At 51.5% G+C, this 57,671-nt stretch carries 39 protein-coding genes and 1 pseudogene (2 of these 40 running past the window's edge); 17 read left to right on the forward strand and 23 right to left on the reverse strand.

Annotated features, from left to right (window positions below; genetic code table 11):
* The 3 genes in view from AC23NW_RS16445 to AC23NW_RS16455 are tightly spaced (at most 58 nt apart) and all read right to left on the reverse strand, a layout consistent with a single transcriptional unit that may run on beyond the window.
* Nucleotides 1-774, reverse strand: partial view of a carboxylesterase/lipase family protein gene (locus AC23NW_RS16445; protein WP_487450725.1) — the start only. The gene continues 840 nt to the left of window position 1, outside the view; the window shows 774 of its 1,614 coding nt (coding positions 1-774); its start codon is at nt 772-774; the stop codon falls past the left edge of the window.
* Between the two features lie 58 nt (nt 775-832).
* On the reverse strand, nt 833-2,377 hold the full coding sequence (locus AC23NW_RS16450) for a carboxylesterase/lipase family protein (protein ID WP_487450726.1): 1,545 nt from the start codon (nt 2,375-2,377) through the stop codon (nt 833-835).
* Between the two features lie 4 nt (nt 2,378-2,381).
* The gene (locus AC23NW_RS16455) at nt 2,382-3,254 is read right to left on the reverse strand and encodes an alpha/beta hydrolase (RefSeq protein ID WP_487450727.1); all 873 of its coding nucleotides are present in this window, start codon (nt 3,252-3,254) and stop codon (nt 2,382-2,384) included.
* A gap of 111 nt (nt 3,255-3,365) precedes the next feature.
* Here AC23NW_RS16455 and AC23NW_RS16460 point away from each other — a divergent pair, with 111 nt between their 5' ends.
* Complete coding sequence (locus tag AC23NW_RS16460; protein ID WP_487450728.1) at nt 3,366-4,118, forward strand: NUDIX hydrolase; 753 nt, start codon at nt 3,366-3,368, stop codon at nt 4,116-4,118.
* A 52-nt stretch (nt 4,119-4,170) separates the two neighbouring features.
* Here AC23NW_RS16460 and AC23NW_RS16465 read toward each other — a convergent pair whose 3' ends face one another.
* The 3 genes from AC23NW_RS16465 to AC23NW_RS16475 all read right to left on the reverse strand — a co-directional run bounded on the left by AC23NW_RS16465 (nt 4,171) and on the right by AC23NW_RS16475 (nt 9,574).
* Nucleotides 4,171-6,444, reverse strand: coding sequence for a TonB-dependent receptor (locus AC23NW_RS16465; protein WP_487450729.1), 2,274 nt, complete (start codon nt 6,442-6,444; stop codon nt 4,171-4,173).
* A 102-nt stretch (nt 6,445-6,546) separates the two neighbouring features.
* Nucleotides 6,547-7,803, reverse strand: a complete 1,257-nt coding sequence (locus AC23NW_RS16470; protein ID WP_487450730.1) for an Hsp70 family protein — start codon at nt 7,801-7,803, stop codon at nt 6,547-6,549.
* Between the two features lie 268 nt (nt 7,804-8,071).
* Nucleotides 8,072-9,574, reverse strand: coding sequence for a helix-turn-helix domain-containing protein (locus AC23NW_RS16475; protein ID WP_487450731.1), 1,503 nt, complete (start codon nt 9,572-9,574; stop codon nt 8,072-8,074).
* Nucleotides 9,575-9,720: 146 nt separating this feature from the next.
* On the opposite strand from AC23NW_RS16475, the pseudogene pckA reads away from it, so the two are divergent.
* A pseudogene (gene pckA, locus AC23NW_RS16480) lies at nt 9,721-11,318 on the forward strand (phosphoenolpyruvate carboxykinase (ATP)).
* A gap of 55 nt (nt 11,319-11,373) precedes the next feature.
* Here pckA and AC23NW_RS16485 read toward each other — a convergent pair.
* Both AC23NW_RS16485 and AC23NW_RS16490 read right to left on the reverse strand, forming a co-directional pair.
* Entirely contained in the window at nt 11,374-12,006 is a 633-nt protein-coding gene (locus AC23NW_RS16485; protein ID WP_487450732.1) for a response regulator, read from the reverse strand.
* Nucleotides 11,981-13,849, reverse strand: coding sequence for an ATP-binding protein (locus tag AC23NW_RS16490; RefSeq protein WP_487450733.1), 1,869 nt, complete (start codon nt 13,847-13,849; stop codon nt 11,981-11,983). Before AC23NW_RS16490 ends, AC23NW_RS16485 begins: the two co-directional genes overlap by 26 nt.
* 407 nt (nt 13,850-14,256) lie before the next feature.
* On the opposite strand from AC23NW_RS16490, the gene AC23NW_RS16495 reads away from it, so the two are divergent.
* Nucleotides 14,257-16,653, forward strand: a complete 2,397-nt coding sequence (locus AC23NW_RS16495; protein ID WP_487450734.1) for a glycoside hydrolase family 95 protein — start codon at nt 14,257-14,259, stop codon at nt 16,651-16,653.
* Between the two features lie 55 nt (nt 16,654-16,708).
* Here the strand turns inward: AC23NW_RS16495 and AC23NW_RS16500 are convergent, their stop codons facing one another.
* Nucleotides 16,709-17,512 (reverse strand): sialate O-acetylesterase, encoded by an 804-nt coding sequence (locus AC23NW_RS16500; protein WP_487450735.1) that lies wholly within the window; start codon nt 17,510-17,512, stop codon nt 16,709-16,711.
* 113 nt (nt 17,513-17,625) lie between these two features.
* Between AC23NW_RS16500 and AC23NW_RS16505 the strand changes: the two genes are divergently transcribed.
* Nucleotides 17,626-18,273, forward strand: coding sequence for a hypothetical protein (locus AC23NW_RS16505; RefSeq protein ID WP_487450736.1), 648 nt, complete (start codon nt 17,626-17,628; stop codon nt 18,271-18,273).
* A 4-nt stretch (nt 18,274-18,277) separates the two neighbouring features.
* On the opposite strand, the gene AC23NW_RS16510 is transcribed toward AC23NW_RS16505, so the two are convergent.
* The 4 genes from AC23NW_RS16510 to AC23NW_RS16525 all read right to left on the reverse strand — a co-directional run bounded on the left by AC23NW_RS16510 (nt 18,278) and on the right by AC23NW_RS16525 (nt 21,095).
* Nucleotides 18,278-18,829 (reverse strand): DinB family protein, encoded by a 552-nt coding sequence (locus AC23NW_RS16510; protein ID WP_487450737.1) that lies wholly within the window; start codon nt 18,827-18,829, stop codon nt 18,278-18,280.
* Nucleotides 18,830-18,833: 4 nt separating this feature from the next.
* Complete coding sequence (locus tag AC23NW_RS16515; RefSeq protein WP_487450738.1) at nt 18,834-19,238, reverse strand: DUF4345 domain-containing protein; 405 nt, start codon at nt 19,236-19,238, stop codon at nt 18,834-18,836.
* Nucleotides 19,239-19,308: 70 nt separating this feature from the next.
* A complete protein-coding gene (locus tag AC23NW_RS16520; protein WP_487450739.1) occupies nt 19,309-19,896 on the reverse strand; it encodes a Crp/Fnr family transcriptional regulator in 588 nt (195 codons plus the stop codon).
* Nucleotides 19,893-21,095 (reverse strand): tyrosine-type recombinase/integrase, encoded by a 1,203-nt coding sequence (locus AC23NW_RS16525; protein ID WP_487450740.1) that lies wholly within the window; start codon nt 21,093-21,095, stop codon nt 19,893-19,895. The genes AC23NW_RS16520 and AC23NW_RS16525 overlap by 4 nt, the downstream gene beginning before the upstream one ends.
* Nucleotides 21,096-21,195: 100 nt before the next feature.
* On the opposite strand from AC23NW_RS16525, the gene AC23NW_RS16530 reads away from it, so the two are divergent.
* Entirely contained in the window at nt 21,196-21,966 is a 771-nt protein-coding gene (locus AC23NW_RS16530; protein ID WP_487450741.1) for an LOG family protein, read from the forward strand.
* Nucleotides 21,967-21,970: 4 nt separating this feature from the next.
* Here AC23NW_RS16530 and AC23NW_RS16535 read toward each other — a convergent pair whose 3' ends face one another.
* Nucleotides 21,971-22,570, reverse strand: coding sequence for a hypothetical protein (locus AC23NW_RS16535; RefSeq protein WP_487450742.1), 600 nt, complete (start codon nt 22,568-22,570; stop codon nt 21,971-21,973).
* A gap of 253 nt (nt 22,571-22,823) precedes the next feature.
* Here AC23NW_RS16535 and AC23NW_RS16540 point away from each other — a divergent pair, with 253 nt between their 5' ends.
* From AC23NW_RS16540 to AC23NW_RS16550, 3 genes are all read left to right on the forward strand, one after another.
* Nucleotides 22,824-26,951 carry a reprolysin-like metallopeptidase gene (locus tag AC23NW_RS16540; RefSeq protein WP_487450743.1) on the forward strand — a complete coding sequence of 1,376 codons (4,128 nt, stop codon included), beginning with the start codon at nt 22,824-22,826 and terminating at the stop codon, nt 26,949-26,951.
* Nucleotides 26,952-27,087: 136 nt separating this feature from the next.
* Nucleotides 27,088-27,486 (forward strand): hypothetical protein, encoded by a 399-nt coding sequence (locus AC23NW_RS16545; protein WP_487450744.1) that lies wholly within the window; start codon nt 27,088-27,090, stop codon nt 27,484-27,486.
* A gap of 14 nt (nt 27,487-27,500) precedes the next feature.
* A complete protein-coding gene (locus AC23NW_RS16550; protein WP_487450745.1) occupies nt 27,501-28,100 on the forward strand; it encodes a hypothetical protein in 600 nt (199 codons plus the stop codon).
* Nucleotides 28,101-28,262: 162 nt separating this feature from the next.
* Here the strand turns inward: AC23NW_RS16550 and AC23NW_RS16555 are convergent, their stop codons facing one another.
* From AC23NW_RS16555 to AC23NW_RS16595, 9 genes are all read right to left on the reverse strand, one after another.
* Entirely contained in the window at nt 28,263-31,106 is a 2,844-nt protein-coding gene (locus AC23NW_RS16555) for a PQQ-dependent sugar dehydrogenase (RefSeq protein WP_487450746.1), read from the reverse strand.
* A gap of 191 nt (nt 31,107-31,297) precedes the next feature.
* A complete protein-coding gene (locus tag AC23NW_RS16560) occupies nt 31,298-33,025 on the reverse strand; it encodes a sensor histidine kinase (RefSeq protein WP_487450747.1) in 1,728 nt (575 codons plus the stop codon).
* On the reverse strand, nt 33,022-34,146 hold the full coding sequence (locus AC23NW_RS16565) for a sensor protein KdpD (RefSeq protein ID WP_487450748.1): 1,125 nt from the start codon (nt 34,144-34,146) through the stop codon (nt 33,022-33,024). The genes AC23NW_RS16560 and AC23NW_RS16565 overlap by 4 nt, the downstream gene beginning before the upstream one ends.
* A 12-nt stretch (nt 34,147-34,158) precedes the next feature.
* Entirely contained in the window at nt 34,159-35,307 is a 1,149-nt protein-coding gene (locus AC23NW_RS16570) for a porin (RefSeq protein ID WP_487450749.1), read from the reverse strand.
* A gap of 173 nt (nt 35,308-35,480) precedes the next feature.
* Nucleotides 35,481-36,050 carry a K(+)-transporting ATPase subunit C gene (locus AC23NW_RS16575; protein WP_487450750.1) on the reverse strand — a complete coding sequence of 190 codons (570 nt, stop codon included), beginning with the start codon at nt 36,048-36,050 and terminating at the stop codon, nt 35,481-35,483.
* Nucleotides 36,051-36,099: 49 nt separating this feature from the next.
* On the reverse strand, nt 36,100-38,178 hold the full coding sequence (gene kdpB, locus AC23NW_RS16580) for a potassium-transporting ATPase subunit KdpB (protein WP_487450751.1): 2,079 nt from the start codon (nt 38,176-38,178) through the stop codon (nt 36,100-36,102).
* A 32-nt stretch (nt 38,179-38,210) separates the two neighbouring features.
* Nucleotides 38,211-39,941, reverse strand: coding sequence for a potassium-transporting ATPase subunit KdpA (gene kdpA, locus AC23NW_RS16585; RefSeq protein ID WP_487450752.1), 1,731 nt, complete (start codon nt 39,939-39,941; stop codon nt 38,211-38,213).
* A gap of 11 nt (nt 39,942-39,952) precedes the next feature.
* Nucleotides 39,953-40,033, reverse strand: coding sequence for a potassium-transporting ATPase subunit F (locus tag AC23NW_RS16590; protein ID WP_293843506.1), 81 nt, complete (start codon nt 40,031-40,033; stop codon nt 39,953-39,955).
* A gap of 390 nt (nt 40,034-40,423) precedes the next feature.
* The gene (locus AC23NW_RS16595; RefSeq protein WP_487450753.1) at nt 40,424-41,767 is read right to left on the reverse strand and encodes a sigma-54-dependent transcriptional regulator; all 1,344 of its coding nucleotides are present in this window, start codon (nt 41,765-41,767) and stop codon (nt 40,424-40,426) included.
* Nucleotides 41,768-42,060: 293 nt separating this feature from the next.
* Between AC23NW_RS16595 and AC23NW_RS16600 the strand changes: the two genes are divergently transcribed.
* The 9 genes from AC23NW_RS16600 to AC23NW_RS16640 form a co-directional block, all read left to right on the forward strand.
* Nucleotides 42,061-42,735: an RNA polymerase sigma-70 factor gene (locus AC23NW_RS16600; protein ID WP_487450754.1), complete on the forward strand. Its 675-nt coding sequence runs from the start codon at nt 42,061-42,063 to the stop codon at nt 42,733-42,735.
* A 93-nt stretch (nt 42,736-42,828) separates the two neighbouring features.
* Nucleotides 42,829-43,833 (forward strand): FecR family protein, encoded by a 1,005-nt coding sequence (locus tag AC23NW_RS16605; RefSeq protein ID WP_487450755.1) that lies wholly within the window; start codon nt 42,829-42,831, stop codon nt 43,831-43,833.
* Between the two features lie 96 nt (nt 43,834-43,929).
* A complete protein-coding gene (locus AC23NW_RS16610; RefSeq protein WP_487450756.1) occupies nt 43,930-47,277 on the forward strand; it encodes a TonB-dependent receptor in 3,348 nt (1,115 codons plus the stop codon).
* An 18-nt stretch (nt 47,278-47,295) separates the two neighbouring features.
* Nucleotides 47,296-49,167 (forward strand): RagB/SusD family nutrient uptake outer membrane protein, encoded by a 1,872-nt coding sequence (locus AC23NW_RS16615; protein ID WP_487450757.1) that lies wholly within the window; start codon nt 47,296-47,298, stop codon nt 49,165-49,167.
* Between the two features lie 101 nt (nt 49,168-49,268).
* Nucleotides 49,269-50,642 (forward strand): 3-keto-disaccharide hydrolase, encoded by a 1,374-nt coding sequence (locus AC23NW_RS16620; RefSeq protein WP_487450758.1) that lies wholly within the window; start codon nt 49,269-49,271, stop codon nt 50,640-50,642.
* Nucleotides 50,643-50,660: 18 nt separating this feature from the next.
* Nucleotides 50,661-52,361 carry a hypothetical protein gene (locus AC23NW_RS16625; protein ID WP_487450759.1) on the forward strand — a complete coding sequence of 567 codons (1,701 nt, stop codon included), beginning with the start codon at nt 50,661-50,663 and terminating at the stop codon, nt 52,359-52,361.
* 109 nt (nt 52,362-52,470) lie between these two features.
* Complete coding sequence (locus AC23NW_RS16630) at nt 52,471-54,117, forward strand: glycoside hydrolase family 28 protein (RefSeq protein WP_487450760.1); 1,647 nt, start codon at nt 52,471-52,473, stop codon at nt 54,115-54,117.
* A 3-nt stretch (nt 54,118-54,120) separates the two neighbouring features.
* Nucleotides 54,121-56,463, forward strand: a complete 2,343-nt coding sequence (locus AC23NW_RS16635; RefSeq protein ID WP_487450761.1) for a GH92 family glycosyl hydrolase — start codon at nt 54,121-54,123, stop codon at nt 56,461-56,463.
* A gap of 257 nt (nt 56,464-56,720) precedes the next feature.
* Nucleotides 56,721-57,671, forward strand: partial view of an alpha/beta hydrolase-fold protein gene (locus AC23NW_RS16640; RefSeq protein ID WP_487450762.1) — the 5' portion only. The gene runs 609 nt beyond the window's last position; only the first 951 of its 1,560 coding nucleotides appear in the window; it begins with the start codon at nt 56,721-56,723; its stop codon lies beyond the right edge, outside the window.

Raw genomic sequence — 57,671 nt, forward strand, 5'->3', positions numbered from 1 at the left:
CTGATCATTAAACTGTAATCCGAGACCGCCGCTCTGGATAATTGCCTTGCTGAACAGGCCTTTTGCCGACGGGGTATTCAGGAGCGTATTCACCTTACCGCCGCCGCCTGATTGACCGAAAATCGTTACGTTGTCAGGATCACCGCCAAAGCTGGCAATGTTAGCTTTAACCCATTTCAGAGCGGCAATCATGTCATAGACACTGTTGTTTGGCGACGCCTTGTATTTATCACCGTAGGCCGAGAGGTCCATAAAACCAAGAATATTCAGCCGGTGGTTGATGGAAACCAACACCACATCTCCTTTTTTACTGATGTTTTCACCATCATACGAAGGCAACTCCTGCGAAGAACCGGCCGTGTGGCCGCCGCCGTGCAGCCAGACCATTACAGGGCGCTTTTTCCCGTCGTTTACCCCTTTCGACCAGATATTGAGGCGCATACAGTCTTCGTTCGGATAGCCCCAGTCGTGATGAAACACAAATTCAGATTCGTCACTAACGCTGGTGGTCGGATCCATCAGGGGGCATACCGGTCCGTAGCTCATTGAACTGCGGACACCCGTCCAGGAATCAGGTTTCGACGGGGCCATAAAGCGTTTCGCCTTCGCGTAGGGAATGCCTTTAAACGTGAAAATGCCGTTGTGAATATAGCCGCGTACCTTGCCATATTCGGTACCGACAACTGCCGCGTCCTTGCTGGCGATCAGTGGGGCCGTTGCCGGTTTAGTTGTCTGCGCCATCGTTGCGAAAGGCAATGCGGCAACAGCAAGCATTTTGATTAACGTGTTTGTTTTCATCGGTTTATGTTAAGGGAATTGTATACTGTAAACGTTATTTTGTCATCACGGACAACAGATACGTAAGCCGTGCTGCATCGGTTAGTGTTGCCGGATGACAGTTATCGCCCAGCACCATAATGTTGGGCCGCTGCGTACTGAACACCGGCCATGTCGGCAGTGACGCGCCGTTCGGGTTACCGGTTTTAATGAAGTTCGCCCAGTAACCGGCCATTTGTGTCGCCAGCCTGTTATCGGTCTGATCAAGCGGCCGCAGGGTCTTGTCGATAGCGGCTAGGTTGTCATAGGCATAAGCGACTTCGCCGGTATGGAAAGCACCATAGGCGGCATACTGGCCCGTCGCCGGAATGTTGCGGGTAAACCGGTAGACATACACCGGCTGATGCTGGTCGCTGGCCATCGTTGCCCATTTATAGTTCTGTGCTCCGAAAATCTGATCCCGTGACAGTTCCGTCTGTGAACGGGCTGATTCGGCTTCCGTGCCGGCGGGATAGTACGTTGCCAGTTCGCCGGCTTTAGCGCCGTACTGCTGTTGAAGCTGGGCCTTAAATTCCTCCGGCTTCTTCACGGCGCTCATCCCTTCGTCGTCATTCCAGCCGGTGAGCAGGGCAATTTTATTTTGTTTACCGGCGTTGAAGATGTCGGCAATGTGTCCGGGCAACACGTAACCGTCGATAATCGGGCCACGGACGGTCATGTATTTTTTCATCAGCTCTGCGGCCGGTTTCGCGCGCAGTTCGGACAGGGAAGATACGCCTAAGTCGGCCATCCATTTCTTGCCGGCGTCTTCCGCTGCGGCCAGTGACGGATTCGACCGGGTAAAACTGGCACCGCTCTGGGCAATGGCTTTCGTGAAGAGGCCGCTGGCAAGGGGTGTGGCTACCAGACAATTCACGCTCATCGACCCTGCCGATTGCCCGGCGATGGTCACGTTGGCCGGATCACCGCCAAAAGCCGCGATGTTTTTCTGTACCCATTGCAAGGCCGCGATCTGATCCATCAGCCCGTAGTTCCCCGATGCATTGTGTCCGGATTCTTTGGTCAGTTCCGGCAGGGCCAGAAAGCCGAAGGGCCCGACGCGGTAATTTATACTGACAAAAACAATCCCTTTCTTCGCCGTTGCTTCGCCATCGTAGATGGCACATCCGCTGCCGCCGCTGGAGAAGCCACCGCCATAAATCCAGACCAGGACGGGCTGCTTTTTACCGGCTGGTTTTGCCGGTGTCCAGACGTTGAGGTACAGACAATCCTCACTGATCGGCTCCTTAGGAATCAGGAATTCGGCGCTCCATGGCCCGAACGGAGCCGGACTCCCCTGCATCGGACTCGCGCCGAAAGCAGTGCAGGCCTTTACACCTGTCCAGGGAGTTACCGGCTGAGGAGCTTTCCAGCGCAGGTCACCGACCGGGGGAGCAGCAAACGGGATGCCCTTGTAGATACGCACATCGCCACTGGCGTTTTGAGTACCGGATATTCGTCCCCCGCTAACCGCGATGGGTGTGTCAGCCGGTAAGGATACGTTCCGGAATCCGGTGGCCAGGGAAGCTACCGTAATCATTGTGAGCAGGATACGTTTCATTGGATTAAGGGATCAGGGTTCCGTTTGCTTTCAGGATCTTACTGAAAAAGAGTACCTGATAAGGCAGGGCATTACCCCAGTACTCCCAGGTATGCGCCCCGGGGCGCTCCGTGTATTCGTGCGGTGTTTTGTTGGCCAGCAGGCGCTGGTGGAGATCGCGGTTTGTTTCAATCAGAAAATCGTCAACGCCAATATCGAAAATTAGGGGCAGTTGATTCTGGTTAAGTTTATCGGCCAGCGTTACCAGTGTCATGCCCGGATAGGGGGCTTCTCCGGCGGCAGGCGGACCCAGTAACCGGCGGAAATTTTCGGCCCTTGACGTGGCAAAATCAGCAGGCACTTTCCAGGTTGCCGTGTTGATATTCATGACCCCGCTCATACTGCCGGCCGCAGCAAACAAGTCGGGATGCCGCGCGGCAATAAACATGGCTCCGTGACCACCCATACTGAGTCCGGCAATCACCCGGCCCTTTTTTTCCGGGATTGTCCGGTAGGTCGCGTCAATCTTCTCAATGAGTTCCTTAGCAATAAAGGATTCAAACTGGCTGGTTTTAACCAGCGGGCTGTCAAAATAATAGCTTGTCGGATCGCCGTCGGGGGTTACAATGATCAGGTTATACTGATCGGAGAGGCGGTGCAGGAGTTCTTTATCGGGCGTTTTACTCAGCCAGTCTCTGAATGAACCCGAACCACCATGCAGCAGATACAGCACCGGGAATCCCGTTTTTTTTGCTTTTTTGTACGATTGCGGCAGCACTACGGCCGCTCGCAGTTGCCGGTTCATACCCTTGCTGTCTATCGTCAGGGTGTCAACTTTTGCTGCATTCGCCAGGAACGCAGACAGCAATAGCCAGATTAGGGCTGAACAGCGTAACATCAACATCGGGAAGAATTTTTAGTATCTTAGGTCAGGTAGTCTATCTTGCATCAAAAGTACATATTGTATCTTTACGTACAACTTACGTAAAGCGAAAATTATTGCGAATTCATGAATAAGTATAATCATCCGGGTGTTCAGTATTTTCAGCACGTTTCAGAACATTGCATCCACTATATGTCGATTGACGGGGTGATTTTCGGGTTTTCTGAAAATCAGCTGAAAGTATTGCTGCTGCGCTGGAAAGGCACGGATGAGTGGAGTTTGCCGGGCGGGTTTATCTATAAGCTTGAATCGGTGGATACGGCGGCGGAGCGGGTCGTGCAGGAGCGCACAGGCCTTGATAAGCTGTATCTGAAGCAGTTTCATGTATTCGGGGATGCGAACCGCTACGATCAGGCCGATACGTGGCGGCGTACTAAAATGCCCCTGGACGGGATAAAGTGGTCAGAGCGAACAATTTCCCTTGGGTATTATGCCCTTGTCAATTACTCACTGGTAACGCCGATGCCCGATCTGATGACCGACGAATGCCGCTGGTGGAATATACCGGAAGTGCCGGGGCTGCTGTTCGATCACAATCACATCATTGAGGTAGCGCTGCAATCACTGCGCCGGGAGCTCAGCGATCAGCCGCTGAACCAGTTGCTGCCCGACCAGTTTACGATTCCTGAATTGCAGCGGCTTCACGAATGTATTCTGGGTGCCCCGCTTGATTCACGTAATTTTTATAAGAAGATGCTGGCCTCGGGGCAACTGGAGCGATTGCCTGAACGACGGTCAGGTACGTCACATAAAGCGCCGTACCTGTACCGGTTCCTATCCAAGCTACCTAATACCGTTCGGTACGGGTCAGGAGAGTAGGTTGAGGGGACATTAGCCAATTTCAGGCTATACCAGCTTCGCCTGAAGCGGTCTACCAGAAAAATGTCCAGCTTAAGCGGGCGAAGAACGGGGTGCCGGGCGTAAAGTGAATTTCATCAACCGGTTCTTTCTCACCCCGCAGGCGGCTTTCGGTCGCAAACTGGGTTTCTTTCCAGCGGGTGTTGAAAATATTCTGCACCGATAGCCCGAACTGGTAGCGGGGGCGGGTATAGTTTACCTGTGCATCAGCGACAAAATACCCTTTCGCAACAATCGAGTTATCTTCGTTGGCCGGCCGGTCGGCCAGATACCGGTATCGGAACGACCCGCTGAACCCACGGCCCGCCTGAAGACTCAGACCGCCCGTTGAGGTAAAGGTCGGCGCCAGTGGAATATAATTCCGGCCGGCTTCTTCGCCAATGGCCCGTGGCCGGGTGGCGTTCAGGTCAATATCTGCATACAGCCGCTTTGTGATCTGGTACCGGAGCGACACATCAACGCCCTGCCGCCGTGTTTTGCCACTGGGCTCAACAACGCCTTCATCGCCAACATAGATAAATTCCTGCGCCATCCACAGATACCACAACGCCGTATTGACAAACAGTTTCGGAAACGGTTTCCAGACAACCCCGAGATCCGTCCCGTAGGCGGCCGGTAAAATACCGCGTCCGTTTTCCGGTACAACTACCCGTGTATCATTCGAGTGAAAGCCTTTTCCGGATTTCAGGTAGAGCTGCAAAACCGGCGAATGGGTATAGGTGATATTCAGTTTCGGGGAAACAATGGCAGCACTGGCCTTACCGGTCGATACGGGGTTTTGTAAAAAGTCAGTATAGCGGTTATGAAACCAGTCCAGCCGGAGACCGGCAATTACCTGCACGCGGTCGGTCAGCGAAATAGCCTCATCGACATACGCACCGGCATTGACTTCATTGATATTGCCGTATTTGTACCGTTCCAGCGTTTCTGTGCGGTTTAAGGTATGCGAAAGTTCGGTCCCATCCGTGAGATCCTGCCGGTACTGGATGCCCACTGTTGAGCTGACCGTTTTACTGCCAAGCTGGAATTTGCTGGCATAGCTGCCATTGTAGCCAAACAGGTGGCGGGCTTCTTTCTGCCGGATCTGGTCACCGTTGATGGAATCGTTTTTAAAGAATGTAAAATTTGAAAACAGCTCAAATGTATAGCGACTGTAATAAACCTGATGCTTCAGTACATTATTCCGGCCCGTTTGCGTAACCAGTTCGGCATTCAGGTTGGTACGACTGGTTTGGCCACCTTCGCTGGGGTCAATTGAGCCGAAAAACCCGATCAGTCCCGATTCAACCGCCCGATCCGGAATCTGGCCCGAGTGATTCCAGCGGCTCCAGAATGTAGATCCCGTCAGCGTCAGTTGGGTTGATGCATTGATGTGGCCGTGGTATCGCCCCTGCGTATTGAACCGGTTAAAGTGCTGGGGATTATCAAAATAACTGTTTGAATACTGGTACTCAGCGGCGAGGTAGGCCGACGGCGCCGGTAAACGGCTGGCATCGGTCTGCTTACGGACCGGCAGCAGATTAACACCCGCCACGACCCGATAGGTATCAAACTGACCGGCTTCTAGTTTAACAAAGTTCTGATCCAGCGTTTTACGGGTCTGAAAATTGACCCAGCCCGCCGTGGCCAGATTACCCTGATCCGTTGTATAGGGCCCCTTGCCGAAATTCAGGTTCTGTACCAGCTCCGGAATCACGAAATGCAGGTCGGCATAGCCCTGTCCGTGGGCATGCGAAACCATATTTACCGGCATCCCGTCAACGCTCAGGCGAATATCTGTGCCGTGATCCAGATCGAAGCCCCGCAGAAAAAGCTGTTCGGCCTTACCGCCACCGGCATGCTGACCGATAAACAAGCCAGGTACCATGCGCAGAATTTCCTGCGAGTTGGTGACTGGACGGAGTTTAATGTCAAGATTTGTAATCAGCTGAACATCATGCGGCTTCAGGGCACTTACCGTAACTTCGCTAAGCTTAATGTCACCAGGCGCAAGCACCACACTGATACCCGTCGTTTTATCGTCCTCCACAACCACAGTCTGCTGTGATGTCTGAAAACCGACATGCGAGATTTCGATACGATACGTGGCAGGGGGCAGGTGCATGAACCGGAACCGGCCGAGTTCATTGGTTACGGTCGCCTTTCCGGTTCCGGATAACTGAACGACAACCCCGGTCAGGGGCTGTCCGGTACGCTGATCCTTCACCTGACCGGCGATACCGCCCAGGTGAGCAAAGGCCTGATGTACAACAAAAAAGAAAAGAATAAACAGGGAAACGTTTTTCATAAAGCGGATAACGTGTATTCGTTGATCCACAAAAATACCGCAGATTGCCCGTATACCCGGCTACTTTTCCGGCAATTAGAGAAAGTTTTCTAACCTGTTTAGCTAGCCGAATTTATACAGACTGTCGTAGGCAAGGCCCAGGCCAACGCTTGATAACTTGTTCTGATCAGCAATCTGCGCGTCCGGAAACAAGTCTCTGAAAGCCTGCTGTACCAACGGTACCTCAGTTGACCCGCCGGTCAGGATGACCAGGTCAATGGCACCGGCTTGTACCCCTGCATCATTCAGGCACTGACGGGCAGAGGCGGCAATTTTATCAACGTCTTCCCGAATAGACGCATCAAATTGTGAACGCTCCATCGTAATACTGAACCCGTCTTCAATAAAATCAAAGGGTGCCAGATAGGTCGCCTCGTTCGTCAAGGCAATTTTAGAGGCTTCAGCACCAGCCAGCAGGACGTGGCCCGTCTCTTTTTCGAGCACCTGCAGCAACCGGTTCAGGCGCTTTTTATCGTGGGACTGGTGCAGGTATTGCCGGGTTTGCTGGATCGTCTTTGGTGTATACAGGAAGTTTACCTTGCTCCATTCTGCCAGATCATGGTAGGGACGCAACGGTACTTCCAGATTTTTCTCCCCGTACGTACTCCGGTAACCCAGCTCAGGCATGATCGCGCTCAGACTCAGTTCCTTGTCAAAATCATTTCCGCCGATCCGGACACCGGTATTGGCCAGAATATCAGACGACCGGTCGGCTTTGCCGCGCTGCTGCTGCGAGAGGCGGATCACCGTGAAGTCAGACGTACCACCCCCCAAATCGACAACAATAGCCAGCTTTTCGCCGGTCACGCTGGCTTCATGGGCAAAAGCCGCCGCAATCGGCTCGTACTGAAAGCTGATTTCCTTAAAGCCGATCCGTTCTGCAATGGCCCTTAATTCGGCCTCGGCCCGCTCATCGGCGCCCGGGTCATTATCCACAAAATGAACCGGTCTGCCCATCACTACGTGCTCAATTTCCTGACCGGCAAACGCATCGGCTTTTTCCTTCAGCGTCCGGAGAAACGTAGCGATGATGATCGAAAAATTCATCGATACCCCGTTCACAACGGTTCCGTTTTTCATGAGTGGCGTGCCCAGAACCCGCTTCAGACTCCGCATAAACCGGCCTTTTTTGCGGTCAAAAAATAAGTCGATAGCTTCACGGCCGAAGGCTGGCTGGTTGTTGGGGCTCTGGAAGAAAATGGCGCTGGGAATGGTTACGTGATGTTTTTCAACCGGCGCCAGCGAAACCTTACCGGCTTTATTTAAGGCAATACTGGTGTTGGATGTACCGAAATCTATTCCGCAGGTTATCAGTGTCATAGTGGTTGTTGCGCAGAAAAAACAGTCCTGACCGCGGTTACTAAAGCAGTCATTTTTTGAACAAAGGGCCGCAAAGATAGCGCAAAATGCCGTGTGGCCGGCAGTTTTTTTATAAATTCCTCCCGCAGAGGAGCTGAATCGGCCAAACCCGCAGGCTGTCCGGTTCTACCTTGCCTATGGGTTTGTACACACCGGCCGCTCACCCGTCGATTCGATGGGGAAGCCGTTTCCGCTGCTGCATCTGGCATTCACCGCAGGGTAAAACCGGTCATTTTCTTAGCCGTTCAATTGTGTCCTGCACATTTCTGACCTCCTGATCCCGGGTCAGCACCACCGGTTCGGCCGCCCGAACGGCACAGTCCCTGATCGGGCAGCGTTCGCAGGTTTCGCCCACCAGCGTTTCCGGAATGGCCGGATCGCTGAGAAACGTAAATACTTCCCGGAGCCGGTCCGTCAGCGGAAATCCGATATTTATACTGCTGTTGTCCGACGAAGGCGGAGATGGTTTGGCAACGGAAAAGACAAAATAGCTCGTACCGGTTGTGGCAAAGGTGATGCGCTGCGCCCGGCAGATCGGTTCACCGTCCCATTGTCCGGATTCCTGAAGTTTCCGTAACTCTGTCAGCACCGTAACGGTATTCTGGCGGCGGCAATAGTGCTCATCCTTTACGGTTCCGTGCGGGGTATGGAGTTTGTTCAGGTGTAATTCCTTCGTAATAATATACCGCCAGCCATCCGACCGTTTCTGGTCGGCCCGCTGGTTAATCCGCAGAAAAAACAACTCGTTAATCCCGAACCGGCTGGTGAGAATACTGGTCATCCGGAGCAGAAACATTTCAGGCGTAACACCATATGGCTGCATGGCGGCCAGTAACCGCTTATTTTCCCATGTTTTCTGCGTCACAATACCTGAAATGACGTCTGTCATCGCCTTTTCCGGAATCAGGATGGCGCGGGCAAAGTAGGTAGCCCTGAAATTATTGAGCACTTCGTCGAACGACTTTCCTTCCAGTACCGACGATTCAAGCGGACGGATGGTCAGGTTAAGCCGCCGGTAACCAACCTCTCTGGCCAAGGTAAAAACCGTCTGTTCGTCCGTTAACGATTTATTGATCAGTAGCTTATGTTTTTCCGGCAGATAAACAGACCGTAAGCTCAGCAGATTGGGCTGCGTCTGGGCTGTATACGTTTCGATCGCCGTTTTATACGTCTTCTCCAGAATACCGGCCAGCCAGCCGGCATGTTCCGCCGGATTTGACGGACAGGGGTAATCCTGTAAAAACCGGTCGGCCGCCGCTTCAAGATCGTCGAAGTAATTATCGTGCATGGCCTGGTATGTCCGCAGTACTGTAAAGTAAAACTGCTCTACCCGCACATCGTAATTACGGCCGATTTCCAGAATAGTGCTGATGAACGCACTCAGTTTAGCCGGAGCCGTTGCCATGACTTCCAGAAAGTAGTTTGGTTCGATGCCAAACAATTCAAACGGCAACTCACTCAGAATATTGGAGTTAAGCAGTTCAACAACGGGTTCAAGCTGCTTACTGACTTTAAGTGAGACCAGCGAATCGTAGTCGGTTTGCAGGGCTTTAGCAATGGCAAGGAGCTTTTCCGTTTTCGGGTATTTTTTCCCCTTCTCAATTTCATTCAGGTAAGACGGGGAAAGGCCGGTACGGTTTGCCAGTTCGTAGGTTGAAATACCAAGATCGTTACGGAGTTGCTTCACTTTTAGCCCAAAAATGAGCCGGACTTTATCGCGATCAGACGTCATGCCGCAAAAATAACTAATCTGGTATTAATAATGGTAAAATAAAGATTATTGCAGCGATCACGATAAAAATAGCGAACGTTCGCTATTTTTATCGTGATCGCTATTATATTTGCTTACAGTGATGACCTGATAGAAACTGCATAACCATGGTAACCGAAACAATCCCGACATTCACAGAAGTAGCCGGCTTGACTGCCGACGAACGTGCACTGGCCTTTTTACGGATCAGAGAAGTAAATGAACTGCACTTTCAGTTATCGCCCGCCGAACTGATCGAACACGCACTCCGGAACGGCGAAGGCAAACTGACAGATACCGGTGCGCTCATGTGCCCCACCGGAACATTTACCGGCCGGTCGCCTAAAGACCGGTATATTGTACAGGATGCACTGACAGCCGGACGGGTTGATTGGGGTACAGTTAATATTCCGTTTGATGAGGCCCGTTTTGACCGGCTGCACCGCAAAATGTGCCATTATGCTGAATATCAGAAAGTATATGTCCGGTATGCAATGGCCGGAGCAGATCCCCGCTATCAGATAAAACTTTGCATTCTGACGACCTCGGCGTGGCAGAATCTGTTCTGCTCAAACATGTTTCTGCGGCCGGATGACGAAGCGATTCAGGACTTTGAACCGGATTTTACCGTTATTGCCATTCCTGACTTTAACGCGATTCCCGCCGAAGACGGCACCCGCCAACGCAACTTTACAATTCTGAATGTGTCGAAGCGGGTCATTCTGATTGGCGGAAGCGGGTATGCCGGTGAAATCAAGAAAGGTGTATTCTCTGCCTTAAATTTCCTGCTCCCCCTGCAGGATGTCCTACCGATGCACTGTTCGGCTAATGCCGGTATTAATGCTATAACCGGAGAACAGGATGTGGCGGTGTTTTTCGGCCTGTCCGGTACCGGTAAAACTACCTTATCGGCTGATCCCGAGCGCGGACTGATCGGCGATGACGAACACGGCTGGTCTGATAACGGCATTTTCAACGTCGAAGGAGGCTGTTATGCCAAAGTAATTGATCTTACCCGCGAACGGGAGCCGCAGATTTATGATGCCATCCGTTATGGTTCAATTGTTGAGAATACCGTTTTCCGCCGCAACAGCCGGGAGGTCGATTATACCAATACTAGCCTGACAGAAAACACCCGTACTTCGTACCCGATTAACTTTATTGATAACGCGGTAATGCCATCGGTAGCTTCGCACCCAGGCCACATCTTTTTCCTGACTTGTGATGCGTTCGGCGTGTTGCCGCCTATTGCAAGGCTGACCACAGCGCAGGCCATGGATTATTTTGTGCTGGGTTACACGGCCAAGGTTGCCGGTACGGAAATGGGTGTGACGGAACCACAGGCCACGTTTTCGGCCTGCTCGGAGCAGCTTTCATGCCCCTGCCCCCCCGTGAATATGCCCGCTTGCTGGGTGAAAAGATCACACAACACAAGGCTTCGGTATGGCTGGTCAATACAGGCTGGACCGGCGGCGGCTACGGAACCGGCAACCGGATGAAACTGTCATTTACCCGCGCTATGATCCGGGCAGCGCTCCGGGGAACGCTTGATACGATACCGTTTGAAAACCATCCGGTGTTCGGGCTTGCCATGCCCACACTTTGTCCGGGCGTCCCGACAGAATTACTGAACCCGCGCAATACCTGGACAGACACCGGGGCCTACGATGCAAAGGCGCGGCATTTACAAACGCTGTTTCTTGACAAAAAAGCCATCATGGGCTGATACTTCGATGTGTAACGGAAATCCGCAGTGCCCATTACCCGCTGCGGATTTCCCGCTACTGATCCGTACTCACATCAAACCGGCTCAAAAATTCATAGAACTCCACTTTAGATTTGATGTTTAATTTCTGGTTGATGTTCTTGCGGTGCGTTTCTACTGTATAGTAACTCAGATTCAGAAAGTTAGCGACCTCTTCGGTCGTCATCCCTTTTTTGATGGACCGCAGAATATCAACCTCACGCTTGGTAAGCCGGCTTCTCATCGTAAACGAATCCTTCACGGTGAGTTCTTTTTTGGTTACCAGCGACTCAAACACCTGATTCCCGTTCATGACACTACACAGGGATTCGATCAGCTTAGAGGCGGGCGTCGTTTTAGGCAGGTAACCGTCTACACCGGAGTCTTTAAATAACGCAATATCCTTCGTGCTGGCATACATACTGATCACAACAATACGTCCCCCGAACTGCTGTTCTTTCAGTTGATTCACTACCGTCAAACCGTTAATTTCAGGCATGTTGAAATCGATCAGGACAAGTTCAGGCCGGATAGTCAGGCACTGGTAAACAGCCTGACGGCTATCGAACACCTGTCCTGCTACGTCGAATTGATTGGATTCTTTTAGTATCAGACTCAGTCCGTCGCTGAACAGCTGATGGTCATCAATGATGAGTACGGGTATTTTCATAAGCAATTTCTATAATAACACTGGTACCGTCCGGGGTCGAGTCAATAGTCAGATTAAGGTCTGTCAGCGTTGCTCGTGTCCGGATATTATGCAGGCCGATGCCCTGCATGTTCCGGGTAGTGTCGAACCCGACACCATCGTCTTCTACACTGATAATCAATGCATTGTCGTTAGAGAAAAACTGAATGTGTGCTTCATTTGCCTGCGCGTGCTTAATGATGTTGGTCATCAGCTCGCCAATGATTGCATAGAGATTTTGTTGTATCAGTACCGGCAATCCGTCGAACTGACGGTCGGTAAAGTCAGTAAAAAAAAAGTTTGTTGACGAAAAGGTGTTAAACCGGCTGATCATGTCGGCAATACGTTCTGAAAGCGGCTGTTCACTGTCTCGGACAAGATTCTGGCTGATGAACCGCAGCTCATTGATCGCCGTGAGAATCAGTACCTTCGTAGTTTCTATTTTCAGCTCCTTCATGTTGAGGTAACCCAGCGCAGAGGCCAGGGTATTACCGACCTGATCGTGCAGGTTGCGGCCGATGGCCTCAATCTCTGCTTTGTGCTGGTTATCCATATTCTGCTTCAGCCGGTCCAGGCGACGACGCATTTTCTGTTTGGTAACCAGTTCCTTCCGGAATTCACCGATTGTCAGGTACACAAAAACGAAGATGGTAAAAATGGTATTTAAGTACGTAACGTTCAGGGAGAACTGACCGCGGTGCAGCCGCAGAACAACCAGGACCAGATCTACCAGAAACGGCAGAAAAGCAAACGAAGCAGCAAATAGATAATTGATCATTCCGGCTCTGACGTAGGCCAGCCAGGCAAGGTAAATTCCCCAGCACATACTTATAACCGACAACACAACCAGCCCGTTGGTATACAGGTAATTTGCCCAGTCGGCCCGCCAGCCGGCAATCAGTACCATCATGCTCAGGTTCAGTACAGCAAGTGTACAGGCAACCAGCAGAAACCATTTCCGTTCCATCGGTACATCCTTCATAATGGCATATCCGAACGGCAGAAACAGGACATTGGCCAGGTACACCGAGAACGCGCCCATGTTGGTGGCGCTCAGGCAAAGAACGCGCGGAAACGGAACGGTATCGTAATAATCTCCCATGTAGAGAAAGATACAGCACAGTCCGAAAAGCATTCCGCTGAACGCAAACATGTGCCATTGCTGAAAAAAAGTCCCGAGCACAACCATGACAACAACAATGATGAGGGTGTAAATAACCCGGAAGCTGTTCTTAAAGTCCTTGTGTATCGCCTGTTCAATAAAGCGGACTTCGGTGAACAGGCCCAGACTGGTTTCCTGTAAACCGGTATAGCGCCTTGTCCGGATCAGATAGGCAGCCGTATCATGCGCCGCAATCGTCAGGGGCAGGGCAAAGGCCCTGAACGTATACGGCCGGTGCGCAATCGGCAGGGTACGGTTTACAAAACCTGCTTTTTCCAGCCGGTTATTCTCCAGTCTGAATAAACTCATTTCATCCAGCCGGACGTGCTCGGCCTGCAACACGAGTTTCCGAGCATGGTGGCCGGCATTAATGAGCCGGACAAATATCCACGCCTCATGGTGGTGATACGATCTGCCGAGAACTATTTTATCAGGCTGTTCATTCGGAGTAAAATGTTGACGAATATAGCCTTCCGGCGACTGATAAGGCGCTACATTCCCGTCAAATTCTGTTGAAAACAGCACTTTTGTGTTCAGGTTAACTTCTTTAAACCGGTCCGTTATCATAACCGTACTTTCTTCCCTGACCGGAGTGGTTTGCCGGTCAACGACAATGAACGAGATGACCAACCCTACGCCCCAAATCAGATGCAGATAGTTCAATTCCTTTTTCCTCCACGCAAAACTGCCCGGCAACCTCATAGAATATCTCTTTCAAAGACAAAAAAAAACGATGCAGGAAAGGCAAAAAATACCTGTTAGCAGGTATTTTTTGCCTACGTGCTGCCCGCTTATTTTGCCCAATAAAACATAGCTACGTAAAGGTACAAGCCCATTCTCATATTTGACCAACGGTATTCGCATTGCTGTCATAATTCAACCGATTATGGCAGATAGTTTTCTAACCTCGTAGTATAGTAAAGCCGCTATTGAACTGATTCAAAGCGGCTTTCTCTTTTGTCCGCTGCCGACAGCCGGTTCAACCGCTCAAATTACCCACCGAAAAGGGTATATTTAGCCCTTTTAGTACTCTAAACCGATAACAGGACCCGACTCACTTTTCTGTGAACATGACAAAAAAATATCTTCTGCTCCTTTTCGGACTGTGGTGTGCCGGTGTGCAGGCCCAGCAGCCGGATAAAACCCTTTGGTATAAACAGCCTGCCGAACATTTTGAAGAATCACTGGTGCTGGGCAACGGTACCCAGGGTGCTTCGGTTTTCGGGGGCGTTACCTCCGACAAAATTTACCTCAACGATGCTACCCTGTGGTCAGGGGAGCCGGTAAATGCGAATATGAACCCTCAGGCGTATACGCATATTGCCGCCATCCGGGAAGCCCTGAAAAACGAAGACTACAAACTGGCCGATCAGCTCCAGCGCAAACTACAAGGCAAATTTTCTGAATCCTTTGCTCCGCTCGGTACGCTGTTTATCAACGTTGCTCACCAGGGCAGTGCGACGAATTATTACCGCGATCTGAATCTGGGCAATGCAGTATCCACAGTCCGGTATGACGTAAACGGTGTCACATTCACACGGGAATATTTTATCTCTAAACCGGATGATATCATGGTAGTGCGCCTGACATCCAGCCGGAAAGGTGCGCTTGATTTTACGGTTTCGTTCAGCAGCCTGCTGAATAACAAGGTAACTACTACCGGTAATGTATTGTCGGCTAATGGGTATGCTCCCATCAAGGCCGAACCTAGTTATCGGGGAAAAATGCCGGATGCCGTTGTGTTTGATCCCGCTAAGGGCACCCGCTTCACCACGATGGCCCGTATCAAAAACGCCGACGGAACCGTTTCGGCATCCGATTCAACCATTTCGCTCCGCAACGGCACCGAGGCGATTCTGTTTGTCGCCATCGCCACCAGTTTCAATGGGTACGACAGAAACCCGGCGACTGAAGGCCAGCCAAACATCCTGCTGGCTGCCACCAAAATGCAGAACGCAGTGGCTAAATCATTTCCGGCCCTGAAGCAGGCGCATACTGCCGATTATCAGACGTTTTTCAACCGCGTGTCGCTGCAACTGGCCAACAGCACCGCCCCGAATCTGCCCACCGATGAACGGTTGAAACGATATGCGGAAGGCAAAGAAGATAAGCAGCTCGAAATGCTGTATTTTAACTTTGGCCGGTACCTGCTTATCAGCAGTTCACGAACGCCAAACGTGCCGGCAAACCTCCAGGGCATCTGGAATCCTTATATCCGCCCGCCATGGAGCAGTAACTACACGACTAACATTAACGCTGAAGAAAACTACTGGCCGGCAGAAAACACCAACCTATCCGAAATGCACAAGCCACTTCTGGGCTTTATCGGCAATCTGGCCAAAACCGGTGCCATCACGGCCAAAACCTTTTACGGGGTAAATGGCTGGACCGTCGCGCATAATAGTGATATCTGGGCCATGACCAATCCGGTGGGTGACTTCGGCAAGGGCGATCCGGTGTGGGCAAACTGGAACATGGGCGGTGCCTGGCTCAGCACGCATCTGTGGGAGCATTACAGCTTCACGCATGACCGTGATTACCTGCAGAAAGAGGCCTATCCGCTCATGAAAGGCGCAGCTCAGTTCTGCCTGGAATGGCTGGTGGAGGATAAAAAAGGCAAACTGGTCACGTCGCCCGGCACGTCGCCAGAAAACGTATACGTGACCAGCGAAGGCTATAAAGGCGCAACGCTTTATGGCGGCACGGCTGATCTGGCAATGATCCGTGAATGCTTCCTCCAGACGATTCAGGCGTCAAAAGTACTGAATACGGATCAGGCTTTCCGAACCAAACTGGAACAGGCGCTGGCCAAACTGCACCCGTATCAGATTGGGTCAGCCGGAAACCTGCAGGAGTGGTATTACGACTGGAAGGACGCCGAACCGAAACACCGTCATCAGTCGCATTTGTTCGGGCTTTATCCGGGAAACCACATTCGCCCCGACATTACCCCGGAACTTGCTAATGCCTGCCGCAAAACACTGGAAATCAAAGGTGACGAAACAACCGGCTGGTCAAAAGGCTGGCGGATTAACCTGTGGGCCCGTCTCTGGGACGGCAACCATGCCTATAAAATGTACCGCGAACTGCTTCATTACGTGCTGCCCGACGGCGTAAAAACCGATATGGCACGGGGCGGTGGTACGTATCCGAACCTGTTCGATGCCCATCCGCCCTTCCAGATCGACGGTAATTTCGGGGGTACCGCAGCCGTGGCCGAAATGCTGGTCCAATCGACCGAAGCGTCAATCAGGTTACTGCCTGCCTTGCCCGATGTCTGGGAAACCGGTTCAGTGAAAGGCCTCAAAACTCGCGGCGGTTTTGAGCTGGCGATGAACTGGAAAAACGGCAAACTGGCAACCGTTACCATCCAGTCAAAAACCGGCGGACAAACCGAGCTGATTTATGGTGGTAAAACAAAAAAGGTATCGCTCAAACAGGGACAGGTTCAGTACATGACCTGGTAAGTTTCAGGCTTATAAGAAAAGGGCTGCCTGACACTATCGGGCAGCCCTTTTCTTATCATTTCTTCTTTTTCAGTAGCTTATGCTCAATAAACACCGCAGCATACCGCTCGCCGAGTATGCGGGCAGCAGGTGTATCGAAATGGGTCGTATCACCTTTATGGCCTAAACCAGCGGATGATACCAGGTACATGGCCGGAATGCGTTTCGAGGCCTCCAGCAACTGCTCATTTACCCGTTTTGCATTGGCATTGCGGTTAACGTGAAAGTCTCCCAGCGTTCCGGCGACAAACGGGACGTTCGGTGCCTTCAGGTCTGTGCGTAGCCGGTTAACGAGGGCTTCCAGCTTTTGTGCATAAACACCTGCCCGCTCCGGTTTGCTGTCCGATTCGCCCTGATGCCATAAAATACCGGCCAGTTCGCCCTGTTCCAGCGCTTTCTGCATCCGGCGCATGGTATCGTCATAGGGGTAACTTTTTGTCTGAGCATAATAAGCACCCGGCACCCAGACATCGATTTCGGAACCACCGACGGCACAGGGCACCAGACCAATCTGCATATCGGGGTATTGCTTCGCCAGCGTTTGTGCAAATGACAGGCCCGGACCTACACCCACAACGGCCGGTTTATCAAAGTGCAGCGGATCACGGGCCGGCACCCATTGCTGATCTTTCGTCAGCATCCAGATAGCCGGATTAGGTTCCTGTGGTTCTACCTTACCTCTGCCTGCCATATTTGACTGGCCAATGAGGAGAAATAATTTGAGCCGGGGCGGCTGTCCCTGCATAAATGCCAGACAAACGAACAGGACAAGTGCTGCCCAGACAACCCGGAAACCGGTACTGATTTTTCCTTTCTGCATGAACAGTAAAGACAAAGTCCCTGAATTTATTTAGTCCCGGCGGGCAAAAAAGACTTTTTTTTAACCCAGACACGAATTTACGGTTAGTTCAGGAGGGACTTACATCACATACCATGCTCAGTGAACGCCTGAAAGATCAATCGGAACAGATACCCGAAGCGCTGGCTGCTTTCGGAGTTAACAAACACATTCCCGCGATTATTGCCCGGAATGTGCTCACGGCGCTGTCGTTTTACCCTGAACTGCGTCCGGCCTGCATCAATTTCCGGTTTAAACAACGGATCAGTTCGTCGGTGATGCAGGCCCAACCTGACTTCAGCACCATTCTGATGAGGCGTAAACACCGTCGCTATGTCATTAACATCAGTTCCATGTTCAGGCTGATTCATACCGCCATTCCGATTCATGAACTTCCGGATGACATTATGATCGGCTGGATCGGCCATGAGCTCGGGCACATCATGGACTACGAACGCCGGTCGAATACCGGTCTGGTAGGCTTTGGTATTTCGTACCTGACTTCACCAGCCTATGTAAAGCGGGTTGAGCAGATTGCCGATCAGTTTGCGGTCGATCACGGCCTTGGTCCGTATCTGATTGCCACCAAGCGGTTTATCCTTACTCATGCGCACCTGCCGCAAGCCTACAAGGACAAAATTGCCCGGCTTTATGTCAGTCCGGAAGTAATTGTGGAGCAGGTACGGAAACTGGAAGACGCTAAAGCGGCTAATGGCCTTACGAATCAGTCTTTGCAAGAGTAAACGTTCACCGGCAGTTCCGCATAGCCTGCTCAATATGCCGCTGATTGTGGACGATCAGAAAATGCAGGGTATCGCCGGCATTCATGGTCAGGAACGGGGCGACGGATACCGGAATCCTGATCCGGCCTAAATCCGCACCACCGGCCTGTCGGAGTAGCGCGAGCAGGCCCTCCTGCTGTTGAATAAAGGCAGCAACTGTCTGGTGGCCTGGTCTGGAAACGGTTGGCTGATGCCGTTTTGCTGCCTTGTACTGCTTGCGGGATTTGGCAGGATCCATCATGCCGATGAAATATTGCCCGAGCCAGCCTGGCTTGAAGGACATCCCGTCGGATTTGGCGCCCTTTTCCCCGAGCTGTTCCTGAAGCCGTGGCTGGTAGTACTGCCCGTAACTGATCAGGTGTTCCAGACATTCGCAGATGCTCCAGCCACCTGTCGCAGACGGCCTCACCAGTTGATCGTCGGTCAGGTTTTGAAATACCTGAATCACCTGCGTAAGTTGTTGATCTACCTGTGATTCCAGTCCGTTCAGAAAGGTTTGTTTATTAACGGTGTCCATCGGCCTAAGCTTTTTTTACCTGTTTACGGGTGCCGATGTACAGACCGAGTGCAATCAGACAAAAGACCGACTCAATAATCAGCCACTGCTGCCCGAACGCTCCTAGTTTGCCGTCCATGAAAATGGTCATCGTGCGGGATATGGCATAAAAACCCCAGAGCAGGATCAGAAAACTCAGCCCTTTCCGTACGTCGTTCAGCATCAGGTACATCAGTGTAATAAAAATAGTTAAACCGACGCCGCCATAAACCCCCCGGATTGAACTGGCGGCGTCGGTGTTGGTCAGCTGCACCTGTACCAGATCCATTACGCCCTGCGGATTCGCGAAGGCCATCAGGCTGACAGATAACAGAGCAAGGGCTGAGATGGTAATAAAGCCCTGAGAAATACGGGTCAAAAGCGTTTGCATTGGATTGTTGTTTATGTCCGGTACAAAATTGCACACGCGCTGCTTCCCGATTTCTGGTAAATACCAATATTTATACTTTGATTGAGTTTATGAGCTTACTAAAATTCGTAGGATCAATGCCGATGTAATTGGCCAGATACCGGTGCGGGACCAGTTGGAGTATGTGCGGGCTGCGCTGAAGCAGTTTTTTGAATTTGTCCGCCGATGAATAGCACTGTAGTTCTGCCAGCCGCTCCAGTATGCCCGAGAACGCATGGGTTAACCCCAGCCGGATCATACTGTCAATGGCCGGATGGCTGGCCATCAACCGGTTCAGATCATGGGCGGAGGCGCGCAGAAACACAGATGCCGTCAGGGTTTCGAAGTAGTAGCGGGACGGCTGCCCGAGCATAAACGCATCGACTACGCCGGCAAAAGAAGGGGGGTATGAGAACACAATCGTTGCTTCCCGATGCAGATCGTCGAGATAGTACACCCGCTGTACGCCGTCCAGCACAAAATACAGGTATTTTTCCGGTCCGCCCGCTTCTGTCAGTATGACCTTTCGTTTAGCCGTAAACGGGTGCCAGATGGCCGCAAAAGCCTGCCAGTCGTCGTCAGCCAGTGGCCGGATGGCTTCCGTTACCTGTTTCAGCGCATCGTGTTCAGCCGTCGTCATACTTCTTCGGGGGAAATAGTTTCCGGAAGCAGGCCGGCTTCCGGCTTTTTTATGTAGAGCAGTGTTGTTTCAAACAATTCGTGCCGCAGGTGTTGCTGCACCCAGGTCGGATCAGCTCCGGTATCAATCAGAATCTGCCCGGCGGTATGGCGGAGGCTGTGCGCCGAAATGTTTTTCCGTTTCAGGTTCATTGCTTTCAGGTAGCGGTCTATCCGGTAGCGGATCTGCCCCGTCGTCATATCCGGAAATAAATGCTGTCCGTTATGGCCGGTGGCTGCAATGCCGGTTTCGGTGAGGTAGTTCCGGATTGCCTCTGCACAATCCGGAAAGAGGTCAATCGTTTTTTTATCCGACTTGCCGCGGCCGGAGATACTTATTTTTTCGTTGTCAAAATCAATATCCCCGACGGTCAGCCTCGTTACTTCAACGGTCCGCAAGCCCTCTGTAACCATCAGCATCACAACGGCCTTATCCATCGGGTTGTCAATGTTGCGGAGAAATTCGTCTCGCTCCTCAATCGTGAGGCTGTCTTTATGAAACCGGCGTTCAACCGGTATGCCTTTTATTTTTCTGATGCCGTCCAGCGCCTTTACCTGCTCTTCGTTAAGGCCAAGCCGACCGGCATTTTCGACTACCCAGACACCGAGCTGCTTAACGGACGACAAATAGAAATTGATTGTAAAGGCCGACAGGTTTTTCTTTTTCAGCTGCTGGATATAGGTGTTAACGGTCTGGCTGGTAAATGTAACGTGCTTACCGGCGGTGCGTTCCTCATGCATAAACTTGAAGAACACGGTCAGTGCCTGCGTGTAATTGTCCTTTGTTTTTTCGCCCATCAGGTGAACGGCTTCCCGGAGGTAGCTGTCGATCAGGAAACTGGCATTAGCGGGGATAGGCTTTTGGGCAGGCGGATCAGCCACTACGCCCGGAAAGCCCAGTACCTGAAAAAACATAAAGAATTTTTTAATCGGTGAAATTTTATTTCCGCTCTTGCCCTCTCCGTATACCTGTAATGTTGCCTGCGTTATCGGCAGATTATTGGAGAGGCAAAACTGGATAAATTGCCTGGTCAGCCGCGGATAGTTGCCCGGATTCGGTAACCACTTCTCAAACAAAGAAATAAGCTGACTGACGGTCAGCACACTCTTTGAGTTGACGTTTACGGGACGGACTAAGGTTATTGACTCTTTTTTAGACATATTGCAAATGTAAGCATCATGCCCGAACCTGATGCATACGGAAGGTTTTTCCATGCTGCCCGGCAGCATACGGGCCTTCTGAACCAACTTCCGTACGAACATGACTGAACAACAAAACCCGCAGCAAACAAACCCCAGACCACCGATTGCGCCTTTGTTAAATGATTCTGTTAACGAATCACTGGAAGGGCCGAAAACCAGAGGTTCCGAACTCCGCTTTATATTCCAGGTTGGCTGGGAGCTACTGAAAGGCCTCCGGAAACTGCATTTTGTCGGTCCCAGTGTAACGGTATTCGGTTCTGCCCGCTTTCGTGAAGGGCATCCTTATTATGAGATGGCCCGTGAAGTGGGCCGCATGATCCGTGATCTTGGCTTTACGGTAATGACCGGTGGCGGCCCCGGGATCATGGAGGCGGCTAATCGTGGGGCATTTGAATCGGGCGGGCGCTCCGTAGGCTGCAATATCCGGCTGCCGTTTGAACAGCAACCCAATCCCTACCTGCATACCAGCGTAACGATTAATTTCTTCTTTGTCCGCAAGGTCCTGCTGCTGAAATATTCCTACGCCTTTGTGGTACTGCCCGGCGGCTGGGGAACAATGGACGAGCTGTTTGAAACCCTGACGCTGGTGCAGACCCGCGTTATACAACAGTTTCCGGTTGTGCTGATGGGAAAAGACTATTACCAGCCGCTGATGACATTCATGGAGGATATGCAAAAGCGGGGTACCATCAGTAAAAAAGACCTTGACCTTGTTTGCCTGACAGACGACGTTGCAGAGGCAAGGCAACACATACAGACGTATGTACAGCAGAACTACAAGATTATTTCAAGACGAAAGCCCCTTTGGTGGCTGCTCGAAAAAGTGTAAAGCGTCAGCAAAGTTGAAGTAAACAGAACTCGTTGCCCTGAGTGGTTCTGATGCTAATAAAATAGGTGTCAGGCTGCATGGCGTTCATATTCAGCGTAACCGTATCATTCAGGTCCTCTTCACGGCGCAGAATCAGTTTACCCTCTGTATTTACAATCGTAATCATCGACATGGGTTGTGCACTTCGCAGGACAATCATTTCGGTATTGACCTTCCGGAAACTGAGCATATTCGGGGCGGCAGTCCAGGTTGTCTCCGGCCGGTAGGATTTGTGCAGGCTGGCCAGATAAAGATTTTGATGCCGGTATCCGGCTTTGGCGCCAGGCTGATGGTGCGTCCGGACATAAACCGGTTTGTTATCCGGATCGATATGGTGCAGAAAAAAATAGGCTCCCTTTTCGTCGATACCGCTTAATGGCAGGTCGTGTTTCCTGACATAATCCTGTACGTTGTTGCGCCGTTGGTATTCCTGAGAGTCATTACCGGTAGATAGCGGCGAGGCTTCCGGCGGCCGGATCAAAAGCCGCGCTGCCGGCGACATGCTACCGACGTAGGTTAGCAGAAAAAGTGTGAGCAGAAAGAACAACTGAACATACGGTATCATGGATAACACATTTACAGGGAGTAAGAGTCTATTTGGCCAAAACTAAGCATAGCGCCCCCAAAAAAAACTACCCATATAGGTAGTTTATGGGCATAAAATTTAAAAACTACCCATATGGGTAGGGCAAAATGTATAGGAATGGAATAGCTTTGGTGCAGCTATGGTGAAACTAAATCTCCGGATAAGTCAAGTTTCAGGAGTCTATCCATCACCAGACGTCTAACCAAATTCTAATCATTCTACATTTCGTGTTATGCGACTAAAACTTTACGTAAAATCCGTTAGTCTGATGCTCATAACAGGAATGCTTTCGGGTAAGGCATTGGCGCAGAAGAATTATTTTTCTGCCGTAGAAAGCCAGCCAACCCGAAATGCATCCCTGATGGCAGACGGCCCGTCGGGCGTCCGTACCTATCAGCTGAAAACGCAGTCACTGCGGACGTACCTGCTGAGAGCCCCGCTTGAATCGAAATTCAGACCTATTCCTTTGCAACTTGACATTCCGTTACCTGATGGTCGGGTAGAATCCTTTGCCATGCTGGAATCGCCGGTGCTGTCAGCGGCACTTGCCGCTAAGTACCCTTCCATTAAAACATATACCGGAAGAGGCATTAATAACCCCGGCTATCAAATCCGGCTTAGTCTGACCAGCAGCGGCTTCGATGCCATTATCCTGGGTGTCGGTAATGATGCGGTCTACATCTCCAAAAAAACGGCACTCGCTACGGATCAGGATTATCTGGTTTATTCGGCCAAAGAAGTCAGAAAGCAGGAGACCGTACAGGCGTTCGGGCAGGTTGGCAAATGCGGTGCCGTAACGCGGGAGATTGATCTGAAAAACGTAAACGCCAATGGAGCCGCGCGTGAAGCCGCCCTGGCCAATAATACCGGAACTTCATTACGTACCTTCAGATTGGCTATGGCCGCAACCGGTGAATTTACTCAGCGCAAGGGGGGGGGCAATGTTACAAATGCATATAATGCGCTGGTTGCCTACGTAAACCGGATGAACGCCGTTTACCGTGCGGAGCTGAGCGTTGCTTTTACGCTGGTAACGGGTGAAAATATCGTTTATCCAAACCCGAATACAGATCCATATAACAATGCGGATCAATCGGCGATGCTGGCAGAAAACCAGCAGAATCTGGATAAAGTTATCGGTAGTGATAAATATGATATTGGTCACGTGTTAGGAGCTACCGCCGGCTCAGGCGGGGGTATTGCAGCTGCAGAATCCGTGTGTAAGGCAGAAACGAAAGGGCAAGGGGTTTCAGGTGTAGGCGACGGGTCTTTTGCCGCCGTTTTCGATGATCAGCTGATCAGTCATGAAGTAGGACACCAGTTCGGGATGAGTCATACTTTTAACAGCAGCATCCCGGTTTGTACGACGCGTGAGGCCAAAACGTCGGTAGAGCCGGGTTCAGGTACGACCATTATGAGCTACGGATACACCTGTAGCAACAACACGGGTAATGATGACTATGAGTCGACGTACCAGCCATTCCTGAACTTCCACACAGTAAGTTACGAACAGGCGGTAAATTACATCAATACGCAGTCGTGTTATAGCTCATCGGCCCTGACGAACGCCGTTCCGGTGATCAATAAATTCCCGTCGAATACAACGATTCCGAAATCAACGCCGTTTGTCCTGACCGGTTCAGCAACGGATGCGAATACCGGTGATAACCTGACGTATTCATGGGAAGGAACGAATATCGGCGTGATTGTACCGGACCCGTCGGTTTTCCTGAATACCGCCCAGCCGCCGTTTTTCCGGAGCTATCCGCCGGTGGCAACCGGTACGCGGACTTATCCGCGTCTGGAAGCGATTTTGAACGGCTCCAATACTGCCCGTGGGGATAAACTGCCGTCGGTTGGTATTGAAACCACCCACCGGATGACCGTCCGGGACAATGCCGGTGGCCTGACCTATCAGACCGTTACCGTCACCATCGACGGTAATTCAGGGCCATTTCTGGAAACGACTAATCTGTCAGGCCGCTATCAGGGCAGCACCCAGCAGACCATTACCTGGAGCGTAGCAAATACCAATAACGGGCCGGTAAACTGCCAGAACGTGGATATTCTCCTGTCGACCGACGGCGGGCAGACCTTCCCGACGACGCTGCTCGCCAATACACCGAATGACGGCAGCGAGCCGGTGACGTTACCGAATGTGACCACCAGCCAGGCACGGATTAAGGTACAGGCCAGCAATAATATCTTCTTTGATATTTCGAACAGCAATTTTACCATTATTGATCCGAACAACCAGCCGCCGGTAGCCGCTACCATAGCCAACCAGACCGGTACCCTGGATGCGCCGTTCTCGTTTGTCGTACCGGCCTTCACCGATCCGGAAAATCAGCCGTTGAGTTATTCGGCAACCGGTTTGCCAGCCAATCTTTCGTTCAATGCAGCAACGCGGACCATCAGCGGGACACCGAATGCGTTGGGGACATCAACCGTAACGGTTACCGCGGCTGACCCTGCCAGCGCCACAGCATCGGCCACGTTTACCATTTCCATTAATCCGGGACAGGTGGTGCCGCTGGTAGTAAATCTGGTGGTGTCGCCGACAAGTATTCCGGCCAACGGATCAACATCCGGCACGGCAACGGTTTCGGGCGGACGGGCACCGTATACCTATGATTTTGGTACCGATGCCGGTGCCGGAATTTCAACGACCGGTAACCGCGTAACCTATACTGAAATGTCAGCGGGAGAACACAACCTGACCGTTAAGGTCACCGACAGCACCCTACCAACCGCCCAGACCGTAACGGCAACGTTCAAGGTAACTGTAGGGGCAACGGGCGCGACACCGGTTGTGAAAGTAAATAGCCCGGACCCGGTGGCGGGCGAAACTAAAGCCGGTTCGGCAAAAAATCCGGCGATGGCAAAAAACAGCCAGAATGTACGTGCCACTGCAGACGAAAATATTGATCCGGGTATTATCAGCTTTACCCGCAGCACAACCGTCGGCACACTTGTAGTGTATTACTCCCTGGGCGGAACGGCTACACCAGGTGTAGACTTCCTGAATCTACCAGGTTCAGTAACGTTTGCAGAAGGCGAATCGGAAATATTGATTGAAGTTGATCCGATTGCGGATGATTCAGAAGACGAAGGCGATGAAACGGTGATTATCAACCTGATTGATAAAGACGACTACGATCCGGATCCCGCCCAGACCAACACAACAGTTACCATTAAGGACAAAGCTGCGACCACGCCAATGCCGACGAGTCTGACGATTACGAGCTTTACTTGTAACGTGACCAACTCGGTACTCTCAAGTGTCAACTTCGTGGTGGGCAATGCCAACGGAACGTTCAGTCCGCAGCCGGCACCGATCTTTATCAACGGCGTTACCGGAAACGGTCAGCTGGGAGTGAACTACTTCCTGCCGTTCGACAACAACCAAAGCACACTGACGGTACAGGATCAGGCCACGCGGTCAACGTATTTTGTGTGGAACTTCCGGCAGGCGTGTGCTAATACGACAACGCCACCGGTACCGCCAACTCCGACACCGTCGAGTCTGACGATTACCAGCTTTACGTGTAATGTAACGAACGGCGGACTGTCGAGTGTTAATTTCGTGGTAAGCAATGCCAATGGGACATTCAGTCCGCAGCCGGCACCGATCTTTATCAACGGCGTTACCGGAAACGGGCAGCTGGGGGTAAACTACTTCCTGCCGTTCGACAACAACCAAAGCACACTGACGGTACAGGATCAGGCCACGCGGTCGACGTATTTTGTGTGGAACTTCCGGCAGGCGTGTGCTAATACGACAACGCCACCGGTACCGCCAACCCCAACAACGTCGAGCCTGACAATTACCAGCTTTACGTGTAATGTGACGAACGGGGCGCTGTCGAGTGTTAATTTCGTGGTTAGCAATGCTAACGGGACATTCAATCCGCAGCCGGCACCGATCTTTATCAACGGCGTGACGGCTAACGGCCAGCTGGGTGTAAATTACTTCCTGCCGTTTGACAACAACCAGTTCCAGCTGACCGTACAGGATCAGGCCACGCGGTCGACGTATTTTGTGTGGAACTTCCGGCAAGCCTGTGCCGCCCGCGGCGCAGCGCGCGAAGCTGCTTCGACAGACGCTCCGTGGACAGTTAACGTGTTAGGAAACCCGACGAGCCAGAACATTGATGCGGTAATCAGCGGTGCAAAAGGCGAAACGCTGATGATGACCATCACAGATGCTGCCGGCCGGCCGGTTATGACCCGCCGGGTACAGCCGCAGACGCAATCACACAAGGAAATTTTTGATGTCTCATCGCAGAGTACGGGGCTGCTGTTGTTGAAAACCAGCTCAGACACCCACGTCCAAACGATCAAGGTGATTAAAAACTAGGTTCCTTTCTGGTGGTAATTATGGTAAAAGGCTGTCTGTTCAGGCAGCCTTTTTTCGTCTACAGGCTAAAATCAACTGCTCAGGTATAGTCATTTTTGATAATTAAGTTACCTTTAGCGAAAAAATATATCCAGCAATGAACAGAAAAATCCACTACGCATTGGTAACAGTTCTTGGGCTCTCCACGCTCCTTACGGCATGCGATGAACGGGTAATCGGCCGGTCCGAAACCCAGTATTTTACGGTAAATGACTTTACGAATCCCATTGTTTCTACCCTGCATCCGCTGTCGCAGTATCCGAATAAACTGAACATTCAGATAAAAGGCACCCTGGATAAACCGGTTATTATGACGCTGTTGAAAGGCCGTCTACCGGCTACGCAAAAAGTTTTCCGGCGCGATTCAATTGCTGCGGGGACAGCCATTGATTTGAAAATCAACGAGGATTATTACGAAAACGATACCCTGCAACTTAAACTTACCGGTAGTAAAGCAACAAACGGGGCACTGTCGGTAGAATGGTCACGTAACTAAACCGTCCACAACGAATGAAAACGTTATACATACCACTATTACTGCTGATGCCTGTATTGGGATACACTCAGCAACGACAACAAAACCTGCTGACAATCGGAGCCGGGATTAACGTGCTCAGGATACATGATGCCGGGGTAACAGGGTTTCACAAAACAGTACGGCTCGGTTATAATTTTGCCCGTAACCGGTTCCTGATTTCGGCTGATCTTGGCTATGCTTATCTGTCGAAGAAAAACAGTTCAGTACCCGGAGAATCAAACATACCGAAACCCAATACCTGGGAGCGCGTTACGGCTGATTTAACCGGATTCGTACAGGTAATGCCATCGGCTTCACGGCATTTAATGCGCATTGGGGCTGGCTTTTCAACTTGGGCCATTTCGAATAATGTCTCGGGTGAAAGGTATGTGATCGGCAGCAATTCTGTACCGGCAGGAAGCGGATATACACAGAATCACCTCAGCGCCATCCGGACCGGAGGAAACGTATCGGCTGAATACGGATATAAACTACAGAAAAATTTCCACCTTGAGCTGCGGCTACGGGCAGTGATGCTGAAAGACGGCGGTGTGAATCCGACGGCGGGCGTCGGAATTAGTTATTTGCTGTAGTATTTGATACTGACTAACAGGCATTAGCCGTTTTTATCGTCATAGTGTAAGAATACTACGGTTCAGCAGTTAACGAATAACGGTATAATCATCCATAAGCTTAAAAAAATGCCTCAGCCAGACAATCTCCGGCTGAGGCATTGTACCGTATAAATGGATTGCTTACTTGTCCAGAAACTTGACTTTTGAGATTGAAAATAAAGGCTGCATAGCCGTTGCGGCATCATTTTTAAAGACAAAATACAGGTCGTGCTTACCCTCTGTCGGTTTCAGGGTGACAAAAACCGGCTTAGCGGCGAACGGGTTAAAGGCCGGCTGGGCCGGTTTTTTGGCAGCATCGCCCTGTTTTGCGTTTTCCTTCTGCTGTTGTTCCATTTGCGCCATAAGCTTTGCCACGTCCACTTCCGGTGCCAGTTCCAGGTTGACCTCGCCAATCACCGGACCAGCAGGGGAGTCAATATGCACTTCCAGTTTCCCGCCGGCAGCGCCCTCCCGCCGTTGGGCAGCGGCGTTGGTTTCCAGTTTCTGAATCCCCGTCAGATCAAGTTGTTTAAAGCCGAAATAGCCGTTATTGAACGCAATGATATTCTCACCCTTACCCATGCCTTTTGCTTTCACGTCCACCCCTTTGATTACCTCGGCGGTTGATGCATCTACGTCAGGGCTACGGAGTATAATGAGTTGTTCTGACGTCTGCGCCGGTACATTTTTCCCGCTCAGGACACTGCCCCGGTCGGTATAGGCGGCACGGATCAGCACCGATCCACGACCATTATCGCCTTCCGGTAATTTCACGGGATAAGCCCCGTTGAGCGGCAAGCTGCTGTACGTCTTTTCGTCAATGTTCAGGATGTAATCAACCAGCGTACCGGCATCCGCCACCGACATAGCCGGATGGCCAGGCATTGCCACTTCGCCCCAGATACCAACCCCACCATTGCGGATTTTTGAAACCAGACGTTCGGCAGCACCGGCGTCCCCTTTGTATTTGGCAGCAATTGCCGTAAACGCAGGACCTACTGATTTGGTCGCAATCTGGTGACAGACTTTGCAATCGCTCTGATTGATAATTGAGTGAGCAACTGCATACTGTGTAGAAGCATCTACGCTTCGGTGCTCCTGTTTCACCTCAGCAAAGTCAAACCCTTCCGAAGTATAGTTGATACTCATGGCTACCTGCTTCGGATTGATCGCTTTTCCACCTGCGCTTTCAAGCCCGCCATCTTCCTTATCGTTCACCTGCACCGTGTACTGAATTGGCTGTTCTTTAAAGAAAAACGTTTTGTTACCGGTCAGGTTTACAGCAACCGCCGGTGGTTCGTTACCGGCAATAATTTTCACCGACTGGCTATTTTCGGCACCCTTCGGATCTTTTACGGTAAGGGTAGCTGTATACACACCGGCCTTATCGAAGGTAACAGACGGATTCGGCGTCGAAAATACGCGCGGAGCAACGCCGGGAGCAGAGACTTTCCACTGGTATGTCAGCTTATCACCGTCACGGTCGGTACTGCCATCAGACAGCAGAGTCAGTTGCAGCGGTACCGTACCACCTTGTTTACTGGCTGATGCCTGAACGATTGGTTTCCGGTTACCGCCGTTGTATTCAATTCTGACTAAGCGAGAGTTATCACTTTTCCGGAACCAGTTGCTGCCGTATTCCAGCACATACATATCGCCGTCTGGCCCGAACTTCATGTCAATTGGCTCGACGGGGTGATAGCCTGGCAGCACCCGCTCCATCGACTTGTAATTTCCGTCGGCATCCATGGTAATGGCCATGATCCAGCCACGGGAGAAATCGGTGGCAATCCATTTGCCTTCATAATAGGCAGGCCACGGCCGCTTAGCACCCTTAAAGTCATCCTGATGATAAACCGGTCCACCCGTTGCCGAACGCGATCCGGTGCCCACCAGCGGAAACTCTTCGGAAACGCCATACGGATAGTAAATAAAGGACGGTGCGACCGGCGGTAATTCGCTCAGACCGGTATTATTCGGCGAGTTATTTACGAGGTGATCCGGATCTTTTTTGGCGAGCGGCTTATTGGTGGCATAATCAAACACAGGGAATGCCTGCCGGTTACCGACAAACCACGGCCAGCCGAAGTTGCCGGGCTTTCGTGCCTGATTCAATTCATCATATCCGCGCGGCCCGATTTCGGAATCCTTTGTCGCATCAGGGCCAACTTCGCCCCAGTACAGGTAACCGGTTTTGCTGTCGATTGAAATCCGCCACGGGTTGCGGTGGCCCATCGAATAGATTTCAGGCCGCGTTTTGGCCGTACCTTTCGGGAACAGGTTCCCGTCGGGAATGGTATAGGTTCCGTCCGGCTCCGGGTGTATCCGCAGGATTTTTCCGCGCAGATCATTGGTATTACCGGCGTGCCCCTGGTCATCCCAGCTGCTGCGGTCGGGACGTTCGTCGGTCTGGGCAGCCTGCTGGTTTCCGGTATTGTTGCCAACGGTGAGGTATAGGTTGCCGGCTTTATCCCAAACCATGCCTCCGCCGGTATGGCAGCATACTTCGCGCTGGGTAGTAACTTCAAGCATAACCTTTTCACCGCTTAAGGCATTTTCCTTGTATTCGAAGCGGGAAAGAATGTGTTTGGGAGCCGTCGGATGGGCGTAATACAAATACATCCAGTGGTTCTTCGAAAAATTCGGGTCAAGCGAGATACCCATTAATCCTTCCTCTGCCTCTGAGACTTTTCCCTCTTTCGACGTGTATTTCGTGTTAACCGGAATGGTCGCAATCAGGTCAACCGTTTTTGTTTCGGGGTCATATTTTTTCATCGCCCCCTTGCGCTCCGCGATAAAGGCAGTACCGTCTTTGAGGACTTCAAAAGCCATTGGCTCATCGAGGTCTTCGGCAACAACAACCGGTGTAAAACGGGACTCATCGGGTTTTCCGGAACCATCCTGAACAATGAAGGAGGCAAGGCCGGTAAACAGTGAAAGATGCAGCACCACCGAAAGCGGGCGCAGTAAAGTAGAAGTAAACATTACATCATCAGGTTTAAGGGACGTTTATGTACGCTGTACGTACAAATTACGTAAAGAACATGGATTCTTCAAAACCGAATAATTAAACCTGATATACAAATAATTCTATTAACACCGGTAAATTGCAATTTGAAGGCATGTTCCGGCAAGCATTACTCCCGGAGTAAACGGCAATGGAGCAGGAAACAGGTTTACGCGGCGACAGGTAAGGTAAACCGGAAAAGTGCCCCCTGATCCACCGTTTTATCAACATCAATATCTCCCTGCATGGCTTCAATAAACTCTTTCGAAATGGCCAGACCCAGTCCGGTACCTCCCTGTTTTCCCTCCTGACCGGGCGCCTGAAAATACCGTTCAAAAATCCGGTTGTAATATTCAGGCCGGATACCGGTTCCATAATCGCGGACCGAAAACTGCACCGCGTTTGCTACGGTCAGTACAGTTATGTCAATTTTACTTTCGTCAGGGCTGTGCCGGATTGCATTCGACAGTAAATTGATCAGCACCCAGGACACTTTATCCGGATCGGCCAGTACATTAGGTAATCCCTGTTCAACGGTCGTATGGACGGTTATGTGCTTCTGGGTAGCGGGTATGGTTAAGGCGTTTTTGGCAACAGCAACGAGCTCTTCGGGACGTACTGACTGAAGCCTTAACTGAATCTGCCCCGACTCGGCCTGCGCCAGATTCAGCAGCTCTCCGGTAATGGCCAGCAGCCGGTCAGCGTCTTCACGGATATGCCCGACCAGTGCATGCTGATCCGGATTCAGATTGCCGATACGACTGTCATCCAGCAGCTTAAGGCTCATTTTAATGCCGCTGATCGGCGTTTTCAGTTCATGGGATACCGTAGCGATGAAGTTTGTTTTAGCCAGATCAAGCTCTTTATACGGGGTAATGTTTTTCAGTACGATGACAAAACCGGCATTTACGGGCTGCTCTTCACCGGTACGCAGGACGTTTACCGGCTGAATTTGTTTAGTATAGAAATTCTCCTTGCCGCTTGCCGGGTCATAAATCTTTAACATGGCCGGCTCCTGCACCTGGTCTGTTCCGTTTTGTAACAAACTGCGCAACAGATCATTATGCAACGCAACATCCGGCGCATACTGCCCGATCAGCCGGGCTTCCGGCACTCCCAGTAACTGAACCGCTACTTTATTGGCAAATACCACCGACCGGTGCTCATCGAACCCGATAATTCCGTCGGTCATGATCTGAATCAGGGTATCAATCCGGCGTTTTTCAAACAGGACCTTTGCCAGATTGGAGTGTTCGTATTCATCCAGTTTCTGCGCCATGTTGTTGAATGAGCGCGCCAGCTCACCGAATTCATCGTTGGATTTAAAGTAAAGCCGCTCTTCAAAATTACGGCTTGTTATCTGCCGGATGCTGTTGGTCAGTTCAACCAGCGGATTGGCAACGTAGCCCGGAAAATTAACGGTAAACGAAAAGACAATCAGAAAGCAGACCGCTCCAACCACCGTAAGCCAGACCAGTGCATTCTTGGCCGTAGCCTCGGCCGTTTCGTTCTTGCGGAACATGGCCTGCCGGTTAATATCATCCAGTTGAATCAGGCTCTGCTGCACCCGTTTCAGATTCTGGCTATCCATCGGCTTCGATCGGAAGGTATCAAATGATTTTCTGAGGCTTTCCGTGGCCTGTTGCTCCCCCGCTTCAGTGATGTTGGCCTCCTGTTTTTTCAGCGTTTTATCAAAGTCTTCCAGATCAGCCGGTTGCCCGCCCAGAAACGCTTTCTGCATCGAATTGACATATTCCAGCGAAATGTAATTGTCCTTTAAAATTTCCTTTGCATCGTTCGCCAGCTGATTCAGGTAAAAGGCCCCTAACCCGCCAAGCAGCGTAACGATCACGAACAGAAATCCCATTCCGAGTGCTATTTTCGATTTCAGTGTCATGATAGTATAATTAAGTCGACGTCCAACCCGGATAATTTATTGATGAGCTGATTGAAAGCAAACGTACGCAAAATGATTTGTACCAGCTTAAGATGTGGTTTACCGATGCATACCGTGGTAATCTGCCGTTTTTCAACTTCTTCCATCATACAATCGACAATATTATTGCCCTTGGCCTGAATGACCTCGGCACCGAGTTCAGTCGCCAGTTTCATGTTGTTGATCAGATGCCGCTGTACATCCAGTTTGATCCGGTCGGGGCTTTCGGCGGGCGTCTGTACATACAGCACATACCACCGCGAATTGTAGTAACTGGCCAGCCGTGCCGTTTTGCGGATAATCCGGCGGGCGGTCTGCGGATTACTGCTGATACAGGCCATAAACCGGTCGTGGCGCAGGGCATTCGGGCTCATTACCGCCTGGTCAACGCGCCGTTCTACCTGTACGGCAACTTCTTTCAGCGCCAGCTCACGCAGTTGCAGGATCTTATCGGGCTGAAAAAAATTACGGAGAGCCGTTTCTACTTTCGCCTTTTCATAAATCTTGCCTTCCTTAAGCCGTGTAATCAGTTCATCGGCGGTCAGGTCAATGTTCACAACTTCATCGGCCAGCTGAATAACGCGGTTAGGGATTCGTTCCGTTACCTCGATACCGGAAATGCGCTGCACCTCATCAAACAGGCTTTCGAGGTGCTGGATATTTACGGCAGAAATGACGTTGATACCGGCATCCAGTATGTCCAGCACATCCTGCCAGCGCTTTTCATTTTTTGATCCGGGAATGTTGGTATGCGCCAGTTCATCAACGATAACCAGTTCAGGGTGCAGGTTTAACACCGCCTGCAGGTCAAGTTCTTCCAGGTGTTTGCCCTTGTAAAACAGTGTCCGACGCGGGATCGCCGGTAAACCATCCACCAGCGCCTGGGTTTCAGAGCGCTGGTGGGTTTCAATAAATCCGATTCTGACATCTATCCCGCTTTTCAATAAACCGTGTGCTTCCTGTAACATACGGTATGTTTTTCCGACCCCGGCACTCATCCCGATGTACACCTTGAATTTGCCACGGCGGGAGGCGCGGATCAGATTCAGAAAACGTTCGGCATTTTGATCATTGGGTGCCATTGGCCGTAGCGGTTAAAACTGAATAGAGAGACTGGTTGTCAGGGCCGTATTCAGGCGCGCAGGGCCGCCCTGCCGGTTGTCAAAATACGTACCTTTCCCGCTGAACTGACGGGCCTCAATCCGGAACAACGCCCGGGGGGTAACCGCATAATCGGCGTTCAGGGAATAGCCCAGCGTTTCAAATCCGGAACCTGACCGCGTAGCAATGATCACTTCATGTTTATCCTGAAAGTACTCAATCCGGCCTGCTATCCTGAACGCATCGGTACACTGATACCGCAGGATGGCTACCGGTGTCAGCCAGGTAAAATAACCTTCGCCACTCCGCCGGCCGTTCAGTACCGGCATACGGTCCCTGCCAATATCAAACCCAAGAATAACCCCGACTTTATGGCGCTGAAACTGCCCGTACAGGTTATGGTACATCCGGTGCTGCGACAGTGAATCCGGCCGGTCTGAACCGAAAAACGTACTCCAGTTGAGGGTAACTGAAGCCGACGGGCGGTATTGCACCTGCGTACTGATACCAGGTTTTGATAATCCGTCCAGCCGCTTTATGCGCTGCCAGCCGTTTACGACCGACCCCAGCAGGGTCCACTTCCCATCCGGGGTATTATAGGTCAGCTTAGCGCCTGCCAGATAGTAGGGGGAGTTTTCGGCCACCATACTCCGGGTCAGCGTCCAGTTGTCTTTTCCGATGGCACTTTCAAACCCGATGTGGGAGGAAAATACACCCGCATCCAGCCATAGATCCGCCGACTTACTCAGTTTAACACCCGCGTTTGCTTCGTAAATATGCTGCATCAGCGGTTGTTCAGCGGCATAATTGTATTGTGCATACGTGCCCGCCTGTAATGCTAGATTCCCTCTGACCCGTTCGGTCTGATAAGCAAGTTTGATGAATGCAAGATTCACGTTTACCTCACGGTTCCGTTTAAAATTATACAGAAAGCCGGGACGCTCCTGCGTCAGCTTCGGGCTATTGAGCTCATGGGCATAATAGGCCTCTATGTAGCCCGAAACGGTCAGTTCATTATTGGCTGATGGTGTGGCTATAGCCGGAGTCACTGAAGCGGCGGTGCGGAGGGTATCGGTTTGCTGTGCCAGCGCCGGAACGCTTAGTACGGCCAGTAAACCGATATTGCTTATTAAATTTTTCATACCACTGAGATGTATTTTCTGCAACACACAAATACCTCATAGTCAAAACTTTAAACCACATAGACACATATGCAATTTAAGACGTTTATCAACTTTGTTTTTCTATGTGACTATGTGGTAATTCCATTTTATGAATACCGGATTACAGGTGTTGCTGACGTTTTATTTGGGAGCTACTTCGTTTTCAGCGCATCAAGCGCCACGTTGAGTTTTAGTACATTTATGGTTGAGGGACCGAACAGGCCCCAGAGCGGGCCTTCCGTGTGTTTGTCAAGCAGCGATTGCACGGCTGCTACCGGCAGATGGCGGGCGTTGGCCACCCGTGCTACCTGTACCGATGCTCCTTCCGGCGAAAGATCAGGGTCGAGACCGCTCCCCGACGCCGTTACGAGTTCAGCGGGGATCTGCGCCTTCTGAACAGTCGGGTTGTGTACCAGAAAGGTATCAATCCGCTCCTGTACCGTTTTCAGGTAATCCGGATTGGAAGGTCCTTTGTTGGAGCCTGCCGAACCGGCCGCGTTATAATCGACCGCCGAGGGGCGGCCCTGAAAGTACTCGTCGCGGGTAAATGCCTGACCGATATTGGCATACCCTACCACTTTACCATTCACAGAAATAGTCTCTCCTTTTCCTTCTCCCGGCGCAAACCGGGCAATCCCCGCCACAACCAGCGGATACACAACGACCAGTAACACAATCATAATCAGCGTTAACCGGATGGCAATCAATATGTGCGATTTCATGATGTTTTTAGGTTAGCAGTCAGCCGGTTAATGGCTAAACCGATGATTTTCAGAAAAATAACCCTACGAGCAGGTCGATCAGTTTGATACCGATAAACGGGACAACAATACCGCCCACCCCATAAATCAGCAGGTTGCGGCGCAGCAAGGCAGAAGCACCAATCGGCTTGTAATCAACGCCTTTCAGCGCCAGCGGAATCAGCATCGGTATAATGATTGCGTTAAAAATGACCGCCGACAGAATGGCCGACTCAGGGCTGTGCAGGCGCATGATGTTCAGGTGCTGCAACGCCGGAATTGAGGTGATGAACAGGGCCGGAACAATGGCAAAGTACTTGGCTACATCGTTGGCTATCGAAAAAGTGGTCAGCGTTCCGCGGGTAATCAGCAGTTGTTTCCCGATTTCAACGACCTCAATCAGCTTCGTCGGGTCATTGTCCAGGTCAACCATGTTGCCAGCTTCCTTGGCCGCCTGTGTCCCGCTGTTCATCGCCACCCCGACATCAGCCTGGGCAAGCGCCGGAGCGTCGTTTGTTCCGTCGCCCATCATCGCAACCAGCTTACCGCCCTGCTGTTCGTGGCGGATATAGTTCATTTTATCCTCCGGTTTGGACTCTGCGATGTAATCATCTACCCCCGCTTTTTCGGCAATAAATTTGGCTGTCAGGGGATTATCACCCGTCACCATCACCGTTTTTACCCCCATCCGGCGCAGGCGCTGAAAGCGTTCCTGAATGCCGGGCTTGATAATATCCTGCAATTCGATGACGCCTTTCACGATGTCATTTTCACTGACAACCAGCGGAGTGCCGCCATTGGCCGCAATGTCTTTGGCCTGCTGCATTGTTTCGGCCGGAAACGGATTTCCAACGCGCTCTACCAGTTGCCGGATTGAATCTACCGCCCCTTTCCTGATGCGTTTCCCCTGACCGTTTGCCGGCAGGTCAATCCCGCTCGACCGCGTTTCAGCCGTAAATTTGATCAGCGTTGCGCCGTCAATCGACAGGTTACGGGTCAATTCAGGCCCCCATTCGCCGGTTTTGGCCAGTTCAACGATGGATTTACCTTCAGGGGTTTCGTCGGCCAGCGAACTCAGCGTACTGGCCACCACCATGTCGGTTAACCGCACACCCGGAGCCGGATAAAACCGCGTCGCTTTCCGGTTACCGATGGTGATCGTTCCCGTTTTATCGAGTAACAGCGTATCGACATCACCTGCAGTTTCCACTGCCCGGCCCGATTTGGCAATCACATTGGCGCGCAGGGCACGATCCATTCCCGCAATACCGATGGCCGACAGCAGACCGCCGATCGTGGTCGGGATAAGGCAGACAAAAAGTGAAATCAACGCGGCGATGGTGATCGGTGTATTGGCATAATCCGCAAACGGCTTCAGCGCGATACAGACAATGATGAAGATCAGCGTGAACCCCGCCAGCAGAATCGTCAGCGCAATTTCATTCGGCGTTTTCTGGCGGGAAGCGCCTTCTACCAGCGCAATCATTTTATCCAGAAATGATTCGCCGGGCTGCGTAGTGACCAGCACCTGAATTTTATCAGACAGGACTTTTGTCCCGCCCGTCACCGACGAACGGTCGCCGCCAGCCTCGCGGATAACGGGCGCGGATTCGCCGGTAATGGCCGATTCGTCGATGGTGGCCAGCCCGTCAATAATCTCCCCGTCGGACGGGATAATGTCGCCGGTTTCACAGACAAAAACATCTCCTTTTTTCAGTTGAGAAGAAGGAATGATCTGGAGTTCGTTCAGCTTCATTTCGCCGACAGGGCGGATAGCTTTCGCCGGTGTTTCTTCGCGGGTTTTCCGCAACGACTCGGCCTGTGCCTTCCCACGGGCCTCGGCAATGGCTTCGGCAAAATTGGCAAACAGGACAGTCACCAGCAGAATCAGCGTGATTGTCAGGTTATAACCCAGCGTTCCCTGGGTCGAATCGCCGGACAGGGCAATGTAGATCGTTACGAGCAACATCACGAACGTACCGATTTCGACCGTAAACATCACCGGATTCTTAATCAGGATGGCAGGATTTAATTTTTTAAACGAGTCGCGCATGGCGGCTCCCACCAGCTCGCGCTGAAACAGGCTGGTGGATTTCTGTGAGCTTGACATATCGTTTGTCAGGTGATTAACCTTACTTATAATCAGTGGATTAATGAAAAATAGTCAGCAAACGGGCCGAGGGCAAGTGCCGGAAAAAAGGACAGTGCCGTGATGATCAGGATGACGGCAAAAATCATCAGCCCGAAGGTAGCTGTATCGACCGGCAGCGTACCGGCTGATTCGGGAACGTACTTTTTACGGGCCAGCAACCCGGCAATGGCAACCGGACCGATGATCGGGATAAACCGCCCGAGAATCAGGATGATACCGGTGGTGTAGTTCCAGAAAAAGTTATTGTCGCCCAGGCCTTCAAATCCGGAGCCGTTGTTGGCGTTTGAGGAGGTCATCTCGTACAGCATTTCCGAAAAGCCGTGAAACGAAGGGTTATTCAGCCAGGCCGATGGTTTGACAGCCCAGTCAGCATCCCCGTATTGCAGGAGTATCCAGCAGGCAAGTGCCGTACCGCCTTTTACCAGCAGGGCACTGAGCAGGGCCACCAGTGAGGCAATTTTGATTTCACGGGCCTCAACTTTACGTCCGAACAGTTCCGGCGTACGGCCAACCATCAGTCCCGCCACAAACACACTGATGATCAGGAAGTAATAAAAGTTGAGCAACCCGGCACCAACCCCGCCGTAGAAGGCATTGACCATCATTCCCAGTAATTCCATGGCACCCGTCAGCGGCATCGACGAATCGTGCATGGCATTCACCGAACCGGTCGAAATAATGGTCGTGACAATACTCCAGTAGGCTGAAATCGGGGTGCCAAACCGGACTTCCTTTCCCTCCATTGCACCCGCAGCCTGGCTGATACCCAGTTGAGTAATGGCCGGATTGCCATGCATTTCACTGGTAATCGCGGGGATTAGCAGCAGGAGAAATCCAGCCGTCATCACCCCGAAAATCATCCAGGCAAACTTCCGGCGGTTGATAAAAAAGCCGAGCGCAAATATCATGGCAATCGGAATCACCACCTGCGCAATCAGTTCGACCATGTTGGTCAGGTAGTTCGGGTTTTCGAGCGGATGCGCCGAGTTGGCCCCGAACCAGCCACCGCCATTCGTGCCCAGGTGCTTGATGGCGACAAACGCAGCTGCCGGACCACGGGATACTGACACCGTATCGCCCTGTACCGTGGTTATGGTATCCTTGCCGTCGTAGGATGCCGGTGTGCCGTTAAAGGCCAGAATGAGTGCGACGATCAATGAGCCGGGTAACAGGACCCGTGTAATTGACCGCACAAACAGCGTATAGAAGTTGCCGACGGTTTCTGTTTTTTCGGGCAGGAATGACCGGAATAACAGCACCGCTGCCGCGATACCGGTGGCTGCTGATACAAACTGCAGGAACATCAGTACCGCATGCTGGGTCAGGTAGGTAACCCCGCTCTCACCCGAGTAATGCTGGAGATTGCAGTTTACCAGAAAGCTGATCGCCGTGTTAAACGCCAGGTCAGGCGTCTGGGATGGGTTGCCATCCGGATTCAGCGGCAGGCTTCCCTGATTCAGCAGCAAAATAAAGGCATATACCAGCCACACCGCGTTGATGGTCAGCAGTGCGATCAGATTTTCCTTCCAACCCATTTCGCGGGTCGGGTTTATGCCGCCGATGCGGTATATCAGTCGTTCGAGCGGCAGAAAAAAATCAAACGAACCCGATTTAGTCAGCGGTGCGTTTTTAAAGACGCCGGCCAGGTATTTTCCGAGGGGAATGGCTAACAACACAGTTAGTCCATACGTGACCCAAACGCCAATCCATTGAGTTGACATAATTGTACTACTTAAAATTTTTCAGGTTGAATCAGCACGTACAGCATGTAGCCCATGACGAGTAGTGCGATGATAAAGACGAGCGTAATCATAGTTGTTATGGTTAAATTTTTTCGAACCAGCTAATGCATGCGTAGAAGAAAGCGAAACACAAGACGGCGGTTACAATGAGGAGAATGAGCGTTTCCATTGGCTTTAATTGTTTGGTGTGGAGATGTACCAAAGGAGTGCCAAAGAGGAAATACTATAGATAAGTACCTGAATACCTTATTTTTAATAAAAACAGTAACACATAAATGTTCTTCATTTTCTCAAAATAAGAAGCTGACTTTCTCATTTTGAGAAGCTTGTAAACTAAAACATCCAGGAAGTTTTTGAACTTCCTGGATGTAGATCTCCTGAAACTCCCCGAGGGTTTAGAACCCTCGGGGAGTTGATTATCCAATCTCCAGATTATCCAGCATCCAGACCATCCGGAACAGTTAAAACCCGTACTCGTCAATTTTGCGGTATAAGGTGGCCAGGGAAATCCCCAGTTTACGGGCAGCATCAGGTTTATTGTTGGCACTCAGTTGCAGTACCCGTTCGATGTGGCGACGTTCCAGCGAGGCCAGTGACAAATCACCGTTGTCTACCGGATGGTGCTGCTGTATATCTACCGGCAAGGCATCGGGAAGCAGTTGAATGGTGTCGCCCTGAACCGGCGCCAGGATCACGGCCCGCTCGATGACGTTTTTCAGTTCGCGGATGTTGCCCCGCCACGGGTGTTGCTGCAGCTGCGTAAGAAATGCAGGACTAACTTCGACGTGCCGCTTACCCAGTTTCCGGACATTCTGCCGGGCAAAGAATAAGGCCAGTTCCGGAATATCGGTGATCCGGTCACGGAGTGCGGGAAGCTGAACGGTAAACACTGATAGTCGGTAATAGAGGTCCAGCCGGAAATGATGCTGATCGGCCTCTTCCTGCAGGCTTCGGTTAGTAGCGGCAATCACCCTTACATCTACCTTTGTCGGTTTGGTATCCCCGACCCGCAAAAACTCGTGCGTTTCCAGGACCCGAAGCAGTTTTGCCTGTAAATCAAGGGGCATTTCGCCGATTTCATCCAGAAAAATAGTGCCTTTGTTGGCCTCCGCAAAAAGACCTTTCTGATCTTTGGCCGCACCGGTGAACGCGCCGGCCCGATGGCCGAACAGTTCGCTTTCCAGAATATCCTTGCTGAGTGCGCCGCAGTTGATAGCCACAAACGGCCCCTGCCGGCGACTGCTGCCATAGTGAATCGCCTGCGCAAAAACTTCTTTCCCCGTACCGGTTTCGCCCGTAATCAACACGGTTGTTTCAGTAGGGGCTACTTTTTTAGCCAGCTCAATCGACTGGCGCAGGGCCGACGACGAGCCGATAATCTGGTCAAACCCGTATTTTTTACTGACTTGATTTTCCAGTTGCTGAACACGGAACTGAAGCAGAGCCTTCTCCGATGCGCGGCTTACCAGTGGTATAATCCGGTCGTTGTCATCGCCCTTGGTAATATAATCAAAAGCCCCGTTTTTAATGGCCGTTACCCCGTCGCTGATGGTACCATACGCGGTCAGCACAATCACTTCGGTTGCAGGATACAATTGTTTGATCGTAGCAGTCAGCTCAATGCCGCGCCCATCGGGTAATTTCACATCGCTGATGACCACATGTACCTCCTGCCGTTGCAGCACCTGCAGGGCAGAACGGACATTTTCGGCTTCAAGAACCTGATACCCCTCGAGCTTCAGAATTTGCGCCAGCAATTGCCGCAACCGTGATTCATCATCAATAATTAACAGAGTAGTATCCATTCGTAATCCGCAACATGAGGTAAATTAATCGCCCGATCCATAACCGGATCCGGTAACCGGACGCAGGTTTCAGATTACAAAGATTTTTCAAAAAACTTTCTCCGGACAAGTGTGGGGTAAAATAGTAAAACTTTGTCTTCGAAATAGCCTATTTTCAGGATAGATATACGGAGAACCGGTTATCGTCTCCGGATCTGATAAAGTTAATAGGGTCAGATTAGTCCTTTTCCGGTAAAGGCCTGTAATTCCGGGTAGCCTGCAGCACGTAAAACAGTATGATGTAAACCAGACGTATGAAAGCATTAAAACAAGACCCGCAGGATTCAGACCAGTCAACCGGCAGATTACAGGTATCCGACATCGGGCAGGAAACAAAGGTTATCAGTGATGAATACCTCATTCAGCGGGCATTTATAGCCTCGCCGAAAAAGGGATTCGAGCTGCTGTTCCATAAGTATTACACCAACCTTTGCAACCACGCCATCCGGTATGTGTATTCAAAAGAGCTGGCGGAAGATATTGTTGCTGAAGTGTTTACCAATTTCTGGAACAATAAGGTGTTTGACTCCATTACGTCTTCCTACCGGGCTTACCTCTATACCGCGGTCAAAAACCGCGCCTTTAATACCATTAAGGCCGAACTGAACCGTAACCAGCCGCTGGATACCACAACGGAAGACGACGGGATTGCCGGATCGCTCAATGCGCTCCGTCCGGATGAAATTCTGCATTACCACGAGCTGAGCCGCAAACTGGAGACCGCCATTCAGCACCTGCCGAAGCAGTCACGGAAGGCGTTTCAGCTGAACCGTCTCGAAGGAAAAAAATACGTGGAAGTTGCCAGTGAAATGCAGCTGACAGTGAGTGCCGTTGAGCGGCTGATCAGCCGTGCCCTTGCCCGGATCAAGGAAGAACTGAAGCAGGACTACCTGATCAGTCTGTATTTATTTATCATTTCGTCTCTTTAAATCCATACACCTGAACCACATATGAATCAGCCATTAAGCCAGAAAATCATATTCGATTATTTTGATGGAAAACATACTTCGATCCAACGGAAAATGATCGAGGAATGGCTGCATCAACCAGAGAATAAAGAGCTGTTCTACCAGTTGCTCGATGAATGGGAAGCGCTGCATCCACAATACCATTTTGATGCTACGCATGGGTTCAATACCATACAGCGGAACATTGCGGAACCGGTACAGGATACTGAAACAGACACAACGGGTACAGGATCAACGTTTCGCCTGATCAGGCCGGTTCTTAGCTGGCTGGCAGCGGCCTCGGTTATGCTGATCGGACTATTCTGGGGCTGGCAGGAATACACGAAACCAAATGCGCCGACTTACGAACGACTTGCCCGTACCATTAAACAGCAAAGCGGGGAGGTATTTGAAAAGGAAAACCTGAGCAACAAGCCGCTTCTGGTCAATTTACCCGATAAGAGTTCGATTCTTCTCGAACCCGGCAGCAAAATCAGTTTTTCGCCTAAGCTGTTCGGGCAGCCGAAACGGGAGGTCGTCCTGTTGGGTGAAGCTTTTTTTGAGGTTACCAAAGACCAGAAACGGCCGTTCATTGTGTATGCAAACCAGCTGATTACGAAAGTATTGGGCACCAGTTTTACGATCAGTACCAAACGTGGCCGGTCAGAAGTAGCGGTCAAATCCGGTAAGGTGGCGGTTTTCCTGCAATCGGATACGGAAAAAGAACAGAAGCTAAGCGGCAATACCCTGAAAGGACTGGTTATTCAGGCCAATGAGCGGGTCAATGTCGGCCAGGATCAGTTCACCATCCAGGAGGTAAAGTCAGTAAAACCGAATACACTGACCCAGACCAGTTTTTCATTTGATGAAGCACCTGCCAACGAAGTTATTGACCGCCTGAAAGCCGCTTATCACGTCGATATTGTCTATGATCCTGTTAAGCTCTCGCACTGTAAACTGACGGCGTATCTAACCGATGAACCGTTGCTCGAAAAGATCGAACTGATCTGTATTGCCATTGAAGCCACTTACCGCGAAGAAAACAACAAAATTATCATTACTGCCAATGGATGCCGTTAACCAACCCGAAGCATGCTGGTGCAGAGACGGATAACGCTCTGTTTCCATACACGAGCCTGCACCTGACACATTGTACACTAATCTATTCTTTTTCCTATGAAATACCTTTTCCAATCCGGTAGGTCAGCCAGTTCGCTGGTGCGGCTTACGCTACTTCCCCTGCTCTTTCTGCTTGTATTTGTAGGAGTATCCTTCGCTTATGACGGTTATTCTCAGGAAGTACTGAATAAGCGGATCACCTTAAAACTCGAGAACCAGTCGATCAAGCGTGTACTGAATGAAATTGAGCGGAACGCTGAGGTAAAGTTTATCTACAGCCCGACGCTGATCCGTTCGGACCGGAAATTAAACCTGAACATCGACAATCAGTCGCTGGGCGACGTGCTGCGGAACGTCCTGAACCCGCTTCAGCTCGGATACCGCGTGCTCGGCAAACAGATTGTACTGAACCGCAGCGAACCCAAAGTCGGACAACTTACGGAAGTACAAAAGGAACCCATCGTTGCAGCCACGGCCCCGCTTGACATTACCGTCAAGGGGGCCGTTAAAGACGATAAGGGAGAGGCCATTGTCGGTGCCAGTATCATTATCAAAGGCACCAGCAAAGGCACAACGACCGATATTAACGGTGCGTTCTCGCTCGCGGTCCCAAACGAAAGTGCCGTCCTGATTGTCAGTTTTATCGGCTATGAGTCGCAGGAACTGGCCGTTGGCAAACAGACTGTTTTTGATGTTCAGCTGAAAACCGACCTTAAACAGCTGGAAGAAGTCGTTGTGGTGGGCTATGGCGAAATCAAGAAAACCGACCTGACCGGTGCGGTTGCCTCAGTGCAGACCAAAGACATTGTCAGAGCCAACCCCGTTATGGCTTCAAAGGCCGTTCAGGGGCAGGTAGCCGGCGCCACCGTTACTAAATCGAGCAACAAACCAGGTGCTCCCTACAACATCACCATTCGCGGGGAGAACACCATCAATAACTCTACCGAGCCGCTTGTGGTCATCGACGGGCTGATGGGCGGTAACCTGAATACCCTGAACCCAAACGATATTCAGTCGATGGACGTTCTGAAAGACGCCTCATCGACAGCGATTTATGGTGCCCGCGGCGCAAACGGCGTGATTATCGTTACAACTAAAAAAGGTCTTTCCGGCAAACCACGGATCAGCTACGACAGCTACGTTGGTGTGAAGGTACCTGCCCACAAACTGAGACTGCAGACCAGCGAAGAGTTTTACAAGTCGACATATACCGACCGTGTCCTGGAAGGTTCGACAGGCGCTACGTTCAGTGCGGCCGAGATGGCCAATATCAAAGCCGGTAACACGACCGACTGGGTTGACCTGATTACGGGTCCGGGTGTGCAGACGAGCCAGAATATCAGCGTGGCCGGTGGCAGCGAAAAAACAACCTACCGGGTATCCGGCGGTTACCTGAGCGAACAGGGTAACGTTCTGTACACAGGCTACAAACGCTACAACATGAATGCCGGTCTGGACAGTAAACTGGGAAAGCTGTTTAAAGCAGGATTCACCTCTTACGTTTCCTACAGCGACCAGAATGTCGGTTCGCAGGAATCACTGCGGAACGCCTACCGCGCCCGCCCTACCGGCACGGTTTATTTCAGCGATCTGGCCAACCCGTCGGAAAACAGCGATTTCAGCATCGACGGCTATGCCTACTGGATGGGTATCAACGATAAGCAGGTTCCGAACCCGCTGGTCGATATTCAGCCGCAGACTTCTAAATTACAGACCACTAATCTTTCCGTTCTGGGAAATGCCTATGTGGAGTTTGCACCGGTTAAGGGACTGAGCTTCAGAACATCGATCTCGGCGGCATATACCACCGACCGCATCGGTGATTTTCGGGGACAGTGGTCAAAATCACAGATCGGTAGCAAACCACGGGCTCAATATGACAGCCGCCTGATGGGCAGCTACACGCTGGATAACATCCTGACGTATAACCTGGATCTCGGCCGGCACAAAGTAACGGTAACGGGTCTGCAAAGTGCCTTCTACCAGCGTAATGAAGCCTACCAGATTGCCGTGAAGGACCTGCCGTTTAACTCAGACTGGTACGCCCTCAACACCGGCACCGTAACAGCCATCAACAGTTCACTGGTAGAGCGCTCCCTGCTGTCGTTTATGGGTCGGGTGAATTACTCCTTTGCCGATAAATACCTGTTAACCGTTACGGGCCGCTCAGACGGCGCATCGCAGCTGTCGGACGGCAACAAATGGGCATTTTTTCCGTCGGTAGCGTTAGGCTGGCGTATTGGCGATGAGGCCTTTATCCAGAACCTGAATGTTTTTTCGAACCTGAAACTACGCCTGAGCTATGGTCAGGTCGGGAACGCAACCATCAACCCCTACAGCACCCAGGCAACCCTGCTGAATACCGGTTATGACTTCGATGGAACAGCGGCTTATGGCTTTGCCCCGGCTAACCTCGCCAACAAAAACCTGCGCTGGGAACGGAGTAAGGAATATAACCTCGGGGTTGATTTTGGTTTCTTCAAAAACCGGATTGCCGCGTCGCTGGAACTGTATGACCGGAAAACCGTTGACCTGATCCTGAACCAGAAAATCCCGACCGTTACGGGTTATTCGCAGGTGGTTGCCAACGTCGGGCAGATTCAGAACCGCGGTGTTGAGCTGACGCTGAATACCGTTAACATTGCCAGAAATGATTTCAGCTGGAATTCGACAATCACCTTTACCCGCAACCGCAACAAACTGCTTCAGCTGTATGGTGATGGTCAGCAGGTTGATAAAGGCAATAAACTGTTTGTGGGCCAGCCGATCCGTGCGAACTTCGACTATAAATTCGACGGTATCTGGCAGACAGCCGATAAAGATCTGGCTACAAAATACAAGCAGGTTCCGGGCTCGGTCCGGGTTGTTGACCAGAACAATGACGGACAGATTTCGTCAACGGAAGGCATCGATGACCGCGTGGTGTTAGGTACGCAGTTGCCGAACTTCCTGACGGGCCTCACAAACCGGTTCAAGTACAAAAACGTTGACCTGTCTTTTTTCATTTACTACCGGAACGGAACCCAATACTATAACAGCACCCTGTCGGGAACGATGGGAGAGGTAAGCGGTACACGGTATAACCGCCTGGCGAGCCTCGATTACTGGCGGAGCGATAACCCTTCGAACACATATTTTGGTGTCGTAGCGGCCAACCCGTACCGGAATGCCATTAACTATCAGGACGCCAGCTTCCTGCGGGTATCCGATATTACAGTAGGCTATACGGTTCCGAAAGGGCTGATGAACAGCTGGAAACTGGCGAATGCGCGGATTTACGGACAGGTGAATAACCCGTTTGTCTTTACGAAGTACATTGGCTTCGATCCTGAATTCAATTCGGCCATTTACCAGGATGACGTTCCGTCGATGACGTTTACGCTTGGTGTTAACGTCAGCTTCTAACCCAACTCAGACACTCCCATGAAATCTATATTTTCGATCCGGACTTCTGCCCTCGCCATTGCCTTTTCAGGGCTGATTGCGGCTGGCTGCAAAGACGATTTTCTGACAGAAACACCGGTTTCTACCCTCACCACCGATGTCTATTACAAAACCGAGGCTGGTTTTGAGGATCTTGTCCGGGCTTGCTACCCGTTACTGCGGAATATTCACCAGAACCGCTCGCTGGTATTGAACGGGACCGACATTTTCTCGCAGGCCGGTTTCAGCGACCCTAAATTTGCCACGCTCACGGTTAGTCCGCTGGAACATTACGATGTACGGCTGAACGCTACACTGACTGAAATTCAAAGTCTGTGGACGCTGCTGTACGCCGAAATTGCTCGGACGAATACCGTGCTGACACGGGCCGATGGCATAACCACCATGGCTCAGGCCACGAAAGACGCACGAATCGGTGAGGCAAAATTTTTGCGGGCGCTGAGTTATTTTTACCTGGTTCAGCAATGGGGCGATGTACCGATGCCGCTGGTGGAGACTACCACGGCCAGCAAGGAGGCCAATCGCGTTGCCGCCGCCGACATCTACAAACAGATTCTGAATGATCTGGTGGATGCTGAAGCAAAGTTGCCGGTAACGGCCACCAACTACGGCCGTGTGACAAAGGGCGCCGCCCAGTTCCTGCTTGCCCGCGTGTACCTGACCCGTGGCTGGAACTTCCAGAACTCGCTGGGTGGCTCACAGGCCGATTTTGACCAGGCGCTCCAGTATGCCGACAAAATTATTGATGCCTACCCGCTGGCGGCAACCTACAGCGCCCTGTTCCCGACCCATTCGGAAAATCCGTTGAAACAGTACACCGGTGCCCAGAATGACAAGAATGCCGAAATCGTGTTTGCGGTTCAGTATAACTCCGACGTGCTGACCAACAAAACCGATCCGGCTTTTACGCAGGACGCGGCGGGTGGCAATAATCAGCACTCCGTATTCGGCGGCAGCGGCGAAGGTTATCCGGGCACGAAGGGACGTACCAGCGACTACAACCGCCATCAGCCGTTCCACGTTACCAATCCCGCGGCCTACCGGATGTTTGATCCGGACATCGATTCACGCTACGACTGGAACTTTGTGGAGGTGGGCTATGCATTGCAGGCTGTTTCGGGCTTCAAACCCCTGCCAACGGTAAACGCCAACCTGAAAATTGATATCAAGGCCGGCGATACGGTGGTTTATTTCCGTCCATGGAATAAACCTGCCCTGTCCCTTGCCGAGCGTGGTGTTGATTATGGCGGCAAGAAAAACTACTCGGTCGTTAACCTGGAAGAATACGGCGGCGGTTACGGGTTTATTAACGGCAGTACCGTGAACGTCAGCGGCTTTCCGGGAGACTATCCGATGATGTGGAAATTCTGGCAGCCGGGCATTGCCTACGGTGATGCGTTCGGTACCTTTAACGAAGCCGTCTTCCGGTCGGCAGAAGCCTATCTGATTGCAGCAGAAGCCATTGTCAAAGGGGCTAAAAACGGTAAACTTGGTGGTGCAGAGGTTTATTACAACAAAGTGCTTGACCGTGCACTGACCAAAAAAGGTGTTGATCCGCTTTGCGCCAAAGCGCCTGAGAACCTTAAATCGCTGGAAACCGTCTCGTACCGGGCTACGGCGTCAAACATCACTGTCGATATGATTCTCGATGAGCGGGCACGTGAACTGATGGGCGAATACAGCCGGTGGTTTGACCTGAAACGGACCGGCAAGCTGGTTGAACGGGTTAAAAAATATAACCCGTGGGCGGCGAAAAGCGCCTCTATTGCCGATAAACATAATTTACGACCGATTCCGCAGAGCGAGATCGACTTGTCGTTCCCGGCGATGAAGCAGAATCCGGGGTATTAACCAGCAATACCTACTCAATCTGAATACCGGGAGAGAGCCTGAAAACCTCTCTCCCTTTTTTGTGCCCGAACTATTGTTAGCCCCCATACATTTCCTGAATTATGAATTACTTCACATGTATTCTCGCACTCGGATTCAGCATCCTGACTGCCGAATCCAATGCCCAGTGGAAAGACCTCTTTAACGGTAAAGACCTCAAGGGCTGGGTGAAACGCAACGGCAATGCTGAATATAGGATCCAGAATAACGCCATTGTCGGTGTTTCACAACTGAATACGCCAAACACATTTTTATGTACCGAAGCCCTTTACGGTGACTTTGTGCTGGAAATGGATGTCAAGGTGGAACCCGGTCTGAATTCAGGTATCCAGATCCGGAGCATTAGTGATCCGGCTATCAACAACGGCCGCGTGCATGGCTACCAGGTCGAAATTGATCCCGGTAACCGGGGCTGGAGCGGCGGGGTGTACGACGAGGCCCGCAGCGGCTGGCTCTACCCGCTGTCGGTTAATCCATCAGGACAGAAAGCCTTTCGCAGCGGTCAGTGGAATCAGTACCATATCGAAGCGGTTGGTCCGCACATCAAAACCTGGATCAACGGCATTCCCTGCGCCGATGTCTGGGACAATCAGACGGCACGCGGGCTCATTGCCTTGCAGGTGCATCAGATTAAGCGCGAGGAGCAGGTTGGCCTTACCGTGCAGTGGCGTAACATCCGGATTGCGACCGAAAACCTCAGCGCCGTTCAATGGCAGCAAGGCCCTGAAATCCGTGAAATCAGCTACCTCCCCAACCAGTTAACGGAACGCGAAAGCCGGCATGGCTGGCGGTTACTCTGGGACGGGAAAACGGCAAAAGGCTGGAAGCTGGCCAACGCCGATCACTTTGCCGATGCAGGATGGGCCATGCAGGACGGTATTCTGAAAGTGCTTGGTTCAAAAAAAGACAGCGTCCGTAAGGGAGGCGATATCGAAACGGTTGATACGTTTTCCAACTTTGAGCTGGAACTGGATTTTCGGTTAACAAAAGGCGGCAACAGCGGCATCAAATACTTCGTAGTGGACGATCCGGCCAAAAAACCGGGTACCGGCCTTGGTCCCGAATTTCAGATTCTGGATGATAACGTGCACCCTGATGCCAAAGCCGGCGTTAACGGAAACCGGACAACCGCTTCACTCTACGACCTGATTACCTCTGAAAACCTGTCGGAGGGAAATACTGAAAAGCGGATCAGCCAGCCCGGCAAGTGGAACAAACTGCGGATTGTGTCGCGGGATGGCCATGTAGAGCACTGGCTGAATAACCTGAAAATGGTCGAATACGACCGCTTTTCGCAGATCTTCAGAAACCTTGTCGCCAAAAGTAAATACAGTACGTACCCGAATTTCGCGCAGGCCCCGGCCGGTCATATCCTCATTCAGGATCACGGCGACGAAGTACACTTCCGGAGTATTAAAATCAGGGAACTTGAGTAAATGAATGTTCTGAAAGCTATGAATCGACGGCAGTTTGTAAACCTGAGTGCATCGTCAATCGGATTGGTTTCGATAGCGCCATCATGGGCATGGGCAAGGTCAGCACCGCAGAAACCAGCCTGGCTGCTGGACTGGATCCGGATTAATGATCAGCAACTGGCCAGTTACCGCCCGTTAAAGGTTACCGATCAGGCCAGCCCGTTTGTTGGTGGGTATATGAACGATGCCGAAATGCCTAACCCGCATACGACCAGCGGCTTTCTGATGAAAGGGAGTATGTTATATGCCACCCCGGAGTCCACACATTTTACGTCTGCCGATCTGCTCCGTGAACTTACCGAAGCCGCATCGGCACTGGTTAAGATGCAGCACAGTGACGGCACCATTGACCTGCTGGACACCAATTTTCACTCAACGCCCGATACGGCTTTCGTGCTCGAAAATGTGGTACCGGCCTACAGGTTTCTAAAACCCATGAGCGGTACGGCAAAAGCTGTACAGGCGATTGAACGGTTTATCCGGCAAGCGGGTGAAGCGCTGACTGTCGGCGGCATCCATACACCGAATCACCGCTGGGTGGTCGGGGCGGCGCTGACGAAAGTGCACGAACTGTTCCCGGATCCGAAATACCTGAAACGCATTGACCAGTGGCTGGCCGAGCACATCGACCTCGACCCTGACGGACAATACACCGAAAAAAGCACTAATACCTACTCGCCGATTGTCAACCGCTCCCTGATTATTATGGCGCGGGGGCTCAATAAACCGGAACTGCTCGAACCCGTCCGGCGGAACCTGATGATGACCATGTATTTCGTGCATCCCAACGGTGAGGTGGTTACCGAAGCCTCAAACCGGCAGGACAAAGGCACAATTGCCAACATGGCCCGGTATTATTACTGCTACCGGTTCATGGCTTTGCAGGATAAAAACGGCGAAATGGCTGCCATGTGCCGGTTGATTGAAGCGACCTGTCCGAAAGATCAACTGGCTGGTTATCTGGACTATTTTCTGGAAGACCCGTCGCTCTGGCGCGAACTGCCGGCCTCAAAACCACTTCCGGTTAATTACGCCAGAGCCTTTCCTTACTCGGGGCTTGTGCGCATCCGGCGCGGCGCGAGGGACTGTACGCTGCTCTCCAGCAACACGACGTTTCTGACCTTTCACAAAGGCAATGCGGTATTGCAGGGTCTTCGGTTCGCGACCTCGTTTTTTGGCAAAGGCCAGTTTCAGTCCGAAAAAGTGGAACAGACACCCAACGGCTGGACACTCCGCCAGTCGCTGACGGGGCCCTACTACCAGCCGCTGCCACCGGACAAAATCGACCCAAACGGTGATCTGGACAAAGCGCCGCGATCACTCCGGCAGCAAAGTGAGATTCAGAAACTTGAATCGGTGGTACAGGTATCGGAAACGGTATCGGGCATTGAGGTAACGGTTACCATTTCCGGTACCGAAGGTGTACCCGTAACCTTGGAGCTGATTTTCAGACCCGGCGGTAGTTTTTCAGGGGTGACGAAGTACACAAAACGCGAAAATACCTGGCTGCTTTCGGGTCAGGAAGGGACCTATACCGTGGGTACCGATGTGCTCCGGTTCGGGACCGGCAAGGTACTGCACAAAGGCATTCTGTTACGGGGAGCGCTGCCGCCAATGGACGCACCGGCGGTATACATCACCGGCTATACACCGTTTACGCACCGAATCCAATTTTCTTGAAAAGGAAGCCAATCGACTCATAATTAATCTTTTACCACATGGAGCACTTGAGAAATAAAACTATGTTTTTTATGTGGCTATGTGATTAAAATATAACAACCTGATTATCATGCTCAGAAACTTACTTTTACTGTTACTACTGATCCCTCTTACCGGCCGGACCCAACCTGGCCGGACCCAACAAAAAGATTACCGCATTAACCAGTTCGGGGCGGTTGCCGACGGAGAAACCAATAACGCCCTGGTTATTCAGAAACTGATCGATAAAGTTTCGGCTTCGGGTGGCGGACGGGTCATTGTGCCGCCAGGGAATTTCGTCACCGGAACCTTGTTCCTCAAATCCGGCGTTGAACTGCACGTCGAAAAAGGTGGGCGACTGCTTGGCTCACCGAATCGAAAGCACTACGACAATAAGCCTGTCACCGACAAAAAATCACCGGCAGACCCCGTTGAGCTGAACGACCGCGTGGCCTTGATTTCGGCCCGAAACCAGACGAACATCGGTATCTCCGGCCAGGGTGTCATCGACGGACAGGGGCAGGAGCTGATGCTGGACATCTTCAACAAGCTCCGTACCGGCGAGATGAAGCAGGACAGCGCCTGGATCGTCAAGCGCCCCGGTCAGGGACGGGCGTTTCTGATCAACATCGTTGGTTGTAAACAAGTAACGGTGAAAGACATAACCCTGAAAAACTGCTCGGAATGGGTGCAGGATTACCGGGAATGTGATAACGTGCTGATCGACCACATTACTGTACAGAGCACAACGTACTGGAACAATGACGGGCTTGACATTACCGATTCTAAAAACGTGATTGTCAGGAATTGCTACATCAACTCATCGGACGACAGTATTTGCCTCAAATCCGAAAACCCGGCCAGTGCCTGCGAAAACATAACCATCGAAAACTGCACCGTCCGCTCCAGCGCCAACGGCCTGAAGTTTGGAACAGCCTCCCATGGCGGCTTCCGGCACATCAAAGTCCGCAACCTGACCGTACTGGATACCTACCGCTCCGCTATCGCCCTCGAATCGGTAGATGGCGGCACCCTGGAAGATGTCGACATTCAGCATGTTACGGCCAAAAAGACGGGCAACGCCATTTTTATCAAACTCGGTCACCGGAACACAAACGGCAAGGTTGGGGTGCTGCGTAAGGTCTATATTGCTCACGTAAACGTAGAAACCCCGCTGCACAAACCCGATCAGGGCTACCCGATTGAAGGCCCGCCGGATCACCTGTCGCCAGGGGTGGATAAGATGCCGAAGCGGCCGTCGAGCTATCACATTTACGGGCATCCGTGGTTGCCCTACAACCTGATTCCGTCGTCGATAACGGGGGTTCCCGGGCATCCGGTTCAGGATATTGTGCTGGAAGATATCACACTGACCTATGGCGGTCGTGCCAATAAGGCCATTGCCCATATTCCGCCGGACAAAATCACGACTGTACCCGAAAATGTGGACCGGTACCCTGACTTTTCTATGTTCGGCGAATTACCTGCCTGGGGGCTTTACATGCGCCACGCCGAAGGCATTCAGTTCAAAAATATTCAGATTAAGTACCTGGAAGAGGATTTCCGGCCCGCCCTCGTCTTTGATGATGTAAAGAACATTTCGCTGTCGGATGTCCGGATTCCGGCGGCAAAGGAAATGCCGGTTGTTTTGCTGAATAACGCGGTTGATGTGAAAACCAGCAACCTGAAACTACCGGCCAATGAAACGAATGCGATACAACGCAGTAATTACCCGTAAACTATGAAGTCCTTTATCACCTGTGTCGGTGCCCTTTCGGTGCTTTTTTCGCTGCACGCACGGGCACAGACCAAAAGCAGACAACCGGTGGATTACGTGAATCCGATTGTCGATTGTGCCAACTCGCGCTGGTTTTTCTTTAACTCCGCTTCCCGCCCGTTCGGCATGGTCAACCTCAGCCCCGACAATGCCGTAAACGCCGATTGGGGCGCTGGTTACCGGTATCACTCCGACAGCATCAAGTGCTTCAGCCATATTCACGGCTGGCAGTTGTCGGGGGTACCGGTTATGCCTACGACCGGTGTATTCAAAGGGCACTTAGGCGCAGGGCAGTATGGTTCACGTTTCTCCCATCAGAAAGAAGTGTTTAAGGCGGGGTATCACAAGGTTGTTCTGGACGCCTACAACATAACCGCCGAGCTGACCTCCACTACCCGCGTGGGCTTTCATAAATACACGTTTCCCGCCTCGGCACAAAGCCATATCCTGTTTGATTTTGCCACATTTCTCGGGCCTTCTGATACACAGAAAGGGTTTGTGAAAAAGGTCAGTAACCGGGAGATTGAGGGGTATGCCATCATGGCCCCGACCATCCGGCGCCCCAAAACGTTGACGGTATTCTTCGTGGCTACCTTTGACAAACCGTTCGATTCGTTTGCCGGTTGGCGGCAGGGCAAACCGGAAGCTGCCGGTCAGCAGATTGAGGGCGAGAAGGTCGGCGCCTATGTCTCGTTCAAAACCAAAGCAGGCGAAGTCCGAAAAATGAAGGTGGCCATTTCGTACGTCAGCGAAGAACAGGCCCGCCTGAACCTGAACACCGAATTACCGCACTGGGATTTCGAGAAGGTCGTTCAGGAAAGCCGCACCGACTGGAACAATTGGTTGAGCCGGATAGAGGTCGACGGTGGTTCGGATACCGTTCGCAGCCGTTTTTACACCGATCTGTGGCATGCCTTGCAGGGCCGCCGCATTATTTCGGATGCCAACGGCAAGTACTCCGACATGACCGGGCCGGAACGCCGCATCCGGCAAATTCCGCTGGACGCCGCCGGTAAGCCGAAATTTAACCACCACAACTTCGACGCGATGTGGGGAGCACAATGGTCGCTGAATACCCTCTGGCACCTCGTTTACCCCGAAGTGACGGAATCATTCATTAACTCCATGCTGCTGATGTACGACGACGGCGGGCTGATACCGCGCGGTCCGGCAGGGGGGAACTATACCTTTGTGATGACCGGCGCCTCGTCTACACCCTTCATTGTCAGCGCCTACCTGAAAGGCATCCGTGGGTTTGACCTTGAGAAGGCCTATGCCGGTATGCGGAAAAACCATTTTCCCGGGGGCTTAATGAGCAAGGCCGGTTACGAGCATAACACCTTTAAGGGCGGTGGCATCGAATTTTACATGGATCGGGGCTACATCCCGCATCCGATGAGCGAAAAGCGGTACGGCTTCCATCAGGACGGGTCAACGCAGACGCTGGAATATGCCTATCAGGATTATACGCTCGCGCAGATGGCTCAGAAACTGGGCAAAACGGAAGACTATGCCTTGTTTATAAAGCGGTCGCAGAACTATAAAAACATCTATAATCCGGAAATTGGCTGGATGTGGAACCGGACACTGGACGGCAAATGGGCAGAACCGGTTGATATTCTACGGTACGACAACGGCTGGGAGGAAGGCAATGCCGCGCAATACACCTGGTTTGTGCCCCACGACGTCCCGGGGCTGATCGGTCTCATGGGAGGAAAAGAGGCCTTTACGCAGAAGCTGAATACCTCTTTCGAAAAAGCACAGACGCATGACTTTGTTTCCGGCAAATCGCACGACAAGGAGACGCTGGAACAGTACCGGCGGGTGTTTATCAACTACGGCAACCAGCCTTGCATGCAGACGCCCTGGCTCTTCAATTATTCCGGCGCACCGTGGCTGACCCAGTTCTGGACGCGCCAGCTGATTGACAAGGTCTACAGCGGTATTTCGCCCGACTCAGGGTATAGCGGCGATGAGGATCAAGGCCTTATGGGTAGCCTGGCGGTTCTGCTGAAAACCGGCATATTCTCCACTAACGGCGGAACGTCACCCGAACCATTCTATGAAATCGCCAGCCCGATTTTCAATAAAGTCACGTTTCACCTGAATCCGAAATACTATACAGGTAAGACGTTTACCATCGAAACACGGAATAATTCAGCCAGTAACCTGTACATCCAGTCGGCCACGCTGAACGGCAAACCCTATAACAGCCCGTTTGTGAAACACAACGAACTGGTTAGCGGCGGAACGTTAAGGCTCGATCTTGGCCCCCGGCCTAACAAGCAGTGGGGAACGGCGAATTAAGGGTTGCTGGATGCTGGATAATAGATTAGATACTTTTACGGGATGAGATGTTTCCTTTTGTCATGCTGATGTAGGAAGCATCTCATCCCCCTTATTTTGCATTGCATATTTAATAATTCAACCCCCGTCATTCTCAACTGACAGAATACCATGGTATCCTAAACCACCTCTTTGAATCAGAAAATTAAATATCCATAAAATCTAAATTTTTATGAAAAATAACGTGGGGTAGAGCGCCTGAAAACTGTCCTTAGGATATGCGTTACAAAAAAACTTTTCCCACAAAACACGGCCTGACCACACTAACCACGAGTGCTCTTAACCGGCAGGTGTTAACGCTACTATTCACGCTTTCGCTATCGGTCGTACTCGCTGACAGTCCATACCAATGGAAAATAAAGGTCAGTGTGTCGCCGGAAATGCAGAAAGCCTATTTGAAAGGCGGGCGGTTGCTGCTCCACGTCACCAGCCAGCGGGAACGCGAACCCAGGAACCGGTCTGAAATTACCATCGGCATTACGCCCGACAACTGGGATGGGAAACAGGCATTTGTCATTGACACCCGCGCTAAATCGCTTCGGACGTCCGGCCTGGATAAACCACTTGGGAAGCCGGACGCTAAATACTGCTTTCAGGTAGTGTATAAACAAAATCCCGACGACGGGCAGGAAAATGTCCCCGGCAACCTGTACAGCAACATTGACTCCGTTCAATTGACGAAAAAACTGTCGCTGAGCCTGACGCTCAACACCCTCATACAACCGGTGCCGGTTATGGACCATAAGCTGGTTAAACTGGTAACGATCCAGAGCAAGCTGCTGACGGCATTTCGGGGCCGGCCGGCGCAGTTGAAGGCGGCCGTGCTGCTGCCTTCCGGGTATTACGACAATCCCGCCAAAACCTATCCGATCTGTTACCGCATACCTGGTCTCAACGGCCGCTATACTGCCGTTAACACCGTTTTTGGCAACAAGGAGTTTGCCGACTGGTGGCTCTCGGGACAGGCCCCGGAGGTCATTTATGTATTCCTGGATTCGCAGGGGCCATTCGGCGACACGTATCAGGTCGATTCAGAGAACAATGGCCCCTGCGGCCGCGCCCTGACCGAAGAGCTTATTCCTGAAATTGAACGGCAGTTCCGATATAATCCCGCCTCAAAAAAACGGTTCCTGACCGGAAATTCGACGGGTGGCTGGGTGTCGCTTGGT

Source organism: Arsenicibacter sp. R0_47, assembly GCF_057652235.1.

Excerpts from the sequence above, each read along its gene's own strand:
- AC23NW_RS16625 (WP_487450759.1), top strand. The coding sequence starts at position 50,661 with ATGAATCGACGGCAGTTTGTAAACCTGAGTGCATCGTCAATCGGATTG.
- AC23NW_RS16590 (WP_293843506.1), bottom strand. The coding sequence starts at position 40,033 with ATGATTACGCTCGTCTTTATCATCGCACTACTCGTCATGGGCTACATG.
- AC23NW_RS16530 (WP_487450741.1), top strand. The coding sequence starts at position 21,196 with ATGACTGAACAACAAAACCCGCAGCAAACAAACCCCAGACCACCGATT.
- AC23NW_RS16455 (WP_487450727.1), bottom strand. The coding sequence starts at position 3,254 with ATGTTACGCTGTTCAGCCCTAATCTGGCTATTGCTGTCTGCGTTCCTG.
- AC23NW_RS16485 (WP_487450732.1), bottom strand. The coding sequence starts at position 12,006 with ATGAAAATACCCGTACTCATCATTGATGACCATCAGCTGTTCAGCGAC.
- AC23NW_RS16565 (WP_487450748.1), bottom strand. The coding sequence starts at position 34,146 with ATGGCACCCAATGATCAAAATGCCGAACGTTTTCTGAATCTGATCCGC.
- AC23NW_RS16520 (WP_487450739.1), bottom strand. The coding sequence starts at position 19,896 with ATGACGACGGCTGAACACGATGCGCTGAAACAGGTAACGGAAGCCATC.
- AC23NW_RS16470 (WP_487450730.1), bottom strand. The coding sequence starts at position 7,803 with ATGACACTGATAACCTGCGGAATAGATTTCGGTACATCCAACACCAGT.
- AC23NW_RS16505 (WP_487450736.1), top strand. The coding sequence starts at position 17,626 with ATGCTCAGTGAACGCCTGAAAGATCAATCGGAACAGATACCCGAAGCG.
- AC23NW_RS16600 (WP_487450754.1), top strand. The coding sequence starts at position 42,061 with ATGAAAGCATTAAAACAAGACCCGCAGGATTCAGACCAGTCAACCGGC.
- AC23NW_RS16575 (WP_487450750.1), bottom strand. The coding sequence starts at position 36,050 with ATGAAATCGCACATATTGATTGCCATCCGGTTAACGCTGATTATGATT.
- AC23NW_RS16610 (WP_487450756.1), top strand. The coding sequence starts at position 43,930 with ATGAAATACCTTTTCCAATCCGGTAGGTCAGCCAGTTCGCTGGTGCGG.
- AC23NW_RS16570 (WP_487450749.1), bottom strand. The coding sequence starts at position 35,307 with ATGAAAAATTTAATAAGCAATATCGGTTTACTGGCCGTACTAAGCGTT.
- AC23NW_RS16635 (WP_487450761.1), top strand. The coding sequence starts at position 54,121 with ATGAAGTCCTTTATCACCTGTGTCGGTGCCCTTTCGGTGCTTTTTTCG.
- AC23NW_RS16620 (WP_487450758.1), top strand. The coding sequence starts at position 49,269 with ATGAATTACTTCACATGTATTCTCGCACTCGGATTCAGCATCCTGACT.
- AC23NW_RS16500 (WP_487450735.1), bottom strand. The coding sequence starts at position 17,512 with ATGCAGAAAGGAAAAATCAGTACCGGTTTCCGGGTTGTCTGGGCAGCA.
- AC23NW_RS16510 (WP_487450737.1), bottom strand. The coding sequence starts at position 18,829 with ATGGACACCGTTAATAAACAAACCTTTCTGAACGGACTGGAATCACAG.
- AC23NW_RS16525 (WP_487450740.1), bottom strand. The coding sequence starts at position 21,095 with ATGTCTAAAAAAGAGTCAATAACCTTAGTCCGTCCCGTAAACGTCAAC.
- AC23NW_RS16540 (WP_487450743.1), top strand. The coding sequence starts at position 22,824 with ATGCGACTAAAACTTTACGTAAAATCCGTTAGTCTGATGCTCATAACA.
- AC23NW_RS16475 (WP_487450731.1), bottom strand. The coding sequence starts at position 9,574 with ATGACGTCTGATCGCGATAAAGTCCGGCTCATTTTTGGGCTAAAAGTG.
- AC23NW_RS16515 (WP_487450738.1), bottom strand. The coding sequence starts at position 19,238 with ATGCAAACGCTTTTGACCCGTATTTCTCAGGGCTTTATTACCATCTCA.
- AC23NW_RS16615 (WP_487450757.1), top strand. The coding sequence starts at position 47,296 with ATGAAATCTATATTTTCGATCCGGACTTCTGCCCTCGCCATTGCCTTT.
- AC23NW_RS16560 (WP_487450747.1), bottom strand. The coding sequence starts at position 33,025 with ATGACACTGAAATCGAAAATAGCACTCGGAATGGGATTTCTGTTCGTG.
- AC23NW_RS16545 (WP_487450744.1), top strand. The coding sequence starts at position 27,088 with ATGAACAGAAAAATCCACTACGCATTGGTAACAGTTCTTGGGCTCTCC.
- AC23NW_RS16550 (WP_487450745.1), top strand. The coding sequence starts at position 27,501 with ATGAAAACGTTATACATACCACTATTACTGCTGATGCCTGTATTGGGA.
- kdpB (WP_487450751.1), bottom strand. The coding sequence starts at position 38,178 with ATGTCAAGCTCACAGAAATCCACCAGCCTGTTTCAGCGCGAGCTGGTG.
- AC23NW_RS16460 (WP_487450728.1), top strand. The coding sequence starts at position 3,366 with ATGAATAAGTATAATCATCCGGGTGTTCAGTATTTTCAGCACGTTTCA.
- AC23NW_RS16630 (WP_487450760.1), top strand. The coding sequence starts at position 52,471 with ATGCTCAGAAACTTACTTTTACTGTTACTACTGATCCCTCTTACCGGC.
- AC23NW_RS16450 (WP_487450726.1), bottom strand. The coding sequence starts at position 2,377 with ATGAAACGTATCCTGCTCACAATGATTACGGTAGCTTCCCTGGCCACC.
- AC23NW_RS16465 (WP_487450729.1), bottom strand. The coding sequence starts at position 6,444 with ATGAAAAACGTTTCCCTGTTTATTCTTTTCTTTTTTGTTGTACATCAG.
- AC23NW_RS16495 (WP_487450734.1), top strand. The coding sequence starts at position 14,257 with ATGACAAAAAAATATCTTCTGCTCCTTTTCGGACTGTGGTGTGCCGGT.
- AC23NW_RS16605 (WP_487450755.1), top strand. The coding sequence starts at position 42,829 with ATGATCGAGGAATGGCTGCATCAACCAGAGAATAAAGAGCTGTTCTAC.
- AC23NW_RS16595 (WP_487450753.1), bottom strand. The coding sequence starts at position 41,767 with ATGGATACTACTCTGTTAATTATTGATGATGAATCACGGTTGCGGCAA.
- AC23NW_RS16535 (WP_487450742.1), bottom strand. The coding sequence starts at position 22,570 with ATGATACCGTATGTTCAGTTGTTCTTTCTGCTCACACTTTTTCTGCTA.
- AC23NW_RS16555 (WP_487450746.1), bottom strand. The coding sequence starts at position 31,106 with ATGTTTACTTCTACTTTACTGCGCCCGCTTTCGGTGGTGCTGCATCTT.
- kdpA (WP_487450752.1), bottom strand. The coding sequence starts at position 39,941 with ATGTCAACTCAATGGATTGGCGTTTGGGTCACGTATGGACTAACTGTG.